Annotated in this window: 50 protein-coding genes (2 of these 50 running past the window's edge); 27 read left to right on the forward strand and 23 right to left on the reverse strand. The window is 26.6% G+C overall.

Annotated elements, in window-relative coordinates:
- On the reverse strand, window positions 1–25 hold the 5' end (the start) of the coding sequence (locus H0H57_RS00745) for a DedA family protein (protein WP_185864074.1). It extends 635 nt beyond the left edge of the window; only the first 25 of its 660 coding nucleotides appear in the window; its start codon is at window positions 23–25; its stop codon lies off the left edge, out of view.
- A gap of 286 nt (window positions 26–311) precedes the next feature.
- Between H0H57_RS00745 and aroB the strand changes: the two genes are divergently transcribed.
- Window positions 312–1,367, forward strand: coding sequence for a 3-dehydroquinate synthase (gene aroB / locus H0H57_RS00750; RefSeq protein ID WP_185863928.1), 1,056 nt, complete (start codon window positions 312–314; stop codon window positions 1,365–1,367).
- Between the two features lie 46 nt (window positions 1,368–1,413).
- Window positions 1,414–3,873, forward strand: coding sequence for a DNA gyrase subunit A (gyrA, locus tag H0H57_RS00755; protein WP_185863929.1), 2,460 nt, complete (start codon window positions 1,414–1,416; stop codon window positions 3,871–3,873).
- On the opposite strand, the gene H0H57_RS00760 is transcribed toward gyrA, so the two are convergent.
- Window positions 3,854–5,965, reverse strand: a complete 2,112-nt coding sequence (locus H0H57_RS00760; protein ID WP_185863930.1) for a carboxy terminal-processing peptidase — start codon at window positions 5,963–5,965, stop codon at window positions 3,854–3,856. The genes gyrA and H0H57_RS00760 overlap by 20 nt on opposite strands.
- 89 nt (window positions 5,966–6,054) lie before the next feature.
- Between H0H57_RS00760 and surE the strand changes: the two genes are divergently transcribed.
- From surE to guaA, 13 genes are all read left to right on the forward strand, one after another.
- Entirely contained in the window at window positions 6,055–6,864 is an 810-nt protein-coding gene (surE, locus tag H0H57_RS00765; protein ID WP_185863931.1) for a 5'/3'-nucleotidase SurE, read from the forward strand.
- Between the two features lie 26 nt (window positions 6,865–6,890).
- Window positions 6,891–7,856, forward strand: a complete 966-nt coding sequence (gene ruvB / locus H0H57_RS00770; protein WP_185863932.1) for a Holliday junction branch migration DNA helicase RuvB — start codon at window positions 6,891–6,893, stop codon at window positions 7,854–7,856.
- 81 nt (window positions 7,857–7,937) lie between these two features.
- Entirely contained in the window at window positions 7,938–9,221 is a 1,284-nt protein-coding gene (locus H0H57_RS00775; protein ID WP_185863933.1) for an adenylosuccinate synthase, read from the forward strand.
- A gap of 21 nt (window positions 9,222–9,242) precedes the next feature.
- The gene (gene purB, locus H0H57_RS00780) at window positions 9,243–10,682 is read left to right on the forward strand and encodes an adenylosuccinate lyase (RefSeq protein WP_185863934.1); all 1,440 of its coding nucleotides are present in this window, start codon (window positions 9,243–9,245) and stop codon (window positions 10,680–10,682) included.
- A 17-nt stretch (window positions 10,683–10,699) separates the two neighbouring features.
- Window positions 10,700–14,383 carry a phosphoribosylformylglycinamidine synthase gene (locus H0H57_RS00785; RefSeq protein ID WP_185863935.1) on the forward strand — a complete coding sequence of 1,228 codons (3,684 nt, stop codon included), beginning with the start codon at window positions 10,700–10,702 and terminating at the stop codon, window positions 14,381–14,383.
- 18 nt (window positions 14,384–14,401) lie between these two features.
- Window positions 14,402–14,896 carry a 5-(carboxyamino)imidazole ribonucleotide mutase gene (gene purE, locus H0H57_RS00790; RefSeq protein WP_185863936.1) on the forward strand — a complete coding sequence of 165 codons (495 nt, stop codon included), beginning with the start codon at window positions 14,402–14,404 and terminating at the stop codon, window positions 14,894–14,896.
- On the forward strand, window positions 14,893–15,624 hold the full coding sequence (purC, locus tag H0H57_RS00795; protein ID WP_185863937.1) for a phosphoribosylaminoimidazolesuccinocarboxamide synthase: 732 nt from the start codon (window positions 14,893–14,895) through the stop codon (window positions 15,622–15,624). The genes purE and purC overlap by 4 nt, the downstream gene beginning before the upstream one ends.
- A 48-nt stretch (window positions 15,625–15,672) precedes the next feature.
- Window positions 15,673–17,109, forward strand: coding sequence for an amidophosphoribosyltransferase (gene purF, locus H0H57_RS00800; protein ID WP_185863938.1), 1,437 nt, complete (start codon window positions 15,673–15,675; stop codon window positions 17,107–17,109).
- Window positions 17,110–17,121: 12 nt separating this feature from the next.
- Window positions 17,122–18,105, forward strand: coding sequence for a phosphoribosylformylglycinamidine cyclo-ligase (purM, locus tag H0H57_RS00805; protein ID WP_185863939.1), 984 nt, complete (start codon window positions 17,122–17,124; stop codon window positions 18,103–18,105).
- Between the two features lie 10 nt (window positions 18,106–18,115).
- Entirely contained in the window at window positions 18,116–18,682 is a 567-nt protein-coding gene (locus H0H57_RS00810) for a formyltransferase family protein (protein ID WP_185863940.1), read from the forward strand.
- 62 nt (window positions 18,683–18,744) lie between these two features.
- Entirely contained in the window at window positions 18,745–20,271 is a 1,527-nt protein-coding gene (gene purH, locus H0H57_RS00815) for a bifunctional phosphoribosylaminoimidazolecarboxamide formyltransferase/IMP cyclohydrolase (RefSeq protein ID WP_185863941.1), read from the forward strand.
- A 4-nt stretch (window positions 20,272–20,275) separates the two neighbouring features.
- Window positions 20,276–21,511 (forward strand): phosphoribosylamine--glycine ligase, encoded by a 1,236-nt coding sequence (purD, locus tag H0H57_RS00820; protein WP_185863942.1) that lies wholly within the window; start codon window positions 20,276–20,278, stop codon window positions 21,509–21,511.
- Between the two features lie 14 nt (window positions 21,512–21,525).
- The gene (guaA, locus tag H0H57_RS00825; protein WP_185863943.1) at window positions 21,526–23,076 is read left to right on the forward strand and encodes a glutamine-hydrolyzing GMP synthase; all 1,551 of its coding nucleotides are present in this window, start codon (window positions 21,526–21,528) and stop codon (window positions 23,074–23,076) included.
- Between the two features lie 11 nt (window positions 23,077–23,087).
- On the opposite strand, the gene accD is transcribed toward guaA, so the two are convergent.
- On the reverse strand, window positions 23,088–23,927 hold the full coding sequence (gene accD, locus H0H57_RS00830; RefSeq protein WP_185863944.1) for an acetyl-CoA carboxylase, carboxyltransferase subunit beta: 840 nt from the start codon (window positions 23,925–23,927) through the stop codon (window positions 23,088–23,090).
- Between the two features lie 7 nt (window positions 23,928–23,934).
- Window positions 23,935–25,008 (reverse strand): class II fructose-bisphosphate aldolase, encoded by a 1,074-nt coding sequence (gene fbaA / locus H0H57_RS00835; RefSeq protein WP_185863945.1) that lies wholly within the window; start codon window positions 25,006–25,008, stop codon window positions 23,935–23,937.
- A gap of 116 nt (window positions 25,009–25,124) precedes the next feature.
- Here fbaA and H0H57_RS00840 point away from each other — a divergent pair, with 116 nt between their 5' ends.
- Complete coding sequence (locus H0H57_RS00840; RefSeq protein WP_185863946.1) at window positions 25,125–27,722, forward strand: UvrD-helicase domain-containing protein; 2,598 nt, start codon at window positions 25,125–25,127, stop codon at window positions 27,720–27,722.
- Window position 27,723: 1 nt separating this feature from the next.
- Here the strand turns inward: H0H57_RS00840 and lipA are convergent, their stop codons facing one another.
- Complete coding sequence (gene lipA, locus H0H57_RS00845) at window positions 27,724–28,578, reverse strand: lipoyl synthase (RefSeq protein ID WP_185863947.1); 855 nt, start codon at window positions 28,576–28,578, stop codon at window positions 27,724–27,726.
- A 102-nt stretch (window positions 28,579–28,680) separates the two neighbouring features.
- Between lipA and H0H57_RS00850 the strand changes: the two genes are divergently transcribed.
- The 3 genes from H0H57_RS00850 to H0H57_RS00860 are packed head-to-tail and all read left to right on the forward strand — an operon-like array spanning window position 28,681 to window position 31,142.
- Window positions 28,681–29,784 (forward strand): Nif3-like dinuclear metal center hexameric protein, encoded by a 1,104-nt coding sequence (locus tag H0H57_RS00850; protein WP_185863948.1) that lies wholly within the window; start codon window positions 28,681–28,683, stop codon window positions 29,782–29,784.
- A 2-nt stretch (window positions 29,785–29,786) separates the two neighbouring features.
- Window positions 29,787–30,581 carry a zinc ribbon domain-containing protein gene (locus H0H57_RS00855; RefSeq protein ID WP_185863949.1) on the forward strand — a complete coding sequence of 265 codons (795 nt, stop codon included), beginning with the start codon at window positions 29,787–29,789 and terminating at the stop codon, window positions 30,579–30,581.
- Between the two features lie 3 nt (window positions 30,582–30,584).
- On the forward strand, window positions 30,585–31,142 hold the full coding sequence (locus tag H0H57_RS00860; protein ID WP_185863950.1) for a thioredoxin family protein: 558 nt from the start codon (window positions 30,585–30,587) through the stop codon (window positions 31,140–31,142).
- On the opposite strand, the gene H0H57_RS00865 is transcribed toward H0H57_RS00860, so the two are convergent.
- The 4 genes from H0H57_RS00865 to H0H57_RS00880 are packed head-to-tail and all read right to left on the reverse strand — an operon-like array spanning window position 31,126 to window position 34,971.
- Window positions 31,126–32,133, reverse strand: coding sequence for a DHH family phosphoesterase (locus tag H0H57_RS00865; protein WP_185863951.1), 1,008 nt, complete (start codon window positions 32,131–32,133; stop codon window positions 31,126–31,128). The two genes, H0H57_RS00860 and H0H57_RS00865, sit on opposite strands and share 17 nt — an antisense overlap.
- Before the next feature lie 5 nt (window positions 32,134–32,138).
- Entirely contained in the window at window positions 32,139–33,557 is a 1,419-nt protein-coding gene (locus tag H0H57_RS00870; RefSeq protein WP_185863952.1) for a CCA tRNA nucleotidyltransferase, read from the reverse strand.
- Window position 33,558: 1 nt separating this feature from the next.
- Window positions 33,559–34,149, reverse strand: coding sequence for an L-threonylcarbamoyladenylate synthase (locus H0H57_RS00875; protein ID WP_185863953.1), 591 nt, complete (start codon window positions 34,147–34,149; stop codon window positions 33,559–33,561).
- Entirely contained in the window at window positions 34,150–34,971 is an 822-nt protein-coding gene (locus H0H57_RS00880) for a 2,3,4,5-tetrahydropyridine-2,6-dicarboxylate N-succinyltransferase (protein ID WP_185863954.1), read from the reverse strand.
- A gap of 75 nt (window positions 34,972–35,046) precedes the next feature.
- On the opposite strand from H0H57_RS00880, the gene ruvX reads away from it, so the two are divergent.
- Together ruvX and def are read left to right on the forward strand one after the other, a co-directional pair.
- Window positions 35,047–35,472 carry a Holliday junction resolvase RuvX gene (gene ruvX, locus H0H57_RS00885; RefSeq protein WP_185863955.1) on the forward strand — a complete coding sequence of 142 codons (426 nt, stop codon included), beginning with the start codon at window positions 35,047–35,049 and terminating at the stop codon, window positions 35,470–35,472.
- Window positions 35,473–35,482: 10 nt separating this feature from the next.
- A complete protein-coding gene (def, locus tag H0H57_RS00890) occupies window positions 35,483–36,016 on the forward strand; it encodes a peptide deformylase (RefSeq protein WP_185863956.1) in 534 nt (177 codons plus the stop codon).
- Here def and rplT read toward each other — a convergent pair.
- The 11 genes from rplT to H0H57_RS00945 form a co-directional block, all read right to left on the reverse strand.
- A complete protein-coding gene (gene rplT, locus H0H57_RS00895; RefSeq protein WP_185863957.1) occupies window positions 36,008–36,358 on the reverse strand; it encodes a 50S ribosomal protein L20 in 351 nt (116 codons plus the stop codon). The genes def and rplT overlap by 9 nt on opposite strands.
- Before the next feature lie 6 nt (window positions 36,359–36,364).
- On the reverse strand, window positions 36,365–36,553 hold the full coding sequence (gene rpmI / locus H0H57_RS00900) for a 50S ribosomal protein L35 (RefSeq protein WP_185863958.1): 189 nt from the start codon (window positions 36,551–36,553) through the stop codon (window positions 36,365–36,367).
- Window positions 36,554–36,562: 9 nt separating this feature from the next.
- A complete protein-coding gene (gene infC / locus H0H57_RS00905; RefSeq protein ID WP_185863959.1) occupies window positions 36,563–37,096 on the reverse strand; it encodes a translation initiation factor IF-3 in 534 nt (177 codons plus the stop codon).
- A gap of 35 nt (window positions 37,097–37,131) precedes the next feature.
- Window positions 37,132–38,406 (reverse strand): threonine--tRNA ligase, encoded by a 1,275-nt coding sequence (gene thrS / locus H0H57_RS00910; RefSeq protein WP_185863960.1) that lies wholly within the window; start codon window positions 38,404–38,406, stop codon window positions 37,132–37,134.
- Between the two features lie 27 nt (window positions 38,407–38,433).
- Window positions 38,434–39,180: an MIP/aquaporin family protein gene (locus tag H0H57_RS00915; protein ID WP_185863961.1), complete on the reverse strand. Its 747-nt coding sequence runs from the start codon at window positions 39,178–39,180 to the stop codon at window positions 38,434–38,436.
- Between the two features lies 1 nt (window position 39,181).
- On the reverse strand, window positions 39,182–40,690 hold the full coding sequence (gene glpK / locus H0H57_RS00920; RefSeq protein ID WP_185863962.1) for a glycerol kinase GlpK: 1,509 nt from the start codon (window positions 40,688–40,690) through the stop codon (window positions 39,182–39,184).
- An 18-nt stretch (window positions 40,691–40,708) separates the two neighbouring features.
- Window positions 40,709–42,310, reverse strand: coding sequence for a glycerol-3-phosphate dehydrogenase/oxidase (locus tag H0H57_RS00925; protein ID WP_185863963.1), 1,602 nt, complete (start codon window positions 42,308–42,310; stop codon window positions 40,709–40,711).
- Window positions 42,311–42,422: 112 nt separating this feature from the next.
- Window positions 42,423–43,772, reverse strand: a complete 1,350-nt coding sequence (gene ffh / locus H0H57_RS00930) for a signal recognition particle protein (RefSeq protein ID WP_185863964.1) — start codon at window positions 43,770–43,772, stop codon at window positions 42,423–42,425.
- Window positions 43,773–43,792: 20 nt separating this feature from the next.
- On the reverse strand, window positions 43,793–45,538 hold the full coding sequence (gene argS / locus H0H57_RS00935; protein WP_185863965.1) for an arginine--tRNA ligase: 1,746 nt from the start codon (window positions 45,536–45,538) through the stop codon (window positions 43,793–43,795).
- Window positions 45,539–45,562: 24 nt separating this feature from the next.
- Window positions 45,563–46,624 (reverse strand): branched-chain amino acid aminotransferase, encoded by a 1,062-nt coding sequence (locus H0H57_RS00940; RefSeq protein WP_185863966.1) that lies wholly within the window; start codon window positions 46,622–46,624, stop codon window positions 45,563–45,565.
- 64 nt (window positions 46,625–46,688) lie between these two features.
- Window positions 46,689–49,127, reverse strand: coding sequence for an alpha-ketoacid dehydrogenase subunit alpha/beta (locus H0H57_RS00945; RefSeq protein WP_185863967.1), 2,439 nt, complete (start codon window positions 49,125–49,127; stop codon window positions 46,689–46,691).
- 93 nt (window positions 49,128–49,220) lie between these two features.
- Here H0H57_RS00945 and ndk point away from each other — a divergent pair, with 93 nt between their 5' ends.
- The 3 genes from ndk (at window position 49,221) to H0H57_RS00960 (ending at window position 51,074) form a co-directional block, all read left to right on the forward strand.
- The gene (gene ndk, locus H0H57_RS00950) at window positions 49,221–49,655 is read left to right on the forward strand and encodes a nucleoside-diphosphate kinase (RefSeq protein ID WP_185863968.1); all 435 of its coding nucleotides are present in this window, start codon (window positions 49,221–49,223) and stop codon (window positions 49,653–49,655) included.
- Between the two features lie 11 nt (window positions 49,656–49,666).
- A complete protein-coding gene (locus H0H57_RS00955) occupies window positions 49,667–50,272 on the forward strand; it encodes a LemA family protein (RefSeq protein ID WP_185863969.1) in 606 nt (201 codons plus the stop codon).
- A 64-nt stretch (window positions 50,273–50,336) separates the two neighbouring features.
- The gene (locus H0H57_RS00960; RefSeq protein ID WP_185863970.1) at window positions 50,337–51,074 is read left to right on the forward strand and encodes a TPM domain-containing protein; all 738 of its coding nucleotides are present in this window, start codon (window positions 50,337–50,339) and stop codon (window positions 51,072–51,074) included.
- Here H0H57_RS00960 and H0H57_RS00965 read toward each other — a convergent pair whose 3' ends face one another.
- A complete protein-coding gene (locus H0H57_RS00965) occupies window positions 51,075–53,726 on the reverse strand; it encodes a valine--tRNA ligase (protein ID WP_185863971.1) in 2,652 nt (883 codons plus the stop codon).
- Between the two features lie 33 nt (window positions 53,727–53,759).
- Here H0H57_RS00965 and H0H57_RS00970 point away from each other — a divergent pair, with 33 nt between their 5' ends.
- Window positions 53,760–54,257: a dihydrofolate reductase gene (locus H0H57_RS00970; RefSeq protein ID WP_185863972.1), complete on the forward strand. Its 498-nt coding sequence runs from the start codon at window positions 53,760–53,762 to the stop codon at window positions 54,255–54,257.
- A 1-nt stretch (window position 54,258) separates the two neighbouring features.
- Here H0H57_RS00970 and H0H57_RS00975 read toward each other — a convergent pair whose 3' ends face one another.
- Entirely contained in the window at window positions 54,259–54,909 is a 651-nt protein-coding gene (locus H0H57_RS00975) for a bifunctional nuclease family protein (protein WP_185863973.1), read from the reverse strand.
- Window positions 54,910–55,071: 162 nt separating this feature from the next.
- On the opposite strand from H0H57_RS00975, the gene H0H57_RS00980 reads away from it, so the two are divergent.
- Entirely contained in the window at window positions 55,072–55,662 is a 591-nt protein-coding gene (locus H0H57_RS00980; RefSeq protein ID WP_185863974.1) for a hypothetical protein, read from the forward strand.
- A 94-nt stretch (window positions 55,663–55,756) separates the two neighbouring features.
- Window positions 55,757–56,740, forward strand: coding sequence for a pyruvate dehydrogenase complex E1 component subunit beta (locus tag H0H57_RS00985; RefSeq protein WP_185863975.1), 984 nt, complete (start codon window positions 55,757–55,759; stop codon window positions 56,738–56,740).
- Between the two features lie 7 nt (window positions 56,741–56,747).
- Here H0H57_RS00985 and metF read toward each other — a convergent pair whose 3' ends face one another.
- A protein-coding gene (gene metF, locus H0H57_RS00990; protein ID WP_185863976.1) for a methylenetetrahydrofolate reductase [NAD(P)H] crosses the window boundary here: on the reverse strand, window positions 56,748–57,671 show its 3' portion. 39 nt of this gene lie beyond the right edge of the window; only the last 924 of its 963 coding nucleotides appear in the window; its start codon lies off the right edge, out of view; its stop codon occupies window positions 56,748–56,750.

Raw genomic sequence — 57,671 nt, forward strand, 5'->3', positions numbered from 1 at the left:
GAAAAAAATCCCAAAAATCTGACATTTTACAAATATGATAATGAAAGTCAAAGTTAAATATTTCCATTTTTTATAAAAACTAAAAAATAAAAATATTTTTTTCATATGAAAATATGAAAAAAAAACTAATATATTATATTATTTTTTGTATGGAGTACTTATTTAAATTTATCCATTTTTTAGGATGGTTTCCTAATATATTTTTCTTTACAATAGGTTTGGTTTTTATCATTTTTTGGTTGTGTAAAATATTTTATTTCATTGATTAATAAAAAATTGGTTAATTTTGTTTGTTAAACGAGGCTAAATTCATGAAAATGAAAAAATTCATATACTTTAATGAAGAGGCTTATGATAAGCTTAAAAATTACTTACTTCATCAAGTAGATTCCATTCAAAATATATTTATTCTCGTAGATGAAAAAACCTATAAACATTGTCTTCCCATTCTTTTTCATTACATAGATTTCTTAGAAAAATCTAATATTATTGAAATCAAATCAGGAGAAAAAGAAAAAAATATTTATACGTGTATTCAAATATGCAAACATTTAGAAAAATTTAAAGCAACTAGAAAAAGTTTAATCCTAAATTTAGGAGGAGGAGTTATAACAGATATTGGAGGATTTGTAGCTTCTATATTTAAACGAGGCATTCGTTTTGTTAATATTCCTACAACTTTATTAGGAATGGTTGATGCTTCTATAGGATATAAAACAGGAGTGAATTTAGATTCTATAAAAAATGAAATAGGATCTTTTTCGGTTCCAGAATTTTTAATCATAGATACTCATTTTTTAAAAACACTTCCACATTCAGAAATTTTTTCTGGAATGGCAGAAATGTTCAAACATGGTTTGATCGCCGATAAAAGTTTTTGGAAACAAATGAATCAAATACAAAAAAATATCATTCATAAACATGAATGGGAACAGTTAATTCATAAATCTGTATTCATTAAACAAAAAATTGTAGATCAAGATCCTAAAGAAAAAGGATTAAGAAAAATTCTTAATTTTGGACACACTATTGGACATGCTTTAGAGAGCTATTTAATGAATATAAATAAAAAAATATTGCATGGAATTGCTGTAACTATGGGTATGATTTATGAATCATGGATTTCTTTCAAAATCAATGGTTTATCCATATCTGATTACAAAGAAATCAGATCTACACTTTCTGCATTATATCCAATACAAAATCCAATTTCTGATTTTGAAATTCAAAAATTATTTCTGATTATGGAACATGATAAAAAAAATGAACAAAATCAAATTCAATTTTCTTTATTAAAAGAAATAGGAAAATGTTCCTACAATTGTCAAGTTCCATATTCCTTGATCAAGGAAAGTTTTTTGATATAAATATTTTTATTAATTTATAATAACATTAATTAATCTTTTCAAAAAAATGAATGAAAGTGAAGGAGAAAAATTGATTTCTATTAATATTGAAGATGAAATGAAATCATCTTATATAGATTATTCTATGTCTGTGATTGTATCCAGAGCTCTTCCAGATGTTAGAGATGGGTTAAAACCGGTACATAGAAGAGTTCTTTATGGAATGTACCAATTAGGAATTATTTCTAATAGTTCTTATAAAAAATCTGCTCGTATTGTTGGAGAAGTTTTGGGTAAATATCATCCTCATGGAGACATTTCTGTTTATGATACTATGGTTCGTATGACTCAAAAATGGACATTACGTTATCCATTAATAGATGGACAGGGAAATTTTGGATCATTGGATGCAGATCCTCCGGCAGCTATGCGTTATACAGAAGTAAAAATGAAAAAAATTTCTGAAGAAATGTTGTTGGATATAAAAAAAGATACCGTGGATATGCAATTAAATTTCGATGATTCTTTGGATGAACCAACGGTTTTACCTACCAGAATTCCCAATCTTCTAATTAATGGATCTTCTGGAATTGCAGTGGGAATGGCAACTAATATTCCTCCTCACAATTTAACAGAAACTATAAATGCTATTTGTGCCTATATAGATCATAATGATATCTCTATAGAACAGATTATGAAATATATCAAAGGACCTGATTTTCCTACAGGTGGAATTATTTACGGATATGATGGTGTTAAAAATTCTTTTTACACTGGAAAAGGACGTATTGTTTTACGTGCAAAAGTACATTTTGAAGAACTTCATGGAAGACCATGTATAATTGTAGATGAAATTCCTTATCAAGTCAATAAAGCGGATATGATCGCTAGAACTGTGGAATTGATAAAAGAAGGTAAAATGGAAGGAATTTATCAGATCCGTGACGAGTCGGATAGAAATGGATTACGTATTGTTTACATTTTGAAACACAATGTAAATTCTAATATATTATTGAATCAATTGTTTCAATATACTTCTTTACAAACTTATTTTAATGTCAATAATATAGCATTAGTGAATGGAAAACCTGTTCAATTAAATATAAAAAGTTTTATTCAACACTTTGTTGATCATAGACATAATGTTATTATTCGTCGTACAAAATACGAACTCAAAAAGTGTCAAAATCGTATTCATATTTTATTAGGTTTTTTGAAAATATTAGATCATTTAGATATCATGATTCAATTCATTCAAAAGTCTAAAAATCGTTCTGATGCTTGTAATAGACTGATTCAAAAATTTCACATATCAAAAAATCAATCTCAATCTATTTTAGATATGAAATTACAAAGTCTTACTTCTTTAGAAGTCAAAAAACTTAGAAAAGAATATGACGAACTTGTTCAAAAAATAGAGTTTTTTATAAATGTTTTAAAAGAGCATTCCATAAGAACCAAAATTATTAAAGAAGAACTTTTAGAGATTCAAAAAAAGTACAAAGATAAACGTCGTACACAAATCGATTATTCTGGATATAAGGTAAATATAGAAGATTTAATTGAAAACGAACAGGTCGTACTTACTATTTCCCATGCAGGGTACATCAAGAGAACATCCTTGTCAGAATACAAACGTCAAGGAAGGGGAGGAGTAGGAAATAGAGGGGCTATTGCTAGAGAATCCGATTTTTTTAAACATTTGCTTGTAGCAAGAAATCATCAATATTTACTTTTTTTTACAAAAAAAGGGAAATGTTTTTGGCTCAAAGTATATGAAATTCCAGAAGGATCTAAAATTTCTAAAGGTAGAGCGATACAAAACATTATTCGTCTTCAACCAGAAGATAAAGTCAATGCTTATATATTAACAGGAGATCTTTCTATCAAAAAGTATGTCAAAGATTATTATGTCATGATGATTACGAAAAAAGGTATTATTAAAAAAACACCTTTAGAAAATTATTCTCGTCCTAGAAAAGATGGAATCAATGCTATTGTGATTCGTAAAGGAGATTCTTTGATGGAAGCGATTCTAACGAAGGGGGATAGTCATGTTTTGATTGCTGTAAAAAGTGGAAGGATTATTCGTTTTTCAGAAAATAAAATTCGTTCAACTGGAAGAGCTTCTTCGGGAGTGATAGGAATAAATATAAAAAATAAAGATATAGTCATTGGAATGATATGTGTGGAAGGAAAAGAAAAAGGACATTTATTGGTTGTTTCTGAAAAAGGGTTTGGAAAAAGATCTAATATTAAAGATTATCGGATTACTAATCGTGGTGGAAAAGGAATTAAAACAATAAATATTACTCAAAAAACAGGAAGTTTAATTTCCATAAAATATGTCACGGATCGAGATGATTTGATGATTATTAAAAAATCAGGAATTATGATACGTATACCTATATCAGATATAAGAGTTATGGGAAGAACGACTCAAGGAGTTCGATTAATTCATTTAAAAGAAAACGATGCTATAGCTGATGTAGCAAAAGTTTACAAACCTATTGCGGTGTTTCATTAAAATCTCGTAATATATTAATACATTCCGATATATTATAAAAATCTTTATTCAGATTTTTTTTCCATTTTTCTGATTCTTTTGAAAGAATTCTGTAATAAAGAGAAAAGGTTTTTGTTTCAAACGTATTCAAATTGTTTCTTAATTTTTTTAATTTCTCATTTCTTTTTTTTATTTTAAAATTTTCATAAAACAATTCTTCCCAATTTAAAGAAAATTTGTTTTCATTAAAACATTTGTTTTCTAATGATTGCATTGTGTTATAAATAGTGATAAAATCCTTATTTTTTTTTAAACGTTTGATGCTTTTATATTTAATATTTTCTATATATAAATTTTGATAAAAATAACGAATAGAAGGAATAGGATCTGTATAATCCCATTTCATAGGATTATTTTGATTTTTTTCCATAAATTTTAAACAATTATTTTTTGGATTCTTCCTTGGAAGAACTATATCGGAATTCACTCCCTTTAATTGAGTAGAACTTCCATTCACACGATAAAATTTATGGATGGTCAATTTTAAGGCACCTAACCCTTCATTAAAATGTAAAAAACGATTTAATGGATAAATAGTTTGTATACTCCCCTTTCCATATGTTTGATCGCTTCCAACAATAATTCCTCTTTTATAATCTTTGATAGCAGCAGTGAGGATTTCAGAAGCAGAGGCAGAAAACTCATTTACAAGAATGACAAGGGGTCCTGTCCATAAAATTTGATTTTCATGACTTTTGAGTATTTTTTTCTTTTTGTTAGGTTTTCCTATTTGTAAAATAGGAACTTTTCCTAAAAAAAAGCCAGCAATTTCTATCACAGCGTCTAAAGATCCTCCTCCGTTATTTCTGATATCTATCAAAATTCCTTTTATATTTTCTTTTTTTAGTTTTTGAATGATTTTTTTCATATCTTGAGCTGCATTTCTTCCATTTTTATTTGCAGGATTAAAATAAAATTCTGGTAAACAAATCAATCCATACTTATCTCCATTTTTATCCAAAATTAAAACACTTTTAGCAAAAATTTCTTTTTGTTCAATTATATCTCTAGTGAGAGTTACTTCTTCTATAGATCCATTTTTTTTTTGAATAGTTAATTTTACTTTACTTCCTTTTTTTCCCCTTATTAAACGAATTGAATTTTCTAATAACATTCCTACAATATTTTTTGATTCTGAGTTTACGTTTTTTGCTACTCGTATAATTTTATCTCCTATTTCTATTTTTTTGTTTTTCCACGCAGGTCCACCATCAATGAGTTTAACAACAGTGGGAAACCCTTTATCATCTTGTAATTCCACTCCAATTCCTTCTGTTTGTCCAGATATATTTACATCAAAAATTTCTTTTTCCTTAGGAGAAAAATAATTCGTATGAGGATCATATTGAGAAGTGATTACATTAACATATATGGAAAACCAATCGGATTCTTTTTTTATTTTTATTTTCCTAAAATATTCCTGAATATATTTTTCTACTTTTTTGATATACCTTTTTTTTTCGTTGAAAAAGGCGTTTTTCCAAATTTTTTTTTGTTTTGTAACAGTGATTTTTTTTTGTTTTGTAGAAGTGATTATTTTTTGTTTTGTAGAAGTGATTATTTCTAATAAAGTCATATATTTTAAGTATTTTCTCCATTTTTCAATCCATTCTTTTTCATTTTTTGGATAAGAAAATTTTTGTTCTCCAACTATGTATATTTCTTTTTGATTGAAATCAAAAGATTTTTTTAATATTTGAAAACATAAAAATTCTGCTTTTTTTACTCTTTGAAAAAAACGTTTCATAATAATATTGAAGAAAATAGGATCTCCATGAATCCAAAAATCGTCTATTTTGTCTCTATATAAAGAAAGATCTTCTAAATCTTTTTGTATAAAAAAACATTTTTGATTATCTAATTTGTCAAAAAGATTATCATATACTTTTTGTGAAAAATCATTATCTATAGAAATAGGAGAAGGGTGTAAAAAAGAAAGTGTTTTATATATTGATTTGAGTATTATACTATGTTTTTCTTGTTCTCCTAATGGGGAACAAAAACTTAATGAAAAAATGAAAAAAAGACCAATGATTATATATTTATTTATCATTCAGTTTTTTTATTTTAAGATTTACAATAATGTTTCAATTGAAAAATATTAGTAAAATTATACATAAATAGTTTTTTATATGATATAAAATGAATAAAAAACCAATTATTTTAGTCACAAATGATGATGGAATCATAGCTCCAGGTATTAGAGCACTCGTCCATTCTATGAATCTTTTAGGAGATGTATATGTAGTGGCTCCAAATAAACCCCAATCTGGAATAGGACATGCAATAACAATGAATACGATTTTATATTGTGATTCAGTAAAAATAGATAATGGAATTCAAAAAGAATGGGAATGTTCTGGAACTCCGGTAGATTGTGTTAAATTAGCAATCAGTGATATTCTTCCAAGAAAGCCTGATATTTGTGTGTCAGGAATAAATCATGGAACCAATTCTTCTATAAATATTATGTATTCTGGTACGATTTCTGCCATTATTGAAGCAAGTATAGAGGGAATTCCATCTGTAGGATTTTCTCTTTTGGATTTTGATTGGAATGCTGATTTTGAACCCTCTAAAAAATATGTATGTCAGATTGTAAAAAAAATCCTTTACAATCCTATTCCGGAAAAAATAATCACTTTGAATGTGAATATTCCTAAATTAAAAAAAGAACAAATCAAAGGAATTAAAATATGTAGACAAGCAGACTCCAAATGGAAGGAAAGTTTTGATAAACGTCATAATCCTAAAGGAAAAACTTATTATTGGTTAGTAGGAGAATTTTTGAGTTTAGATGAAAAAGTTGATACAGATGAATGGGCATTAAAGAATGGATATATATCTATTGTTCCTATTCAATTCGATTTAACCAATTATACTATTTTAAATCTTTTAAAATCTTGGAATTTTTTTATGCTATTTTTTTGTTGGATACATAGTTTATTCTGAATTGGAATGTTAAAAATATATATATAGTGTCATATTTTTTAGAAGGATCTTTAAATCCTAAAACAATTCAAGATTTTGTTGGACAACATCATATATTGGAAAATTTGAAAATTTTTATTCAGGCTGCTAAAAAAAGAAAAGAAGCCCTAGATCATATTTTATTTCATGGACCTCCAGGATTGGGAAAAACAACATTGGCTCATATCGTAGCTAATGAATTATGTGTAAACCTCACTGTTACTTCAGGATCTGTTTTAGATAAGCCTGGAGATCTAGCCGGTTTATTGATCCATTTAAAAATAAATGATGTAATTTTTATTGATGAAATTCATCGTCTCTCTCCAATAGTTGAAGAATATTTATATTCGGCTATGGAAAATTATAAAATAGATATTATCATAGATTCTGGATCTAATGCTCGATCAGTACAAATAGATTTATCTCCTTTTACTTTAATAGGATCTACTACAAGATCAGGTTTACTTACAGATCCTATGCGTTCTAGATTTGGTATTAATTTTCGTCTTAATTATTATGAAAAAAAATTATTAAACAATATTGTAAATCGTAGTGCAAAATTACTAAATATTCCAATAACAGAAGAAGCATCTCATGAAATCGCTAATAGAAGTCGTGGAACTCCACGTATAGCCAATGCTTTATTACGTAGAATCCGTGACTTTGCGCAAATTAAAGGAAATGGAATCATTGATATTCATATCTGTAATTTAGGATTACAATCTTTGAATGTTGATCAACATGGATTAGATGAAATGGATAATAGAATTCTGTCATATATCATAGATCATTTTAAAGGAGGTCCTGTGGGAATCAATACTATAGCAACAGCTGTGAGTGAAAATTCGGACACTATAGAAGAAGTTTATGAACCTTTTCTGATTCAGGAAGGATACTTAATTAGAACTCCTAGAGGAAGAAAGGCTACAAAATTAGCTTACCAGCATATAAAACGAAAATTTAAAAAAAAATGAACTAAAATGTTTTTTTATTATTATGTTTATATGTTTATAACAATTAACTTTGTTAAAAGAATCAAGATCAAAATGTAAATTATGCCTTCAAATGTTATTGTTGGTCTCCAATGGGGTGACGAGGGAAAAGGAAAAATTACAGATTTATTTGCTAAAAATTCAGATTATGTAGTCCGTTATCAAGGAGGAAATAATTCAGGTCATTCGATTCATATTAAAAATCGTCATTTTGTCCTTCATTTAATTCCTTCTGGGGTGATTTATCCTGGAGTAAAATGTATTGTTGGTCCTGGAGTAGTAATTGATCCTAAATCTTTGATACAAGAAATAGATAATTTAGAATTAATGGGGATCGATACATCTCAAGTTTTTTTAGCAAAAAGAGCACATATTACAATGCCTTATCATCGTTTGTTAGATCGATATCAAGAAGAAGCTTTAGGAGATCAATCAATTGGAACTACACATAAAGGAATTGGGCCCACTTATGAAGATAAAATCGCCCGAATAGGAATTCGTGCTTTGGATTTTTTGAATTTAAAAGTTTTTTATCAAAAATTAAAATATAACATTAATCTTAAAAATCAAATTTTTACAAAAATTTTCAAAAAAAAACCTCTTTCTTTTCATAAAATTTATGAAGAATATATAGAATATGCCAAAATCCTATCTAATCGGTTTGTAGATTCCGTTTATGAAATTCATGATGCTTTTCGTAACAAAAAAAAAATTTTGTTTGAAGGAGCTCAAGCTATGTTATTAGATATCAATTATGGAACATATCCATATGTAACCACTTCTTCTACTTCTACAGGAGGCGTTTGTACAGGATCTGGAATCCCACCAAACTTTCTAAAAAATTTTATAGGAATAACAAAAGCATATTGTACTCGTGTGGGTTTTGGTCCTTTTCCTTCAGAAATAAAAAATGAAATAGGAGAGGTGATCCGTCAAAAAGGAAATGAATATGGAGCAACAACAAAACGTCCAAGACGATGCGGATGGTTGGATCTGATATCTCTTAAATATTCTTGTATGATTAATGGAGTTAATTATTTAATTATTACAAAATTAGATGTTTTAAGTGAATTGGAAACCATTAAAATATGTGTAAAATACAAATATAATGAAAAAATTATTCAATATTTTCCAGCACATCTAAAACAAAATATAAAAGGAATCTATATAGATTTACCTGGATGGAAACAAGATATTTCTCATATTCATGAATACAAAAATTTACCAAAAAATTGTAAAAAATATATTAATTTTATTGAAAATTATCTAAATTTAGAAATTCTATTGATTTCTGTAGGTTCTGAAAGAAATCAAAACATTATCAAAAATAAGTCTTTATTTTTTTAATTATTTAGAAAATATTTTTGTGTGGAAAAATATAAAAATCCTTTAGTAGAACGATACAGTAGCCAAGAAATGTTATATAATTTTTCTCCAAAAAAAAAGTTTTTGACTTGGAGAAAATTGTGGTTGTATTTAGCAGAAATTCAAAAAGAATTAGGATTAAATATTAGCGAAGAACAAATTCTTGATTTAAAAAATAATTTACATGACATTGACTGGAATAGAGTTTCTTTTTATGAAAAAAAATTTCGACATGATGTCATGGCTCATCTATATGCTTTTGGAGAAAAAGCAACTATAGCTAGACCGATTATTCATTTGGGTGCTACAAGTGCGTTTTTAGGAGACAATACGGATATTATTTTAATTCGTGATGGATTGGAAATTTTATTAAAAAAATTAATTAATGTAATTTTTCGTCTTAGAAATTTTACTCTAGAATATCATAATATTCCTACTTTAGCTTTTACTCATTATCAACCAGCTCAACTAACCACTGTAGGAAAACGTTCTGCTTTATGGTTACAAAGTCTTCTTTTAGATTTAGAAGAACTAGAATTTCGATTGAAAAATATTCGTTTTAGAGGAGTAAAAGGAACTGTAGGTTCAGCAGATAGTTTCAAAGAATTATTTAATGGAGATTTACAAAAATTAAAAGATTTAGAAAAAAAATTATCTAATAAATTCAAATTTCAAAATGTATTTCCTGTAACAGGACAAACTTACGATAGAAAAGTAGATGCTCAGATATTAAATTTGCTATCCAATATCTCTATATCTTCTCATAAATTTAGTAACGATTTGCGTTTATTACAAAATTTAAAAGAAATGGAAGAACCTTTTGAAAAAGAACAAATTGGATCTAGTGCTATGGCTTATAAACGGAATCCAATACGTAGTGAACGTATGGCCGCTTTAGCTAAATATGTTGTTTCTTTATCTAATAGTTCATCCTTAGTTGCAGCAACTCAATGGCTGGAACGTACTTTAGACGATTCTGCAAATAGAAGATTGGTTATAGGACAATCATTTTTATCTGTAGATTCTATTTTAATGATTTGGAATCACATATTAGAAAATATTGTCGTATATCCCAAGATGATTGATAAACATATAAAAGAAGAACTTCCTTTTTTAGTTACTGAATATATTATTATAGAATGTGTAAAAAAAGGAGCAGACAGACAGGATATTCATGAAAGAATACGAATTCATTCTATGGAAGCAAATGATAAAATTAAACTAGAAGGAATAGAAAATGATTTTATTCAACGTATTTTACATGATAAAAAAATACCAATTCATGAAAAAAAAATAAATCAAATTTTAAATCCTAAAAATTTGACAGGATTTTCTTCAGATCAAACTTTAGAATTTATTGATACAAAAGTTAATCCCATATTGAATCGTTTTCATTATTTAATTGATTTTGATCTATCTACTAATATAGAAAAACAAATTTAAATACATGGATAAATATAATGAATTTCAGAATTTATATACAAAAAAGAAGCCCTTTTGATATTGATTCTAGAAAATTACACAATGAATTAAAGAATATGAATATTTCATTGTATAATGATCTCATTATTTATTATATATATGATATATATAATATCAATGAAAAACTTTTTTTAGAAAGTTTATCAAAAGTTTTTGTAGATCCTGTAACAGATATTTTTCATAAAAAAATACATTTAAATACTTCTTCATATCTAATAGAAGATTTCCCAGAAAAATATGATGATCGAGCCCATGCAGCCATGCAATGTATAAAAGTAATCGATCCAAAATCAAACACCGTTTCTGTAAAAACTGGACGATTAATCGAATTCATTGGGATAAAAAAAAAACAGGATTTTTACAAAATTAAAAAATTTTATATCAAGTCATATTTGAATGCAGAAAACAAAAAAAATGATACAACAATTATAGATAATTTCATTAATTTTTCTGTTGAAAAAATAAAAAGTGTCCGTAATAAGTGGAATCTTTCTATGGACGTTAATGATTTATTCTTTATACAAAAACATTTTTTGTATAAAGAAAAACGAAATCCTACACCAGAAGAATTACGTATATTCGATGTTTATTGGTCTGATCACTGTCGTCATACAACATTTTTTACCACATTAAAAGATATATCTTTTGATGGATCATTAAAAGAAACATATCAAAGTATTTTTTTTAAATATTTAAAAGATAGAGATTTAATAGGAAGATCAAAATATCCTATAAATCTTATGGATTTATCCAATCTTCCTTCTAAAATTCTTTATAAAAAGGGAAAATTGACGAATTATGTTTCGTCAAATAATGAACATAATGCGTGTATGATAATGGTTAATGTAGATTTTCAAAAAAATAAAAAAAAAGAAAAATGGTATTTATTATTTAAAAATGAAACTCATAACCATCCTACTGAAATAGATCCTTTTGTAGGAGCTTCTACTTGTGTAGGGGGTGCTATTCGTGACCCTTTATCGGGTAGAGCTTTTGTTTATCAAGGAATCAGGTTAAGTGGAGCAGCTGATCCTACCAATTCTAAAACTATTGATGGAAAATTAACACAACATCAAATTTGTATCGAATCGGCTCGTGGTTATAGTTCTTATGGAAATCAAGTAGGATTAGCCACAACTCATGTACACGAGATTTATCATGAAGGATATAGGGCAAAAAGAATGGAAATAGGCATGGTTGTTGGTGCGGTTCCTGTTGATTTTGTAAAACAAAATCAACCAAAAAAAGGAGATATCATTTTGTTAATTGGTGGTATGACGAAAAAAGAAGGAATTGGAGGAGCTACAGATTCTTCTAAAAAACAAGATTCTGATTTTAGAAATTCTGTCCAACAAAAAGGAGATCCAATAATGGAAAGAAAGATTCAGAGATTTTTTAGAAAAAAAAAAGTTGTTTCTTTGATCAAAAAATGCAATGATTTTGGAGCAGGAGGAGCTGCTGTAGCTATAGGTGAATTAAGTGATAGTTTAGTGCTTTATTTAGACAAAATTCCAGTAAAAAATGGAAAAAATATAGAACCTATAGACATTGCACTTTCAGAATCTCAAGAAAGAATGGCCGTTATATTAGATCCCATAAATGTAGAAAAATTTATTCATTTTTCTCGTGAAGAAAATATTATGTCTGTACCTATTGGTAAAGTTACTGGTAATAAACGTATTATTTTTTATTATAAAAAAAAAGAAATTTTTAATGTAAAAAGTTCTTTTTTGAATACAAGAGGATCTCATAAAGAAAAATCGGTTCTTGTAAATTCTCCTATTTCGATTTCTCCTTTTAATCAATCAAAAAAAATTATTTTCAGTAAAAAAACATTCTTAAATACTCTTTCTCAATTAAATATAGCTTCTCAAAAAAGTTTAGTGGAAATGTTTGATAGTACGGTGGGTTCTACTACCGTTTTAATGCCTTTTGGAGGAAAATATCAAATGACTCCATCTGAAGGAAGTGTTCAAAAAATTCCTGTTTTTAGAGGAAATACAAATACAGTTAGTTTAGTTTCTTGGGGTTTTCATCCTGAAGTTTCTGTTTGGAGTCCTTTTCATGGAGGATCTTATGCAATTGTAGAATGTATTTCTAAAATAGTTTCTATGGGAGGAAATTATAGAAATATTTATTTTAGTTTTCAAGAATACTATCAGAAATTAGGAGATGATCCAAAAAATTGGGGAAAACCTTTTTCTGCTTTATTAGGAGCTTATCACGCTCAAATGTCGTTTGAATTAGCTTCTATAGGAGGAAAAGATTCTATGTCTGGTACATATAAAAATTTTCATGTTCCACCAACATTGATCTCTTTTGGTGTAGCTACAGGTTTATGTTATAATATTATATCTCCTGAATTTAAAAAAGTAGGAAATAAAATTTATTTGTATTATCACCATCCATTAAAAAATGAAATGCCAGATTATGACTCCATCAAAAATGCCTATGACCATATTTATGAAGGAATTTGTTCCGGAAAAATTGTTTCAGTCAAAACAATAAAAGATGGAGGAATTTCCGTTGCTATTGCTAAAATGTCTTTTGGAAATTGTTTAGGAGCAGTCATTGACTATAAAGATCATTTGCTTGAGACAAACATAGGATCCTTAATTATAGAATCTTCCTCTTCTATTTCAAATAATAATTTTATTCCAATAGGAGAAATTGTTTCTCAAAAATATTTAAATTTTAATGGAATATCTATTGATATAGATGAATCTATGAAAAACTGGTTAAAAACTTTTTCTTCTATTTTTTCTTATAACGAATTTAATAAAAATGAAGAAAAAACTGAAAAAATAAAAATAACAAGATCTAATTCTATCATATGGAAATGTAAAAATAAAAAATGGAAAAAAAAAGGAAAACCTCGTGTATTTATTCCTATATTTCCGGGAACAAATAGTGAATTGGAATCTATTCGTGCATTTGAAAAAGAGGGATCCATAGTAAAAACTTTAATCTTTAAAAATAGAAATGATAAAGATATTATGGAATCCATATTTTATTTTAAAAAACATATAGAATCTGCACAAATATTTATGATATGTGGAGGATTTAGTGCAGGAGATGAACCAGATGGAGCTGCTAAATTTATTGTATCTATATTACATAACCCATATATTCGAGAAGCCATTCGATCTTTTCTTGATCTAGATGGATTGATTTTAGGAATTTGCAATGGGTTTCAAGGATTAATCAAATCTGGATTATTACCTTATGGTAAAATTTGTTTGAGAAATCATAATTCTCCTACATTGACTTACAATAAAATAGAAAAACATATATCCCAATGTGTTCATATTAAAGTGATTTCTGATCATTCTCCCTGGTTAAATGGAATGAAAAATAAAATATATACTCTTCCTATTTCTCATAGTGAAGGAAGATTTTATGCAAACAAAGAAACAATAAATACTTTATTGAATAAAAACCAAATAGCCACACAATATGTAGATTTAGAAGGAAAACCTAGTTCAGATAGATTATATAATCCCAATGGATCTATTGGTTCCGTTGAGGGTTTATTAAGTGAAAATGGTAAAATATATGGAAGAATGACTCATCCAGAACGTTATGAGTATGGATTACTAAAAAATATTCCTAATATTCATAAGCATTCAATTTTTAAAAATGCAGTACAATATTTTTTATAATAAAAATTTCAATAAATTATGAAAGTGGCTATATTTTTTGGAAGTATTTCTGATAAATCAATTATGAAAATAACAGCGGAAGTACTCCATAAATTTAACATAAGTTATAAATCTTATGTGATTTCCGCACACAGATTACCAGATATTTTATCAAATACTATAAAAAAAATAGAATCTGAAGGGACAGAGGTAATTATTGCAGGAGCTGGATTATCTGCTCATTTACCTGGATTTATTTCCTCTAAAACGATCCTACCTGTTATAGGGATTCCAATTCATTGCAATAATAATTATGGATCCTTAGGAGGGATAGACGCTCTTCTTTCTATAGTACAAATGCCAAAAGATGTCCCCGTTGCTACAGTAGGAATAAATAATTCTTATAATGCAGCTTTGTTTGCCATTCATATTTTAGCTATAAAATATAAAAATATAAGAAAATTATTGCTAGAATTCAAAATGAAAAAAAAGGAGAAATTTATAACTGAAATCAAGCAACATTTATTATCATGATTGGTATCATTAAAAAAAATCTTTTATCAGAAGGAAAAACAAAAAAAATATATATAACTAATAATCCATTTGAAGTATTAATTCATCATAAAGATAATATAACGGCTTTGAATGGATTAAAAAAAATTTTTTTACAAGACAAAGGAATTTTAAATAATGAAATCACTACATTAATTTTTCAATTTTTAAATTCTTTTGAAATTAAAACTCATTTTATACGAAAAATAAATAACAGAGAGCAATTATGTCATAAAGTAAATCCAATTCCTTTAGAATTTGTTGTTCGTAATATTGTTTCAGGAAGTATGTCTAAACGTTTGGGAATCAAAGAAGGAATTTCTATATCAAATCCTATTTTTGAAATATTTTATAAAAATGATCAATTAAAAGATCCCTTAATTAATGATCATCATGCAGTATTTCTAAAAATTCTTTCTTATGAAGAATTAAATATCATTTATAGTATGACATTAAAAATTAACCATGTTTTAAAACAATATTTTTTAGATAAAAATATTCTATTGGTAGATTTTAAAATAGAATTTGGTAAAAATCATAAAAACGATATAATGCTTTCCGATGAAATCAGTCCAGATACTTGTCGTTTTTGGGATAAAAAAACAATGAAAAAATTAGATAAAGATTCATTTAGAATGGGATTCAAAGAAGAAGTATTTGACATTTATATGGAAATCTTAAAAAGATTGAATATAAATTCATCCATTTAAATAAATAATGGTACAAAGATTTTCTTTTTTCAAAAATTTTTCAAAAAGATGATATATCAATTATATCCTTATATTTTGAATAATAATGATTTTGATAAGTTTCATGATGAATGTGGTATTTTTGGGATTTATTCTCCTTATAAAGTAGATACCTTTTCTTTAATTCAATTTGGGTTATTTGCATTACAACATAGAGGACAAGAAGCTTGTGGTTTTTCGGTTTTACGAGATGGATTTATTATATCACATAAAAGCGAAGGACTTGTTTTAGATTTTTTTAGAAAAATTTCAAATTCTGAATGTTATCATGGAAATGCTGTGATTGGACATACTCGTTATTCTACAGAAGGAGGACAAAGTAAAAAAAATATTCAACCTTTTTTTGGAGAAGATCCTTATGGAAAAAGTATTATATCTATAGTCCATAATGGAAATTTAGTCAATGCTACAAATATTCGTAACAAATTGGAATCCAAAGGAATAAATTTTATATCCGAATACTCAGATTCAGAAGTCATTTTACGTTTAATACAAAAATATTTATCAGAATCTGATAACAGTTTAGAAAAAGCGATTCAAAAAACAACTATTGATATTAAAGGAGCTTATTCTGTGATTGTACTTATGGATAATAAAATGGCTGCATTTAGAGATCCAAACGGAATACGTCCTTTATGTTATGGAATGTTGAATGAATACACTTATATATTTAGTTCTGAAACTTGTGGAATAGATTCTGTTGGAGGGTTTTACGTGAGAGATTTATTACCAGGAGAAATGATCATTGTAGATCAAAAAAAATCAATTCAATTCTCTCTATTTACAGAAAAAAAAAATACAAAAAAAAGAATATGTTCTTTTGAATATATTTATTTTTCTCGTCCTGATTCTTTAATTGAAAATATAAATGTTTATGAAATTCGTGAAAAAAGTGGAGAAAAACTTTATGAACAACATCCAGTAGAAGCAGATGTTGTTATTGGAGTTCCAGATTCTGGAGTTCCAGCTTCTATTGGATATTCTAAAGCTTCTGGAATCCCTTTCAAACCAATTTTAGTAAAAAATAAATATATTGGAAGATCTTTTATTCTCCCTAAACAGGAAATGCGTGAAAAAATGGTAAACTTAAAATTAAATCCTATATTAGATGAAATAAAAGGAAAACGGATTGTGATTATTGATGATTCTATAGTTCGTGGAACTACTAGTCGTAGATTAGTTTACATATTAAGAAAAGCAGGAGCTAAAGAAATTCATTTTAGAAGCGCTTCTCCTCCTATTATAGGACCATGTTATTTAGGAGTAAATACTCCTAGTAAAAAAGATCTCATCTCATACAATTATATTAATAAAAAAAATATAGAAAAAATTTTAAATGTAGATAGTTTAGAATTTTTAAGCATGAATAACTTGATAGATATTCTTGGAAGTATTCATTATTGTTTTGGTTGTTTTACCGGAAATTATCCAGTTCAAAAAAACTAATTTTATATAAACGTGAAAAAAAGCAACAAAACTATATGCAACATTAATAAGATTATAGAAAATACTTATAACAATAGGGTAATGAGTACGCTAGATCATTTTTCTAGTTTTTATAGAATATATGAATGTGGATATCAGGAACCTATTTTAGTATCTGGAGTTGATGGAGTAGGAACGAAATTACGTTTGGCAATTGACTGCAAAAAATATAGTGTGATTGGAGAAGATTGTTTTGCGATGTGTGCAAATGATGTTTTATGTCATGGAGCTCGTCCTTTATTTTTTTTAGATTATTTAGCTTGTGGAAAACTAGATTTTTTTATTGTAGAAAAAATTTTACAAGGAATAGCTATTTCTTGTAAAAAAACCAACACCTGTTTGATTGGAGGGGAGACTGCAGAAATGCCTGGAATTTATAAAAAATATGATTATGATATAGCTGGTTTTTGTGTTGGAATTGTAGAAAAGAATCATATAGTAGATGGTAAAAAATTAATTCAAGAAAAAGATATTTTGATAGGACTTCCTTCATCAGGTGTCCATAGTAATGGTTTTTCTATAATTAGAAATATTTTTTCTACAGAAGATTTTATGAATTTTTTTCAAGAGAAACCGTTTTATGAAACGCTTTTAATTCCAACTAGAATTTATCATTATCCTATTCATGCTTTATTAAAAGAATTTTTTATCCATGGATTGGCTCATATTACTGGAGGAGGAATATCAGATAATCTATATAGAATTCTTCCAGAAAATTTATCAGCTGTAGTGGAAAAAAAAAAAATTCCGATTCAACCTGTTTTCAATTATATTCAAAAAAAAGGAAATCTATCAGAACATAAAATGTGGAATACTTTTAATATGGGAGTAGGAATGATTATTGTTTGTTCTTTTCAAGAACAAGATTTGATTTTAAATCGACTTCATTTGTTAGGAGAAAAACCCTTTATTATGGGTCATATTGTAAAAAAAAATAAAGAAGTATTTTTGAAATAAAAATATTTTCATGAAAAAAATAGCGATTTTTGTTTCTGGAAAGGGAACCAATATGAAACATATTTTCCAAGCAATTAAAAACGGAAAAATTTATCATTCAATGGTCAATTTAGTGATTTCTGATAGATGGTGTAAAGCAATTCAATCTGCATTGAAAGAAAATATTTCAGTATTTTCTTTAATAAAAACTAAAAAAAAATTTCTTTCTAAAGAAATAGATAATATACTTGTAAGATACATTCCGGATATTATAGTTCTTTCAGGTTTTCTTTCTATACTTGATGCAGAGTTTTGTGAAAAATGGTTTAATAAAGTTATCAATATTCATCCTTCTCTGTTACCTAAATATGGTGGAAAAGGAATGTATGGAATAAAAGTACATCAAAAAGTTATAAAAAATAAAGAAAAAATATCAGGAGCTACCGTTCATTATGTCACAAAAGACGTGGATTTAGGAGAGATAATTTTGAAAAAAACATGTATAATTGATTCAGGGGATACTCCAATATCTTTATCAAAAAAAGTTTCTATAATAGAAAAAGAAATATTAATTCAATCTATTAACAAACTTTTGTAATTATTTATTAGGAATAAATCATTCTATTATTATATATATACTTAAAAAGTAACGATGTATTTATGAAAAGAGCTTTGATTAGTGTTTATGAGAAAAATGAAAAATTATTTGACTTTGTCAGTTTTTTAGATAAAAAAGGATATCAAATCGTTTCTACTGGAGGGACCTATCAATATTTTTTAAAAAAAGGAGTATCAAACCTCATAAAAGTATATGATTTGACTTTTTTTCCTGAAATTTTAGATGGAAGAGTCAAAACCATTCATCCTAATATATATGCAGGAATTTTAGCCAATCGTTCCGTTGAACAACATATGAAATCCATTCATTCTCAAAATATTCATCTTATTGATATGGTGTTAGTGAATTTTTATCCATTTTTTCAAAAAATGGATAAAAATTCTATAGATGTTAATTCCATAATAGAATTTATTGATATTGGGGGACCATCTATGCTTCGAGCAGCTGCTAAAAATTTTTTACATGTCACCGCTATTATAGATCATAATGATTATGAATTTGTTCAATCTGAAATTGAACGTTATGGATTTCCTTCATTAAAATTGAGAAAAAAATTAGCAGGAAAAGTATTTAATTTTACTTCTGCTTATGATTCTGCTATTTCTCAATATCTTTTAGATGATCAATTTCCCATGTATTTACATTCTTCTTATAAAAAAATAATGAATCTCCGTTATGGAGAAAATCCTCATCAAAAAGCAGCCTATTATGTTAATACTATTCATAAAGGATCAATGCGAAATTTTTTCCAATTGCATGGTAGAAGCCTGTCATTTAATAATTTAAGAGATATGGATATAGCATGGAAGGTGGTTTCTCAATTTTCTGAACCTGCTTGTTGTACCGTCAAACATTCCACCCCTTGTGGAGTTGCGTTAGGAAAAAATATTATTGAAGCATTTCAAAAAACTTATTATGCAGACACTATTTCTTCTTTTGGAGGAATAATGGCGGTTAATGTTCCAATCACAAAAGAATTAGCAAAAGAAATTAATCATATTTTTTTAGAAGTCGTTCTTTCTCCAAGTTACGAAACAGATGTATTGAACATTTTAAAAATCAAAAAAAATATTAGAATTATTAGTATCAGTGAACCTATTTCAGATCAACTAGAATATGTAAAAATAGACGGAGGTGTTTTAGTACAAGAATCAGATACTTTTTTTCCTTATGAAAGGAATTACAAAATAGTTACTAAAAAAAAATTTAGTTATCAAGAACTTCAATCTTTATTTTTTGCTCAAAAAGTGGTAAAATACGTCAAGTCTAATGCAATTGTCGTGGCTAAAGGGACACAAACTTTAGGTATTTCTGGAGGTCAAACTAATAGGATTTGGGCTGCTCGTCAAGCTATAGAAAGAGCTTTAGAAAAAAGTAAGGAGGGATTAGTTCTCGTATCCGATGCTTTTTTTCCTTTTCGAGATGTTGTAGACGAATCGGCTCGTTCTGGTGGAATCCGTGCAATTTTTCAACCAGGAGGATCCATCCGTGATGAAGAATCTGTGAAAGCTTGTGATGATCATGGAATTGCAATGGCTTTTACTGGAAAAAGACATTTTAAACATTAAAAAAATGAAAATTTTAATTCTTGGAGGCGGAGGACGTGAACATGCTATGGGAAAAAAATTATTGGAAGATGATCATTCCATTCATCTTTATTTTTATCCTGGAAATGGAGGAACAAGTACAATAGGAAAAAATATTGAAAATCAATATACGGTATTGGATTTAGGTTTTTTTGCTAAAAAAAATGCAATAGATATAACTATTGTAGGATCCGAATTTTTTTTATTAGAAGGAATTGTAGACATTTTTCAAAATTTGGGATTAAAAATAGTTGGACCACACTATTTAGCTGCTAAACTTGAGGGAAATAGAATTTTTGCTAAATCCTTTATGAAAAAATATGGAATTCGTACTCCTAAGTATAATATATTTTCTTGCTATGAAAAAGCTATAAATTTTTTGAAAAAGAATACAAATTCTATAGCTATTAAAACTAATGGAATAGCTGCAGGAAAAGGAGTCATTTTATCTCATAATCAAAATGATGCGATAAAAGCTTTAAAAAATATTATGATAAAAAAAAAATTTGGAAAATCTGGAAATCAAATTATCATAGAAGAATTTTTGCAAGGAAAAGAATCTTCTATCATATCTCTTTTCAATGGAAAAAACATTATTCCTTTCTTATCGGCTAAAGATTATAAAAAAATAGTAGAAAATGAAACAGGATTGAATACAGGAGGAATGGGATGCATTGTTCCCAATCCATATATGACAAATTCTATTTGGATCGATTTTAAAAAAAATATTTTAGTACCTACTTTAGAAGGATTAATAATGGAAAAATTAACTTTTTTTGGATTTCTCTATTTTGGATTGATGATTTCTGATAATAAAGTTTATTTATTAGAATACAATACTCGGATCGGAGATCCGGAAGCTCAAACTTTATTCCCATTAATGAAAAGTAATTTTTTAAATATCATTCAATCTTCTTTTCAACATAAAGAAATATCTATAGATTGGAAAAAATTATGTTCTTGTTGTGTCGTTTTATCATCTAGAGGATATCCTGAAAAATATGAAAGTGGAAAAATTATAGAAGGAGTAAATTCTTTAAAAGAACCTTTTTATATTGCTGGAGCAGAAGTAAAACAAAAAAAATGGATAACATCAAGTGGACGAGTTCTCAATATAGTAGGAATAGGAAATACTATTCAGGAAGCCAGAATAAAAGCTTATGAAAAGGTACAAAAAATTAAATTTGAAAATTTATATTTTAGAAAAGATATTGGTTTATAATTCAGTAAACAAACATGAAAAAAGATTTTATACTCATATTAGATTTTGGATCTCAATATAGTCATATCATTGCTAGAAAAATTCGAGACATAGGAGTCTATACTTTATTATATCATTATAAAGATATTTCTATATTTCATGTAATTTCTAAACAAAAACCTAAAGGGATTATTCTGTCAGGAGGTCCTTTTTCTGTTTATGAAAAAGGTTCTCCATTAATATCCAAAAATATTTTTTATCTAAATATTCCCATATTCGGAATTTGTTATGGAATGCAACTTATTTCTTTTCTTTTTGGAGGAAAAATAAAAAAATCAAAATCCAAAGAATATGGAAAATCCTATTTGATCATAAATCATCCTAATAATAATCTATTTTATGGAGTTCCCAATAAATCTGTTGTTTGGATGAGTCATTTTGATGAAGTCAAAAATATTCCAAAAGAGTTTCAAGTCATTGGATCTACATCATCTTGTGAGATTGCCGCTTTTAGTCATCTTAACAAAGATATTTACGCCGTTCAATTTCATCCAGAAGTAAAAAATACAGAATATGGAATATCTATATTGAAAAATTTTGTTTCTCACATTTGTAAATGTAATTTGAATTGGAAATTCAATAATTTTGTGAAAAATACGATAGAGAATATTAAAAAACGTGTAAATAAAAAAAAAGTTATACTAGGTTTTTCTGGAGGAGTCGATTCTTTTGTTACTGCTTACATTATTCATAAAGCGATTGGTAATTCTTTGAATTGTATTTTCGTAGATACAGGATTATTGCTAGAAACTGAAAAAGAAAAAATATTTTTTTTATGCAAAAAAATGCATTTTTCTATAAAAATAATAGATGCTAAAAATCAGTTTTTGTCTAAACTAATTGGAGTTATAGATCCTGAAGTAAAAAGGAAAGTGATAGGAAGGGAATTCCTTTCTATTTTTCAACAAGAATCAAAAAACATTAAAAATGTTGAATTTTTAGCACAAGGCACTATTTATTCCGATGTTATTGAATCTTCTGTTTTTTCGAAATACTCAAGTGAGTCTATCAAATCCCATCATAATGTAGGAGGATTACCAAAAACATTCATGAAATTAAAACTCATTGAACCATTAAAAGAATTATTTAAAGATGAAGTCAGGAAAATAGGAGAAAAATTGGGCCTTCCAAAAGAAATTCTATATCGTCATCCATTTCCTGGTCCTGGATTAGGAATTCGTATTATTGGAGAAATCAATGAAAAAAAAATTTCTATTTTAAAACAAGCAGAAAATATTCTTTTACAAGAATTAAAAAATTTTAATATATACGATTCTGTAAGTCAGGCTTTTATTATTTTATTACCTGTAAAATCTGTAGGAATCAAAGGGGATAAACGAACATATGAATATGCAGCGATATTGCGTGTCACGAACACCGAAGATTTTATGACTGCTACTTTTTCACATTTATCTTACGATTTTTTAGAAAAAGTTTCAAATAGAATTACTAATGAAGTTGATGGAATTAATAGAATCGCATACGATATAACCTCTAAACCTCCATCTACTATTGAATGGGAATGATTTTTTCATTATCATATCATCATAGAAACTAGATTATATATATTTTTTTTTAATTCTGTTCTAGGAGAAATTAAATCTATAAAACCATGATCCATTAAAAATTCTGCGGTTTGAAATCCTTTTGGAAGATCTTTTCCGATTATTTCTCTAATTACTCTAGGTCCAGCAAATCCAATCATAGCTCCTGGTTCAGCTATATTTATATCTCCAAGTAAAGAATAAGAAGCCGTAACACCTCCCGTTGTTGGATCAGTCAAAACAGAAATATAAGGAATTTTAGCATCACGTAATTGAGTGAGTCTAGCTATAGTTTTAGCCATTTGCATTAATGAAAAAGAGGACTCCATTATTCTTGCTCCTCCCGATTTAGAAATTAAAATATATGGATATTTTTTGTCAATACAATATTTGATAGCTCTAGATATTTTTTCTCCTACTACGGATCCCATGGATCCTCCTATAAATGAAAAATCCATACAAGATATCACTACATTTATAGTTTGAATTTTTCCAACCCCTGTTCTAATAGCATCATATAAATTTGTTTTTTTTCGTGTTTCTTGAATTCTATCTGTGTATTTTTTATAATCTTTCCATTTCATAGGATCTTTACTTATCATTTTTACATTCATTTCTAAAAATTCACCATGATCAAAAAGAATTTCAAAATATTCTTTACTATGAATTCTTACATGATATCCATCTTCTGTACTAACATAATCATTTTTTTTTAACTCTTCTGTATCTATAATTTTTCCGCTAGAAGTTCTATACCAAATACCTTTTGGTAAATCCTTCCTATCGTTTATAGATGTTATAATATTCTTTTTTTTTCTTAAAAACCAAGCCATGGTTGTTTTATAAAGTATTAATATTATTCATAAATTCAAAATATTTTTTTAAAATCATTTTAAAATATTTTTCTCCTTCTCTTAACCATATTCTAGGATCATAATATTTTTTATTAGGAATATGTTTTCCTTTTGGATTTCCTATTTGTTTTTTTAAGTATTCTTTATTTTGATTCATATAATCTCGAACTCCACAAGTAAAAGCATATTGCAAATCAGTATCAACATTCATTTTCACAACTCCGTAATTAATAGCTTTTTGTATCTCATTTTTAGTAGACCCTGATCCTCCATGAAAAACTAAAGACACTGGTTTTTTTGTTTTAGTATGAAATTTATTTTGTATATATTCTTGTGTATTTTTCAAAATTTCGGGACGAAGCATAACATTTCCAGGTTTATAAACTCCATGTACGTTTCCAAAAGAAGCCGCTATAATGAAATTATCACTGATTTTCATTAATCTTTCATAGGCATAAGCAACCTCTTTGGGTTGAGTATAAAGTTTATTATTTTCAATATTGGAATTGTCTATTCCATCCTCTTCTCCTCCCGTTACACCAAGTTCTATTTCAAGAGTCATTTTACTTTTATTCATCCTATCAAAATACTGTTCACAAATGTGAATATTTTCTTTTAAAGATTCTTGAGAAAGATCTAACATATGTGAGCTAAACAACGTTTTTCCAAAACGTTTATAATATTTTTCATTGACTTCTATCAATCCATCTATCCATGGAAGAATAGATTTAGAACAATGATCTGTATGAAGAATAACCGTTGTTTGATAATATGAGGCTAATTCATGAATATGCATAGCACAAACAATAGAACCTTGAATTGCGGATTTTTGTTTTTCACTATTTTTTAATCCTTTTCCAGCATTAAAAATAGCCCCTCCATTAGATAATTGAATAATAACAGGAGAATTTACTTCTGCAGCTGTTTCCATAACTGCATTCATAGTATTGGATCCAATAACGTTTACAGCAGGTATAGAAAAAACGTTCTCCTTAGCGTATTCGAATATTTCTTTAACAAGATTACCAGTAGCTACTCCAGAAGGAAATTTTTTAGACATATGTTTCAAATTTATTTTAACAAGGATTCACAAATGTAAAAAAAGTATTTTTTTTAGATATAAAATTTCTTTTTAAAAGATATGAAAAAATTTTTATTAAATTAATAAAATTCAATATGCTAGTTTTACCGTCTACATTAAAAATATACAATGCTTCAGCTGGTTCTGGAAAAACTACTCTTTTAGTTATCAATTATCTTTATATTTTATTAAAAAGTCCTTATCCTGACGAATATAAAAGAATTTTAGCCTTAACTTTTACTAAAAAAGCTTCTGAAGAAATGAAAAATCGCATTTTACAATGCATAAAAGAATTTTCAAACAAAAAAGTTAAAAAAGAATATTGTTATTTGTTTAATTATATCACAAAAAATTTAAGTTTAACAAAACATCAATTGTATCAACGTTCTGAAAAAATATTATTTTCTATATTACACGATTTTCATTCTTTTTCTAGAAATATAAGTACAATAGATAAGTTTACTTATAATATTATAAGATCTTTTTTTTCAGAAAAAGAAATCCATTTAGAAATGGATACAGATCGATTTTTATTTAAAATTGTAGAAAATATATTATATAAATTAAAAAATACTGAAAAATGGTCAAATGTTTTAATTCAATCTTCTTTAGATAAACTAAAAAGAGGAAAAAATTGGAATTTGAGAAAAGAATTATTTAAAATAGCTCATGTAATGGTTGAAGAAAATAATTTTTTTCCTATAAAAAAAATGAAAAATTTTTCTTTAGAAAATTTTTTGCAGTTAAAAAGTACTCTAATTAAAAGAACTAAAGAATTTGAAAAAAAATGTAAAAAAAAAGGAGAAAAATTTTTCCAACTTTTAGAAAATACTGTTATTCAAGAACATTCATTTATTCATTTAGATTTACCAAGATTCTTTCGAAAGTTTAAAAATGGAAATATATTTTTTAATCCTTTTCATGAACGTATTGAAAAAAATATTCAAAAAGGAATATTCTATTCTAAATTTTTTTCTGATATGAATCAGAAAATACTAATAGAAAAAAATCAAAAAAAAATATTCCTATTATATGAAAAGACAAAATCTATATATAAACAAAATATATTCAATTATCTTTTGGATAAACTTTTTTTAAAAAACATAAGCTTATTATCAATAATACATGAAATCGAAAAAGAGATTCATTCTATAAAAAATGAAAAAAAAATTATTTTAAATGCAGAATTAAATAAAATTCTTTATGAAAAAATTGTTGAAGGAACATTTCCAAATATATATGAAAAAATAGGCATACAATATAAACATTATTTCATAGATGAATTTCAAGATATTTCATTTTTACAATGGAAAAATATTAAAATTTTAGTTGAAAATGCATTATCTGAAAACGGATCCGCTATGATAGTAGGAGATCCCAAACAATCTATATATAGATGGAGAGGCGGTGATTCTAAACAATTTATAGAATTAATCTACTCTAAATCAAATTATTATAAAAAAGACATAAAAACTATAGAAAGAAATTTTCGTAGTTATGAAGAAATTGTAAAATTTAATAATTTACTTTATCAATCTATATCTAAAATATTTCATTCTACCATTTACCAAGATATATATACAAATTACAAACAAAAAATAGACAAAAAATATGGTGGATATGTAGAAATAAATTTTCTTAATGATTCTAAAAATTACAAGGAACATATTTATTCAAACATAAAAAAGAAAATAGAAAAATTATTGAAACAAAAATATATATTATCAGATATTGCGATTTTAGTCAGAAACAATGAAGAAGGTCATTTTTTGTCTGAAAAATTAGTGAAAGATGGTATTATTGTAAATACTTCTGTTTCTTTACTAATAAAAAATCATTTGGAAATCCAAATTATCATAAATTTTTTTTACATTATTGCTTATCCTCATTGTTACCAAAAAAGAGTTCTTTTAATTTTTTTATTGTTAAAAAATAAATTCATTCGTACTAAAAGGAATGATCATGATTTCATTATAAAAATACTTTTTCTACCTTTGGATCTATTCTTAAAACAGATTCTGTTTAAAAAAAATTCATTAACATTAAAAAAGTTATATAATCAATCTATATACAACATATCAGAAAAAATTATTGAATCTTTTGGATTATTAAATAAACGAAATTCTACATATATCTATTCTTTTTTAGATTTTGTTTATAGATCTATAAAAAGGGTAGGAAATTCTGTTATAGATTTTTTAGATTATTGGGAATTTCAAAAAGAAAAGGAAAGTATTGTGATTTCGGATCACATTAATGCTATTCGTATTATGACTATTCATAAATCTAAAGGATTGCAATTTCCTGTAGTCCTTATTCCTTTCACTAATTGGAGTCTTTTTTCTAATAAAGAAAAAGAAAAAGTATGGATCAATGTGAATCCTCATTTATATAATGGATTAAACCCTATTTTTTTAGAAAAAATAGAACCATATTTTAAATATATAAAACATGATAATAATATCCGAAATTTTTATGAAGATTATTTATCAAACATTAAATTTGACAACATTAATTTATTATATGTAGCTACTACTCGTTCTATTGAACAACTCATTTTATTTTCAAAACTTGGAAATGATAAATCCGTATCATTTTACATCAAAAATTTTTTGTGTGAAAAAAAAATGTGGAATGAAAAAAAATTTCAGTATTGTTTTGGAAAAGAAAAAAAAATTATTAAAAATTCTTAATTTATTTTATATGCTTTTCTGCATGATAAGAAGATCTAACTAATGGTCCACTTTCTACATATTTAAATCCCATTTTTAATCCGATTTTTTTCAATTTTTGAAATTGTTCTGGAAAAACAAAAAAACGAACAGGATAATGTTTTAAGGAAGGTTGTAAATATTGTCCCATTGTCAGAATATCTACTTTAGATTTTATAATGTCTTTCATGGTTTCTATTATTTCTTCTTCTTTTTCTCCTAATCCTAACATGATTCCTGTTTTTGTACGTATATTTCGATTTCTTTCTTTTATATATTGTAAAACTTCAAGACTACGATTATATTTAGCTTGAATACGAACTTTTTTTGTTAATCTGGAAACTGTTTCTACATTATGTGAAATCACTTCTGGCTTAATATCAATTATTTTATCTATTATTTTTTTTTCTCCTTTAAAATCTGGAATTAAAGCTTCTATTGTAATATTCGGATTAAAATATCGTATTTTTTGTATAGTATGAATCCATATAGAACAACCCATATCCCGTAAATCATCTCGATTAACAGAAGTTAATACAGCATGTTTTATTTTTAGTATTTTTATAGATTTTGCTACTTTTTCTGGTTCTTTCCAATCTATTTTATTAGGACGTCCTGTTTTCACTCCACAAAATCTACAAGATCTTGTACAAATATTTCCTAATATCATGAAAGTAGCCACTCCTTTATCCCAGCATTCTCCTATATTGGGACAACTTCCACTTTGACAAATTGTATTCAGTTTATGCAAAGAAACTAATTTTTGCAATTCATGATAATTTTTACTCATTGGTAATTTTACTTTTATCCACTTTGGTTTTTTTTGAAAAACATTCATATTTTTTTTAAAATTTTTATTATATATAACACTTTATATAAAAATAAAAAAATCAATTTTTTTTGATAAATTTGTCAAAATGTGTGTTTTTTTATTATTTATATGAAAGTGTTTGTTAGAGACATCGCTTATATATTGGAAAATCTAGCTCCTCTAGAATATGCAGAGTCTTATGATAACGTTGGATTAATAGTAGGATCATTTCATAAAGAAGTAAAAAAGGTATTGATCACTTTAGATCTCACTGAAGAGGTTTTTTATGAATCTATAAAAAAGAAATGCGATTTGATAATTTCTTTTCATCCTATCATTTTTAAATCTATTAAGAATATAACTGGAAAAACATTTTCAGAAAGAGTCATAATTCATGCGTTAAAAAATGATATATCTATTTATGTCATTCACACAAATTTAGATGTAGTATGGAAAGGTACTTCTTCTTATATATCCAAATTATTACAAATTAACAGAGAAAAAGTTCTTATTTCAAAAAAAAAAACTATAAAAAAATTAATAACTTATGTTCCAATTAATTATGCTGAAAAAGTAAGAAATGCTTTATTTGAAGCAGGAGCTGGAAATATTTCTAATTACAGTCATTGTAGTTATAATTTTGACGGATATGGAAGTTATATGGGGAATAAAAAAACCAAACCTTTTATTGGAAAAAAAGAAATTTTTCATATAGAAAAGGAAACTTGTATTGGTGTTATTTTTCCTAATTATAAATTAGATATCATAAAAAAGACGCTATTTCAAAATCATCCTTATGAAGAAATAGCTTACGAAATTTACAACCTTGAAAATATTAATCCTTATATAGGAATAGGTTTTATAGGAACCCTTATAAAAAACATGAATGAACATGATTTTCTTTCTTTTCTAAAAGAAAAAATGAATCTTTCTTGTATTCGACATTCTAATTTTATAGAAAAAAAAATTCAAAAAGTTGCTATGATTCCAGGTTCAGGACGTTTCGGAATCGAATCTGCTGTAAAAGAAAAAGCGGATGTTTTTATTTCCTCTGATTTTAAATATCATGATTTTTTGAAATGTGAAAAAAAAATATTAATTGTGGATATAGGACATTATGAATCTGAAAAATTTATTAAAAATTTACTGAAATCTTTTTTATATCAAAATTTTACTTCTATTTCTGTTTTTGAATCAGAAGTTCATACTAATCCAGTTAAATATTTTTATTAATTATGAGATATAATAAAAAACAAGAAGCCGTCACTGTAGTAGATAAATTGAGAGTATTGTATAATCTTCAATTAATAGATTCTCGTATGGATGAAATACGAAAGTTCCGTATAAATATTCCTATGGAGATAAAAAGTTTAGAAGAAGAACTAGACGAAATGAAAAAAAAATTAAAATATTTTGATGAAGATATTTTTTCTATAAAAGAAAATATAAATAAACAAAATAAAAATATTAAATCATCAGATATGTTGATCAGTAAATATGAAAAACAAAAAGATCATATCAAAAATCATAAAGAATTATATTCTATAGATAAAGAAATTGATTATCAAAAATTAGAAATCCAATTATCTAAAAAAAAAATTAAGGAATTGAATATTCAAATTCATAAAAAAAAGGAAATTTTAAAAGAAAAAGAAGAAATGTTAGAAAATAAAAAAAAACATCTTTTTCACAAAAAAAAAGAATTGAATAATATTCTTATAGAAAATGAGAAAGAAGAACAAATTCTATTAGAAAAATTTTCATGTTTTTCTAAAAAGGTAGATAATGATTTATTGAAAACTTATCAAAAAATCAGAAACAGAGTAAAAAATGGGATAGCTATTGCTCCAGTACAAAGAGGTGCTCCTTTGGGTTCTTATCTTGCAATAACACCTCAAAAATATTCTGAACTAATACAACGTAATAAACTCTTAATAGATGAACATAGTGGAAGAATATTAATAGATGCGGAATTGGCTGAGGAAGAAAAGAAAAAATTTTTTGTTTTTTGTTATAAAAAAAAATCATAGATCATGGTACAAACTTATTCTTCTAGTGAAATTAAAATTCAAATTAAAGATTTTGAATTATTAGAAGTTTCTTCAGGAAAAAAGAAGTTTTTGAAATCTTTTTTTTCGAATCAAGCAACTGTAATCATGTTTATTTGTAACCACTGTCCGTATGTTAAACATATTAATGCGGAATTAATTCGTTTAGCTAATGATTTTATTCCAAAAATGATTTCATTTTTAGCTATAAATTCTAATGATGCAAAAAAGTATCCAGAAGATTCTCCAGAAAATATGAAAAAAGTATGTTATAAATTAGGTTATCCTTTTCCTTATTTTTTTGATGAAACACAGGAAGTAGCAAAATATTATTTTGCAAAATGTACTCCTGAATTTTTTATATTTTCCGGAAATGGGATTTTATGTTATCACGGACAATTAGATGATTCTAGACCTGGAAATAATGTTCCTGTTACAGGTAATGATGTAAGAAATGTATTGAAAAATATTTTAAAAGGAAAAAAAATACTATATCCAATAGTAAAATTGAGTTACGGATGTAATATTAAATGGAAAGTATAAGAGGTTTATAATAATAGGGAATAATATTTAAAAAATATTTGATAGATTCAGACAAACTTTTTTCCGATATTCCTCCTGCTGCATTTCTGTGTCCTCCTCCTCTAAAATGTTTTCTTGCAAACATATTTACATCAAAATTTCCTTTCGAACGAAAGGAAATTTTGATAGGGAATTTTTCTTTTTCTTCAAAAAAGAAGACGGAAAAAACAATGTTTTTAATACCTAATCCATAGGTAATAATTCCTTCTGTATCTCCTTGTTTATATGAATCAGAATTGATATCCGAAGCTCTTATGCTGGTATAAGCTGTTCTATATTTATTAATAATTTTCAATTTTTTTAAGGCTTTAGATAATAATTTTAATCTATTTTCATTGTATTTTTCTTGTAAATGATTATAAATGGAATTGATATCAATTCCATTCTCTATTAATTTTCCTGCAATAAAATGAGTTTCTGAAGTAATAGAAGGAAAACGAAAAAAACCTGTATCAGTCATTAATCCTGCATATAAACACGTAGCTATTTCTTTGTCTATTTTATCTAAATTATTCATGTCTGATATAAATCGAAAAACTAAAATACTGGTAGCTGCTACTGTAGGGTCTGAAAACATAAAATCAAAACAAAATGGAAAAGGATGATGATCAATTAGTATTGTTTTTGCTTTCGAACACGAAAAAAGATTTTTAATCTTATTAATTCTTGAAAAATTATTAAAATCTATAAAAAAAATGTAATCAGAATTTACAATCTTTTTTTTTACTAAAGATTGTGTATGTTTTGAATATACAAGAATGTCCTCAGTTCCAGGAAGCCATTGAAAAGATTCAGGATATTCTGTTGGAGAGATTAAATCTACATCATGCTTTAATTTTCTAAAATAAAATAAAAGAGCTAAAGAAGATCCTAAAGCATCTCCATCTGGATTATTGTGAGGAATTAATATAATTTTTTTTTTATTGATTCCATTTATGTTAGAAAACAACATACATATTATTTTTTTTTTAAACCCAATTCTTTTCCTTTTTTTAACATAATAAAATAAGCAGAATGAAAATTATTAGATATTTTTCCTTCCAAAATAGAATCTTTAACAAAATTTTTTATAATTCCTATTTCCTTACATGGATCAATTTTAAAAGCCTTCATTATATCATTTCCTGATATAGGAGATTTCCAATTTTGAATCCTATCTTTTTCTTCTAATCTTCTAATTCTTTCCATTAGAATATCAATATTTTTTTGATATTGATTTTTTTTTTCTATATTATTCGTAGTAATATCAGCGATACATAACTTCATTAAATCTTCTAAATCGTTTCCTATCTCAAATAATAATCTACGTATAGCAGAATCACTAGTATTATTTCCTATTAACGAAATAGGTCTATAACTATGCTGAATGATTTTTTGAACATATTTCATAGAAGAACCTTTTGGTAGCTTTAAACGTTGGAATATATTTGGAACCATCTTAGATCCTACAAATTCGTGAGCATGGAAAGACCATCCTATTTTAGGAAAAAATTTTTTGGTATAAGTCTTTCCTATATCATGAAGTAATGCAACCCATCTTAACCAAATAGAATTATTTTTTTCTTTACTAATATTATCTACTACTTGCAAAGTATGATAAAAATTATCTTTGTGTTTATATCCATTTTTTTCTTCTATTCCTTTCAACGAAACTAATTCCGGTAATATAATTGATAATAATCCAGATTTATATAATAAAAGCAATCCTATAGAAGGCTTTTTAGATAGTAAAATTTTGTGAAATTCTTCTACAATTCTTTCTGTAGAAACAATATTGATTCTATTTTTATTTTTTTGAATTGATTGAAATGAATTTTTTTCAATTTTAAACTGTAATTGAGTAGAAAATCGTATAGCTCGCATCATTCGCAGTGGATCATCCGAATAAGTAATATTGGCATCTGATGGAGTTTTTAATATTTTTTTTTTTAAATCTGATAATCCTCCAAATGGATCTATCAATTTTCCATAATTATTACGGTTTAAACTAATAGCTAAAGTATTAATTGTAAAATCTCTTCTATTTTGATCATCTTGTAAGGATCCCAACTGAATAATTGGTTTTCTACTAGAAAAAAAATAAGATTCTTTTCTTGATCCTACAAATTCTATTTTTTGATTATCATATTCTAACATAGCTGTCCCAAAACGTTTAAATATTCTGATTATCGGAGAAGGAATAAGATATTTAGAAACTTCTTCAGCTAATTTTACTCCTTCTCCGATAGTTAAAATATCTAAATCCTTTGATTCTATTTTTCCTATCAAAACATCTCGAACATAACCTCCTATTACATAACTTTTTTGTTTTATTCTTTGAGAAGAAATACTTATAATGCGAAATATTTGTTGATGAACAACAGATGATAAATTCATATCAGTCTCGTAATATTTTGACCTGATCAGATACTATTTTTATAATAGAAGAACTCCTATACCTATAGGGCCCTTTTTCTTCTCTACGGAAATTTACAACATAATCTGTTTTATTTAAAATAAAAGGATTAATTTCAGAAAAAGATTTGGGAGTAACAAATCCAGACAAATTAGCAGAAGTAGAAATTATGGGTCTATCCAAATTTTGGATTAAACAAATACAAAATGGGTCATGTGTTAAACGAACAGCTAAAGTATTATCTTTTCTAAAAAAATTAGATGCTATTTTTTTAGTATTTTCATATACTATAGTGATAGGTTTTTCTTTTTTAAGAAAATTGTCTAAAATTATTTTTTTAGTAAAATGAGGAATTTCTCCTACTAATTGATGCAAACGATCCATACTTTCTACTAAAACAATCATAGATTTGTAAAGATTTCTATTCTTGATTTCACATATTTTTTTTATAGCTTGTAAGTTAAATGCATCACATCCCAATCCCCATACAGTATCTGTAGGATACAACAAATTTTTTCCTTTTTTTAATATATCTACACTTCTTTCTATTTCTTCTACTACGTAAAAAGACATTTAAATTGATAAATTATGAGTTCTCAATGCATCATTTAAAGATATTTTTTTGTCTGTGCTTTCTTTCCTTTTTCCTATAATCATAGCACATGGAACATGATATATTCCTGAAGGGAATTTTTTTGGATAAGTTCCTGGTATGACAACAGAATATTTTGGAACTATACCCTTAATTTCAATAGGTTTTTCATTAGTTACATCAAAAATTTTAGTAGAGGCTGTAATAACGACATTTGCTCCTAAAACAGAACCTTCTTTTATTAAAACTCCTTCTACTAAAATACATCTAGATCCAATAAAAACATTATCCTCAATAATAACTGGATGAGACTGTAAAGGTTCTAAAACGCCTCCTATTCCTACTCCTCCACTTACATGAACACGTTCTCCTATTTGAGCGCAACTTCCCACTGTTGCCCATGTATCTATCATAGTATTTTTTCCTATATATGCTCCTATATTTATATAAGAAGGCATAAGAATGACTCCAGGTGATATATATGAACCATAACGTGTTATAGCATGAGGGACCACACGAACTCCTTTTTCTTTAAATTTATTTTTAATAGGAATTTTATCATAAAACTCTAATGGACCTAATTTTATTGTATTCATTTTTTGAACAGAAAAATACATAATAATAGATTTTTTAATCCATTCATTAACTATCCATTTTCCATTTAAATAATTTGATACTCTAATTGAACCTGTTTCTAAATATTCAATAACCTGAAAAATTACATTTTTTATATGTTCATCAGTGGACCATACACTATTTTTCTTATTCCAAGCTTTTTCTATTTCTAATTTTAGTCTATTCATTTTTTATTTTATATTGTTGGATAACAAATAAAACAAAAGTAGCAAAAATAAAATAAGATCACAAGTATTTTGATAATGTCAAAAATATTAGGAATAGATTATGGAAAAATTATGACGGGATTGTCTATAACAGATGCAAAAAAAATATTTGCATTTGGACTAGATTCTGTTCCTACCAAAAATCTAATGAATTTTTTAGAATCTTTTTTAGTTTGTGAAAAAATAGAAAAAATCGTTGTAGGATTGCCAAAAAAATTGAATAATCAAAAAGAGGTTTTAATAGAAACAGAAATTCAAAAATTTATCAAAAAATTTCACATAAAATATCCTAAGATCATTATAAAAAGATTAGATGAACGTTTTACATCTAAAATAGCTTTTGCTACTATGATAAAATTGGGTTTGAAAAAAAAAAAAAGGAGAAAAAAAGGAATTTTAAATCAAATTAGTGCCACTATAATTTTACAGTCTTATCTTACAAAAAAAGATAAAAATTCATGAATTAATTCATATGATATTACCTATAGTTTTTTATGGAAATCCTATTTTAAGAAAAAAATGTTTGGACATAGATTTTTCTTCTTGTGACAGAAAAGAAAAAATCAATCAATTGATTCAAGATATGTTTGAAACAATACACAAAGCAAAAGGAATAGGATTGGCGGCACCCCAAGTAGGAAAAGATATTCGACTTTTTATAGTCAAGACACCTTGTTTAAATGGAGAAAATATAAGCAATTATAAGGAAGTTTTTATTAATGCAAAAATATTAAAAATTCATGGAAAAGAATGTAAATTTAATGAAGGATGCCTGAGTATTCCTGGAATTATGGGGTACATTAAAAGAAAAACTCATGTTAAAATTGAATATTATGATCAAAATTGGAAAAAACAAAAAAAAACATTAACAGGCATATGTGCAAGAGTGATTTTACACGAATATGATCACATTGAAGGAAAACTTTTTATAGATTATTTTTCTTATAAAAAAAAGAAAATAATAGAAAAAAAATTGAGTCAATTATCCGAAAATAATTTATTTTGAATAAACATCATCTACCATTTTTTTGAAAACATCAGGATTATTCATAGATATATATGAAAGAATTTTTCTATTGATTTTAATTTTTTTTTCGGATAATTGACTCACAAACTCAGAATAAGATTTTCCATACTGACGTATACTTGCATTGATACGTTGAATCCAAAGAGATCTAAAATTTCTTTTTTTGATTTTTCTTCCTGAAAAAGCATAAACAAAAGACTTTTCTACAGCATTTTTAGCAACTGTATAAACTTTACTTCTGGAACCATAAAAACCTCTGGATGATTTCAGTATTTTTTTACGTTTTCTTCTAGAAGAAACCGCATTTGTAGATCTAGGCATAATTTTCTAAATTTGTGTTTTAATGTTTTTTTGATCGGATTTTTTCAATAAAGTAAATAAAGAAAGATGACGTTTCCTTCTTTTAGATTTTTTAGTTAATAAATGATTCTTGAATGCACGTCTTCTTTTAAGATATCCATTCGCTGTTTTTTTAAATCTTTTTTTTGATCCTGATTTTGTTTTTAATTTAGGCATAATAATACGTTAAAATTTTTTGGGAGCTAATATCATGTACATTCTCTTTCCTTCCATTATCGGCATTTGCTCTACTTTTCCATATTCCTCAATTTCTTCCGCAAATTTTAATAATTTGATTTTACCTTGATCTTTGTATACTATAGAACGTCCTTTAAAAAAAACAAAAACTTTCACTTTATCTCCGCGCATTAAAAATTTCTCTGCACTTTTAATCTTAACTTTTCCATCATGATCTCCAATCTGGGGGCCGAATCTAATTTCTTTAGTATTGACTTTAATTTGTTTCGCTTTAAATTGTTTTTTTCTTTTTTTTTGTTCATATAGAAATTTTTTGTAATCCAGTATTTTACATACGGGTGGATTTAATTTAGGATTAATTTCAACCAAATCTAACTCTCTATTTCTAGAAAATTGAATCGCTTCTTGTATAGAGTAAATCCCATTTTCTATGGAAGAATCCCCGACTAAACGAATTTTTTGTGCATCAATATTTTCATTGACTCGATGTTTCTCTTTTTTTTGCGATAATGGTCGGTACATTCTATTTTTTTTATGACCTCTCGAAAATTTTTTTTTTATAATAGTTTTATAGTTTTAGTTTTTAAATTTGTTTCATTCAAAATAGATTCTATTCCATTGGATAGAGAAAATATTCCTATATGTCCTAACCCATGACGTCGTAATGACATCATTTCATTTTTTTCCTCTTTATTTCCCAAAATTATCATATAAGGAATCTTTTTTTCTTCAGAATCCCTAATTTTTTTATTAATTTTCTCATTTCTGTTATCAAGAAATACACGAATATTGTAACTTGACATTAAATTTAAAATTTTTTTTGCATAAACGACATATTTATCACTTATAGGAAGTATAACGGCTTGATTCGGAACTAACCACAATGGTAGATTTCCTTCTGTATGTTCTATCATAATAGCAATAATCCGTTCTAACGAACCAAAAGGTGCTCTATGTATCATTACTGGACGACACTTTTCATTATTTTTTCCTTTATAATATAAATCGAATCTTTCGGGTAAATTATAATCTACTTGAATCGTTCCAAGTTGCCAATTTCTTCCTAAAGAATCTTGAATAAGAAAATCTAATTTCGGACCATAAAAAGCCGCATCTCCATAATTAATAGATGCTTCTATATTTTCCTTTTTTACCACTTTTAATATAGCTTTTTCAGCTTTTTCCCAATTTGTTTTTGATCCTATATAATCATCTATTTTTTTAGGATCTCTAAGAGAGATTCTAACTGTATATGTCAGAAAACCTAGAGTACGAAAAACATAAAAAACTAAGTTAATGACTTTCTTCAATTCTTCCAACAATTGATCGTCAGTACAAAAAATATGTGCATCATCTTGAGTAAAACATCTAACTCTAGTTAATCCATGAAGTTCTCCACTTTGTTCATAACGATACACTGTTCCAAACTCTGCAAATCGTTTAGGAAGATCACGATAAGACCATTCTTGAGAACGATAAATTTCACAATGGTGAGGACAATTCATAGGTTTTAAAAGAAACTCCTCTTCTTTACGAGGTGTGTAAATGGGATTAAAATTATTTTTTCCATATTTATCCCAATGCCCACTCCTAACATACAATTTTTTATGTCCAATATGTGGTGTTACAACCATTTCATATCCATATTTTTTTTGAACATCAGTTAAAAATTCTTCTAAATTTTTTCTAAAAATTGTTCCTCTAGGTAACCATAAAGGTAATCCAGTTCCTACTCGATCAGAAAAAACAAAGAATTTTAGTTTTTTTCCTATCTTCCTATGATCTCTATTAAAATCTTTTTTTGAAAAAGAAACTAACTTATTTTTTTCCATGAAAATAAGTTACAAGTTTTTTTATTTTTATAATGATAAACATAAATAGAATACTGATGCTATGACACATCCAACTATAGGTCCAAGTATTGGAATCAAAGCATAATTCCAATGATTTTTTTCTTTTCCCGGAATAGGAATGATAGAATATATAATTCTTGGTCCTAAATCACGAGCAGGATTTAGGGCTGCACCTGTAGCTCCTCCTAAGGATAAAACAACTCCTAACACAACTAAAGCAGAAGGAATGGCTCCTAATGATCCCAAACCTATAGGATATTTTTCTTCTTTAAAAAAAAGAGTTCCTTCTGTAGAAAGATATAAAAAAATCAATATGAAAACAAAAGTAGATAATACTTCACTTAAAAAATTTGAAAATAAATTTTTTATAGAAGGAAAAGTCACGAAAACAGATAATTTTTCTTGTTTTTCTTGAGTTTCAAAAAAATGATCTTTGTATAAAAACCATACCAATAGAGATCCTAACATAGCTCCAATGAGTTGAGAAAAAATATAAAAGGGGACCATTTTCCAACTAAATTTTCCAATAATAGCAAAACTTATTGTCACACATGGATTTAAATGGGCTCCACTATAAGGAGCAGAAACTATTATTCCCATAAAAACAGCCAATGCCCACCCTATAGTAATAGTTAACCATTCTCCATTTTTGCTATGACCTTTAGTTTTTGATAAAATAACGTTTGCTATTACACCATTTCCTAGAAATATTAGAATCATTGTTCCTATGATTTCTGCATATATTTTTGTCATTTTATTTATATTTTATTTGACTAGACCAAGAACGAGTTGTTTTGATCGCTCTTTTCCAACCTTGAATTCTTTCCAATCTACTAGACATTTCTTTTGGTTCAAAAATTTGTTCCAATTTCCATTTATCTTGAATCTCTTCAAGACTACTCCAATAATTTACAGCTAATCCCGCTAAATAAGCAGCTCCAGCTGCTGTAAGCTCAGAAATTTTAGATTTAACAACTTTTACATTTAAAATATCAGATTGAAATTGCATTAATAATTTATTTACGGTAGCACCTCCATCTACACGAAGTTCTTTTATAGAAATACCAGAATCCGCTTCCATAGCTTTCAATACGTCCATATTCTGAAAAGCAATACTTTCTAATGCAGCTCGAACAAAATGAGCGGAAGAAGTTCCTCTTGTTATTCCTACAATGGTTCCTCTTGCTTTTTGATCCCAATAAGGAGCCCCTAAACCAGAAAAAGCTGGAACCATATACAAACCTTCCGTATTCTCCACAGAAGAAGCTAATATTTCCGCTTCATTAGAAGACAACAGTAGTCCTAATCCATCTCTAAGCCATTGAACAACAGCTCCTGCAATAAAAACACTTCCTTCCAATGCATATTGAACTTGATTTTGGATTTTCCAAGCTACAGTAGTAATTAAATTGTTTTGAGAAAAAACTGGATTATCCCCTACATTCATTAACATAAAACATCCCGTTCCATAAGTATTTTTTACCATACCAATTTTTGTACACATTTGACCAAAAAGAGCGGCTTGTTGATCTCCCGCAATTCCAGATATAGGAATTTTATGTGATAAAATATGTCCTGTTGTATAACCAAAAATTTCACTAGATGATTTTACTTCTGGAAGCATGGTGACTGGAATATTAAATAAATCCACCAATTCTTTATCCCAATTTAGAGTATGAATATTAAATAACATAGTACGAGAAGCATTCGTTACATCTGTAACATGAATTCTTTTCCCGGTTAAGTTCCATATTAACCATGAATCTATCGTTCCAAATGCTAAAGATCCAGAATAAGCTTTTTTTTTCGCACCAGGAACATTTTCCAATATCCACTTAATTTTTGTAGCAGAAAAATAAGGATCGATAATCAAACCAGTTTTTTTTCGAATCATTTCGGTTAATCCCTCTTTTTTAATTTGATCACAATATTTAAATGTTCGTCTATCTTGCCATACTATAGCATTAAAAATAGGCTCTCCCGTTTTCTTATCCCATATAACAGTTGTTTCTCTTTGATTAGTAATTCCGATCGATACTATATTACCCCCTTCTAAATTTGCCTTTAAAATAGCTTCTAAAGCTACTGAAGCTTGTGTTGACCATATTTCTTCTGCATTGTGTTCCACCCATCCAGGATGAGGATATATTTGTGTAAATTCTCTTTGAGCTACAGAAATAATATTTCCAACTTGATCAAAAATAATAGCTCTGGAACTGGTTGTTCCTTGATCTAATGATAGTACATATTTTTTCATAAACATATAATAACTTTTCTACTATCAAACTGATGGATAATAGTATTGCATAGCTATCTTCTTGAAAGCATCTACTTGTGATTTTTCCCATTCTTCATCTCTAGAAAGTTCTTTAGCCATTAATGATGCTACTTTGGGTGCTATATCTATTGCTTTTTTAGCATTTAAAAATAATAAACGGAACCTTCTTGCTAAAACATCTTCAATGGTTCTCGCCATTTCATTACGAACCATCCAAATGACTTCTGCTTCGGTATAAAAAAAAGAATCTTTGGAAATTAAGAAACTCCCCAATAATGGATTTTGATCAATTAATTTTTTTATATGATATTCATCTTCTCCATATTTATTCCAATGATGATTTTGACTTTTATATGAAGAAACAGATCCATAAATTTTAAGATTTTTTGTAACAGAAGGCTTTTTATTTAATTTTCCTATTTCAATAGCTTTATTAACAGTATCCTCTGCCATTTTTCTATATGTAGTCCATTTTCCTCCTATAATACTAATTAGTCCAGAAGAGCTTATCATAAGTTTATGAGATCTAGAAATATCCTTAGTTTTAGTAATAGAAAAATAAGAATTATTAGAAACAAAAAGAGGACGTAATCCAGAAAATGCACTCAATATATCACTTTTTTTTGTATGAAATACAAAATATTTGTTAAAAGTTTGTAATATAAAATCAATTTCTTTTTCTAAAGGAATCGGTTCAAGAACACTCTTTTTTAAAAAAGTATCTGTAGTTCCTACTAAAACATGATCATGCCATGGAACACAAAATAAAATTCTTCCATCCTGAGTTTTTGGAATAACTATAGCATTTGAACTACTGAAGAAAGATTTATCTAATACAATATGTGTGCCTTGACTTGGTTTGATAAAAATCGGACGTGAAGATTCATCCATTTTTGAAATAGAATCAGAAAAGACTCCAGTAGCGTTGATAACTATTTTTGAAAAAATAGAATATTTTTTTTGAGTTTCAAGATCACAGGCTACAACTCCATAAATTTTATTTCCTACTTTTTTTAGTAAATTTTTGACTTGAAAATAATTTAATAATATTCCACCCTTTTGAACACAAGTTTGAGCTAAATTAATAGCTAAACGTGCGTCATCAAACTGACCATCATAATATAAAATACCTCCTTTTAACTTTTTACTTTTAATTTCTGGAAAATTTCTAACGATTTCATCCTTGGATAAAAATCTGGATTTTCCAAAACTTAAAGAACCAGAAAGCCATTCATACAATTTTAAACCAGTCCAATACAAGATTCCCATTCTCCAATTGAAAACTGGAATGATAAATTTTTGTTTTTTTACTAAATGAGGAGCATTCTTTAATAAGAGGCCTCTTTCTTGCAATGCCTCATAAACTAATCTTATATTTCCTTGAGCTAAATATCGCACTCCTCCATGAACTAGTTTTGTACTTCGACTAGAAGTCGCTTTAGAAAAATCAGATTGTTCTAATAAAAGAGTTTTATATCCTCTGGAAGAAGAATCTAAAGCGATTCCTAATCCCGTCGCCCCTCCTCCAATTATGATAACATCCCAAAGATTTACATTTTCTAAAATGGTCAAAAACCTATCTCTATTTAAAAAACTTTTCATCATTTTTTACTCATATAAAATTTCCAACGAAATATCCTAATTATTGGGGTTTTTTTTTAAAAATTAAATGAACAAAATTAAAAATATTTTCAATAAAAGAAAATTATAATTAGAATTATACATTATTTTCTTTTTTAATCATTTGATAGATAAAATTTTTTATAGTCTCTTTTCCTGAATGATCATGAATTTTTTTCATAATTTGATTCATGTCATAAAATTGTTTCATAAAAAGATCTATATGATTCAATGTGATACCAGATCCTTTAGAAATTCTTTTTTTTCTTTTTACATCAGTAAGAATTTTAGGATTATTTCTTTCATAAGGAGTCATAGAATGAATAATGGTTTCTATTTTTTTAAAAGAATTTTTCTGATTTCCATCAAAAGAAAAATACTTATCGATTCCAGGAATCATTGAAATAATATTTTTTATATTTCCTATTTTTTTAATTTTTTGAATTTGATCTAGTAAATCATTAAAATTAAAACGATTTTTTGAAATTTTTTGATAAATTTTTTGAGTTCTTTTTTCATCAAATTGTTCTTGTACTTTTTCAACTAAAGAAACTATATCACCCATACCTAATATTCTATTAGCTATTCTATCTGGATGAAAAACTTCCAAATCTTCTATTTCTTCTCCATTACTAATAAATTTTATGGGTTTTTTTACTACACTAGATATGGTTATAGCAACCCCACCTCGACTATCTCCATCTAATTTTGTTATAACAATACCATCAAAATTCAATACTTTTGAAAAAGATTGAGCTGTATTTATAGCATCTTGTCCTGTCATGGCATCGACAACAAATAAAACTTCATCTGGTTTAGAATATTGATTTATTTTTTGAATTTCTTTCATCATGATTCGATCGATTGCTAATCGACCCGCTGTATCAATAATAATTACATCTTTCTTTTTTTTCAAAGCATAAAGAATAGATTGATCCAAAATTTCTATAACATTTTTACTTTTTTTTAAGGAAAAAACAGGAATATTTACTTTTTTTGCAATCCATTTCAGTTGATCTATAGCTGCAGGACGATGAATGTCTGCAGAAACCAGCAAAGGAAATTTATTCTTTTTTTTTAAAGAAAAAGCAAGTTTAGAAGAAAAAGAAGTTTTTCCACTTCCTTGCAATCCACAGATTAAAATAATAGAAGGATTCTTAGATAGATTTATTTCTATATTTTTTTCTCCCATAAGAAAAACTAATTCATCATATACTATTTTTGTAATTAATTGCTTTGGATTTAAAGAAGTCAACACTTTTTTTCCAATAGATTTTTCTTGAACTTTTTGAATAAAGTTCCTAACTATTTTATGATTTACATCTGCATCAATTAATGCTCGTCCAATTTTTTTTAGAGAAGATGCTATATTGATTTCTGTAATGGTATTGTGTCCCTTCAAAATATGAAGAGCTTTAGAAAATTTATTTTTTAAATGTTCAAACATAAGTTAAGTATACATTTTTTTTACATACGATCAAGCATTTTAATGCCCAATAAATTCATACCAGATTTTAAAACATTTCCTGTGACATGAATAATATTCATGCAAATATTACTATGAATGATGTTTAAAGGATCTATTAATTTTTTATTTTGATAAAGGTGATTAAAAATTTTAGATACTTCATACATATAATTAGCTATTAAAGAAGGATTTAAATATTTTGCTGATTTTTTTAAAATCAATGGATATTTTTGAAGAATTTTGATCATATTTTTTTCATGTGTATCAAATTTTATATTTGACCAATAATAATTAAGTAATGAACATAACTTAAAAAAGTTTCGTTCCAAAGAACGAATTCTGGAATAAGTATATTGAATATATGTTCCTGTTTTTCCTTTAAAATCTATAGATTTTTCAGGAAAAAAAATAATTTTTTTTTTGGGATCTATTTTCAGAAAATAATATTTCAATGCTCCTAATCCTATTATTTCAGAAGATTGTTTTTGTTCTTCTTTTTTTAGAAATTTTTTTTTTGCAATAGATGACATTTTTAAAATGATACTATCAGCGTCTATAACATTTCCTTCTCTAGATTTCATCCTACCACTTGGTAAATATACCATTTCATAAGATAAATGTGATAATTTATTTACCCATAAATATCCTAAACGTTTTAATACATTAAAAAGAACTTGAAAATGATAATCTTGTTCTTTTCCGACAATGTATATGATTTGATCTATATTGTATTTTTTAAAACGTTCTACGGCTGTTCCAATATCTTGAGTAATATATACGGAAGTTTGATCCGATCGTAATAAAAGTTTTTGATCAAAACCTTCTTTGATTAAATCAATCCAAATGGATCCATCTTTTTTTTGAAAAAAAATACCTTTTTTAAGACCTTTTTTTACAATTTCTTTTCCAATTTCATAAATATCACTCTCATACTCTATTTGATCAAAAGTAATTCCCAATTTTTTATAAGTTTCTTCAAATCCATTATAAACCCATTGATTCATTTTCTTCCAAGTATTTCGAATAACAGGATCTCCTATTTCCCATTTTTTCAATAACTCTCTAGCTTGATTCAGAATTGAATTTCGAATAGATTTATCATTTTTTTCAGATAATTTTTGAGTTTCTTTTCTATAAATCTTATCAAATAAACTATAATATTTTCCTACAAAATGATCTCCTTTTATTTTAACTCTATCAGGAGTTTCTCCTTTTCCAAACTTTTTCCAAGCTATCATAGATTTGCATATATGTATTCCTCTATCATTAATCATTTGAATTCTTATTATTTCATGACCAATCATTTTTAATATTTCAGCTATAGATGCTCCAATAAGACTATTTCTAATATGTCCTAAATGGAGAGGTTTATTGGTGTTAGGAGAGGAATATTCAATCATAATTTTTTTAGAAGGATATTTCAAATCATAAAAATTCGTATTTAACATTTTTTTCAGAAGATGAATATAATAATCATCTTTAAAAATAAAGTTTAAAAAACCTCTAATAATAGAAAACTGAATTAGTCCTTTTAATTGATATTGCACATAATCTCCTATGTCTTTTCCTATTTTTTCTACAGGTTTTTTGAATTTTTTAGATAAAGGAAATAAAATTAAAGTCATATCCCCTGGATATTCTTTTTTAGTATATTGAAAATCCAATTCAGGACAAGATTCTAGTTTATATAAAACAGATATGGACTTTTTTACTATTTCTTCTATAGATTGAAAATGATTATTCATAGATGACATATATAGAATAATTTTCTAAAAATATCTTTTTAATGGAACTCTCCATCCAAAAGGATCTTCGGATCGATTGTGTTGTATATCTAATAATATTTTCTTGAAATAAAGAGATATTCTTTTTTCTTCTGCAAGATTTGGTAAATCAAAATCACTTCCTTTATAGCTAATTGTTTGAAAATAATTTATAACGGCTGCTGTACCACAACCAAAAGCTTCTTTCAATTTTCCGGTTTGTAATCCTTCTATAATTTCAGAAACGCTTACATTTCGTTTTTCTACAAAAAAACCTTTTTTTTCAGCTAAAGAAAGGATACTTTTGCAAGTAATTCCACTTAATATATTTTCATTAAATTTTGGAGTAATAAGTCTATTTTTTAAATAGAAAAAGACATTCATAGTTCCAGATTCTTCTATCATGGTATGAGTAGAAGAATCTGTCCACAATATTTGATCAAATCCTTTTTCATTAGCTAATCGAGTAGGATAAAAAGAAGAAGCATAATTTCCAGCAGCTTTAGTAAATCCAACTCCTCCTGATGCAGAACGGCTATATTTTTCTTCTATTTTAATTTTTAATGGATGTTTATAATAAGTATCTGCAGGAGCAGATATAATCATAAACATATAATTTTTAGAAGGTTTTGCAGACAAAACTCCATTAGTTGCAATTAGAAAAGGACGAATATACAAAGATTGTCCATAATTTTTTGGAATCCAATCTCTATCAATATTTATTAATTGTTTTAATCCATTCATAAAAATATTTTCTGGTATAGTCGGCATTTCCAAACGTACAGCCGATCTATTTATTCTCTTAAAGTTTTCTTCCGGACGAAATAAAAAAACTTCTTCGTTTTTATCTTTGTAAGCTTTCATCCCTTCAAAAACAGCTTGACCATAATGAAAAACAAGAGATATAGGAGAAAACATTATATTTCCAAAAGGTTTAATAATAGAATTTTTCCATTTTCCATCCTTAAATTCAGAACAAAACATATGATCTGAATATTGATTTCCAAAATCAATATTGTTGAAATCCATTTTTTTAATTCTAGAATGTAAGGTTTTTTTTATTTTCATAAAATGAAAAAAATATTTAGTAAATATAATAATAAATAATTTTTTTAATAAAACCCTTTATTTTTTAACTATCATTCATAATTGTTAATACTTTTTCTACAATATTTTCAACTGAAGGTTTTGAAAAATAATCTCCATCAGATCCATAAGGAGGACGATGTTCTTGAGCTGTAATCGTAACAGGTGGACTATCTAAATAATAATATCCATTTTGTTCTTCTAATATTTTCTGTAGAATATAAGCAGAAGCACCTCCTGGAACATCTTCATCTATAATCAATAATCTATTGGTTTTTTGTAAACTTTTAACAATGTCTTTTTGTAAATCAAAGGGAAGTAAAGATTGAATATCAATGATTTCAGAATCTATATTCATCTTAGATAACTCTTCTGCTGCTTCACTGACAATTCTCCATGTAGATCCGTAAGTAATCATAGTAATATCTTCTCCTGTTCTTGTTTTTTCTACTATTCCAATAGGCGTTCTGAATAATCCTAAATTTTTAGGTAATTTTTCTTTGATTCTATATCCATTAAGACATTCTACAACCAAAGCAGGATCATCTCCATATAATAAAGTATTATAAAATCCAGCAGCTTTTACCATATTCCTTGGAACAAGAACTAAAATTCCTCTTAAATAATTAATAATTCCTCCCATTGGAGAACCAGAATGCCATATTCCTTCCAAACGATGTCCTCTAGTTCTAATAATAACAGGAGCTTTTTGTCCTCCTTTTGTTCTGTATTGCAAACAAGCTAGGTCATCACTCATGATTTGTAAAGCATAGAGAATATAGTCTATGTATTGAATTTCAACTATAGGACGAAGTCCTCGCATTGCAAGACCGATTCCTTGACCAAGAATCGTAGATTCACGTATCCCTGTATCAAAAACACGAATTTTTCCATATTTTTTTTGCAAACCTTCTAATCCTTGATTCACATCTCCTATTTTTCCTACATCTTCTCCAAAAATTAAAAGATCAGGATGTAACTCCAATAGTTTATCAAAATTTTCTCTTAGGACAATTCTACCATCTACTTTATAGTCATCATTATATACAGGAAAAACTTCTGTTATTTTTACGGAAGCTTTTTCAGAAATACTATACAAATGTGAAGAATAATTTTCTTGTTCTTCATGATATTTTTTTCTCACCCATTCTATCAAACAATTTTTTGGATCAGATTTATCTTCTGATAAAAGATATAATACTTTTCTTGCAATGCAAAATACTGATTTTTTTGTAGGATAATTTTTAGTTGTATTATATAATTCTTTTATATATTTTTTGATCCATTTTTTTTCTGCATGATTATTTTGAATTTGATCTAAAATGCTTAGAACCTCATTTTTAATTTTAAAAATAGGTTTTTGAAATGCTTCCCAAGCTTTTTCTTTTTCATTTTTAACATATTCTTTAGCTTCTATATCTATTTGATCTAAAAAACCAACATTAGCTATTTTACAATAATTTTTTTGATTAATTTCAAACCTAAAATTCAAAATCCAATCTCTAAATTTTTTGATTCCGTCATTATTCATTTCCCATTCTAAACGTTCTTTTGATTTGTATCTTTCATGTGAAGAAGAAGTGGAATGTCCTTGAGGTTGGGTTAAATTTGTAACATGTATGATTACGGGAACATGTTCATTACGAGCAATTTTATCTGCTTTAAGATATGTTTTTGTGAGATCTATATAATTATATCCATGAACACGAATAATTTCTATACCCTTTTCTTTTTTACTTCTGTGAAACCCATATAAAATATCGCTAATATTTTGTTTTGAAAATTGGTATTTATTGGGAACAGATATTCCATATTCATCATCCCAAATGGAAAGTATAATCGGAATCTGTAATACTGAAGCGGCATTCAATGTTTCCCAAAATAATCCTTCCGAAATACTAGCATTTCCTATCGTTCCAAATGCAACTTCATTTCCATTATGAGAAAACATTTTATGTGTTTTCTTTAAATTTTTTAATTCTTTATAAATTTTAGAAGCCTGAGCTAATCCTAATAATCTAGGCATTTGAGCCGCAGTGGAAGATATGTCTGCACTAGAATTTTTTTGTTGAATAAGATTTTTCCAATTTCCATCTTTATTCAAAAAACGTGTTCCAAAATGAGACGTCATCATTCTACCAGACGAAACAGGCTCTGCTTCTATATCTGAATGAGCGTATAATTGCGAAAAAAAATTTTTTACCGTTAAAACTCCAATAGCCATCATAAACGTTTGATCCCGATAATATCCAGATCTATAATCTCCATTCTTAAAAACTTTTGCCATGGCTAATTGAGGAATTTCTTTTCCATCTCCAAATATTCCAAATTTAGCTCTTCCATTTAAAACTTCTTTACGACCTAAAATGCTAGTTTCACGACTAATTCTTGCTAATTTATAATCATTTATAACCATTTTTTTTAATGAATCAAAATCAAAATAGGGTTCATCATCATCAATCCATGTTTTATTGTTGTAATTCATAAACTATCATTTTTTTATATGAAAATACAGGAATTTCCATTTCTGAATTTCTTTATTTAATTTTAATAAATATTTTTCAATGAAATAGAAACTATGATTGATCATATGTTCGGAAACATCACTCTTTCTATTATAAAGCCAGACGCGGTACAAAAAGGATATATCTTTCCTATTTTATATAAAATAGTACACGCAGGATTTCACATTATAGCGCTAAAAATGACAGAACTTTCCAAAAAATCAGCTACAAAATTTTATGCAGAACATAAAGAAAAATTATTTTTCGAATCTTTAGTAAAATTTATGTCTTCTGGTCCAATTGTATCTGTAATATTAGAAAAAGAAAATGCCGTAAAAGATTTTAGAATTTTAATAGGAAAAACGAATCCAGTATACGCAAAAAAAGGTACTATACGAAATTTATATGCAACCTCTTTAGAAAAAAATGCGATACATGGATCTGATAGTAATCAAAATGCTATAAAAGAATGTTTGTTTTATTTTTCTAATAGAGAAATTTTTTTCTAAATTATGAAAATATGAAAAAAAGCTTTTTGATAGTTTTTTCTATCATTTTTATTTTGATATCTGTAATAATATTGTGGATAGCTAACACATATAATCATCTAATTAAACTGAACGAAAATATTAAAACACAATGGGGTCAAGTAGAAAATGTTTATCAACGTAGAGTAGATTTAATACCAAATTTGGTGAATATAGTAAAAGGATCTTCCAATTTTGAAAAAGAAACATTAAATCAAATTATGGAAGCTAGAGCAAAAGCGACTTCTCTTTCTACTATAAATACAAATGATTTAAATCAAAACCAAATCAATAAATATCAAAAAGTACAAGATAACCTCAATCATTCTGTCAGTCGATTCCTATTAATTGTAGAAAATTATCCTAACCTTAGGTCTACACAAAATTTTTATGAATTACAAAATCAATTAGAAGGAACAGAAAATAGAATCAATGTAGAAAGAAATCGTTTCAATGAGAAAGTAAATAATTTCAATATTTATAGAAATCAATTTCCAAAAATTATAATTGCAAATTTGTTTTCTCAATTTCAAGAAAAAGGATATTTTCAATCTCAAATAGGATCCAAAAAGTCTCCAATTATAGATTTTTCAAAATGAGAATTTCATTCATGTTAGATCACAATATGGAATTGAAAAAGAATCAATTCAAAAAATTATGAACATGAAAAAAATTATTCGATTTATTTTAATTATTTTAATTTGTTTTTTTTCAAATTTATTAAAAGGACAATTTTATATCCCTGAAGCTCCAAAAAAAATATATCCTGTACAGGATTATGCAGGAGTTTTATCCAAAAAACAAATAGAAAAGTTAAATCAAAAACTAATTTCATATTCTAAAATTACATCAACAGAGATTTTAGTTCCCATTATTCAGAATCTTAAGGGAGAAGATCCGAATTTATTAGCTTCTCAATGGGGAGAAAAATGGAAAATTGGAAAGATTCATAAAAACAATGGTATAATTATATTATTATCCATTCATGATAGAAAAATATCTATTCAAAACGGATATGGAATAGAACCTTATATTACCGATTTTTTAACTATGAAAATTATAAACAAAATAAAACCTATATTAAAAAATCATTTTTATTATAAAGCTATAGATTCTGGAACTCAAGAAATATTTCAAATTTTAAAAAAAAAATATAAAAAAAAACAGAATAACAAAATTTTTTCCATATGGAATTTATTCACTCACATTAGTAGTATTTTTTTGATTTTTTTATTATTTTATCTTTTTTTAATAAAAAAAACAACAGACGTTTCATTGTTTAATACATTATTAATCACAAATTTTTTATTTAAAAATAAAAAATATGATCATGATGAAAATTTTGATGGATTTGGAGGGGGAGGAAATTTTGGAGGAGGAGGGGGAAGTGGTAATTGGTAATTAATTATTTTTTTTTAAATGATCTAAATACTCCTTGAGTCTAGTAATTTTATTTAATGTATCATTTTCTTTTTTTTTTTCTTTCAAAAGAATTTGTTTTGGAACAGAAGTCACATATTTATTGTTATATAAGTTTTTTCTAATAATAGACAATAAATTATAAAAATATTGAATTTTATTTTCAATTTTAACAATATCCATGTGAAAAAAATCCTTTTGATCTAAGGATAAAAAAAATTGATCTGTTTCTAATAAAAAAGAAAAAAACGGAATGTTTTCTGGTTTTTTTGAAACAGGAACTATTTTATCTAACTTGGCAAGTTTTAATATAATGGAATCATATTCTTTTTCTATTTTTTCTTTTTTTCTGATAGAAAATAAAACAAGACTTTTTTGATGAGAAATATGATTCTGATTTCGAATATATCGTATTTTAGATATAATTTTAGTCGCTTTCTCGAAAGAAACTAAAACATCATAGTCATAAAATTTTTTTTTAGGCCAAGAAGAAATAATTAGAGCTTCTTGAGGTTCTCTTTTTCTAAGAAGATTCCAAATTTCTTCTGAAATGAAAGGCATATATGGATGTAATAATTTCAATATATTTTCAAACAACTTTACAGCATTGAAGTGTACCATTTCTGGAACACATTTACTTCCATAAATAGGTTTAATAATTTCTAAAAAATATGAACAAAAATCATTCCAAATAAATTTATATAAAATCATTAATGATTCATCCAATCTATATTCTATAAAATATTTTTCAAAAATATCCAATACATAATAAAAACGATTTTTTAACCACTTAATAGCAAGTAAAGAAGTATCAGGAATATATTGATTTTTTGTTACTTTCCAACTTTGAATCAAACGAAATGCATTCCATATTTTATGAGAAAAATTCCTTCCTTGGAAACATATTTTTTCTTCAAAATGAAAATCTTTTCCTGCACCATTTTTAAGCATAAGACCCATACGAACAGCATCCGCTCCATATTTATTAATTAAATCTATAGGATTTGGAGAATTATTTAATGATTTTGATATTTTTTTATTTTTATAATCTCTAATAATTCCAGTAAAATAAACCCTTTTGAAGGGTTTATGATTTTGAAGTAAAAAACCAGACATAATCATACGTGCAACCCAAAAAAATAATATATCTGAACCTGTCACAATCTCTTCAGTAGGATAATAATAAAAAATTTCATGATTATCAGGATGATAAATTCCATCAAACACAGATATAGGTAATAACCAAGAAGAAAACCAGGTGTCTAAAACATCCGAATCCTGCCATATTTCATTATGATTTAAATATGGATTTTTACTTTTATATCTTGCTTTTTCTAATGCTTGTTCTAAATTTTCTGCAACTACAAAATCATTAAGTTTTTTACCATAATAATAGACAGGAATACGATGTCCCCACCATAATTGTCTAGATATATTCCAATCACGAATTTGATTCATCCATTTAAAATAGATTTTATGAAATTTTTTTGGATAAAATTGAATATTTCCATTTTTTACAGCTTCTATAGCAGGAATCGACATTTTCTTCATTTTTAAAAACCATTGAAGAGATAGTCGTTGTTCAACGACTGATAAAGTTCGTTCCGAAAAACCTATTTTATGATTGAATTTTTCTATATTTTTTACCATTTTTAATTTATGGAGTTCTTCTATTATTTTTTTTCTTACTTGAAAACGATCCATTCCTTGATAATGAATTCCTTTTTCATTGAGAGTGGCATTTTTATTGAAAATATTGATGATCTCTAATTTATGTTTATCTGCTATATTTTTATCATGTATATCATGAGCCGGAGTAATCTTTAAACATCCAGTTCCGAAATTTGGATCTACATATGAATCTTGTATAATTGGAATATCTCTATTTATAATTGGAATTATAGCATATTTTCCTTTCAAATGATAATACCGACTATCGTCTGGATGAAAACAAATTGCTGTATCACCAAATATAGTTTCAGGACGAGTTGTAGCTATAGTCACATAATTTTCTTCTCCTTTAATTTTATATTTCAAATAATATAGTTCTCCAATATGTTCTTTATAAAGAACTTCCTCATCAGAAAGAGTAGTTTGAGCTTCCGGATCCCAATTAACAACATGATGTCCTCTATATATGTACCCCTTATCATACAAATCAATGAAAACTTTCGTTACAGATTGAGACAATTTAGGACTCATCGTAAATTGAGTACGATTCCAATCACATGAACATCCCAATTTTTTAAGTTGATCAAAAATAATATTTTTATGCTTTTTGACCCATTTCGTTACATGATACAAAAATTTTTTTCTTCCTAAAAAAATCTTAGATAATCCTTTCTTTTTTAACTGATGAACTACTTTAGCCTCTGTAGCAATAGATGCATGATCTGTTCCCGGAATCCAACAAGCATTATATCCTTTCATTCTTGCATATCTAATCAAAACATCCTGTATAGTATTATTAAGCATATGTCCTATATGAAGAACTCCAGTCACATTTGGAGGAGGCATTACTATAGCATAAGGAATTCTATCATCTGGATATGAGGAAAAGTAATTTCCTTTCATCCAATAATGATATCTTTTTTTCTCCACATGTTTGGGATCATATTTAATTGGAATATTCATAAATTTAAAAATATAAAAAAAATTGAAATAATCATGAAAATTATTTTGATTGCTGCTGTTTCAAAAAATGGATTTATAGGAAAAAATAACCAATTAATGTGGCATTTACCTAATGATTTAAAACGTTTTAAATATTTAACTGTGGGAAAAACAGTTTTAATGGGAAGAAAAACTTTCGAATCTATTGGGAAAATCCTTCCAGAAAGAAGGAATATTATCCTTACAAAAAATAAAGAAAACTTTTTATACTTAAAAAAAAATCAAAAAAATATTAGAATCGTTTCTTCTATCAGAGAAATAGAAAAAATATACAAAAAAATATTTGTTATAGGAGGAGAAAGAACATATGCGTACACAATTGAAAAAGCACATACTATAGAATTAACACTAGTTCATAAAAAATTTCATGGAGATGCGAAATTTCCAAAAATAGATCAAAAAAAGTGGAAAAAAATATATGAACTTTTTTGTGAAAAAGATAACAATCATTTATTCGACTACAGTTTTATTAGATTTGAAAGAAAAAAATAATTTATTCTCTTCTATCTAATTCCTTTTTTATTCGTGCCGCTAGCTCATAACATTCATTAACGACCGCATGATTTAATAAGGTATTCAAATCTTTTTCTGTCATATTTTCTAAATCTTGTTTACTTTTTTCTTTAAAAAAAAGAAGATTATTCTTTTCTATTCCTGTATCAGAAGTTTCATTTTCTTTATCAATAGGAAACCCATTTTCAAAATAAATACCAGCCTTATCAAAAATTTCTCTTGTTGTATAAATAGGAGCCTGAAAACGGACTGCCAAAGCAATAGCATCCGATGTTTTAGAATCTATTTTGTGTTCTTTTTTCTCTATTTTTTTTCCTTTTTCTTCTATATCGCCTCCTTCTTCTACTAATAAAATAGAAGAAAAAAATATTCCATTTACTAGTTTATATATAATTACAGCTTTTAATCTAATATGAAATTTTTTTGCAAAAGAAAAAAATAAATCATGCGTAAAAGATCTGGATAGATCTTTTTTTCCTAAAGCAGAAGCAATAGATTGAGCTTGCAAACTTTCTATAATAATCGGAAGTTTTATTTTTCCATATTCTTCTTCAAGCAATAAAACATATATACCAGATTGTATTTGACTTAAGGATATTCCCCGTATAGTTAATCTAATGAGTTGATCCATAGGAATATATTTATTATAATCAATCTAACCACTCTCTCCAAATATCCTAAATCCGGGAGGATGTTTTTTTGATTTATTATTCTACCAATAATATAATAAAATTCTTAGTTACATGTAATAATTTTTTTTATATATTTAATAATAATATTAAAAATTTTTATTATGAATACTTCTTTTAGATTCTTGATTTTTACAATTTTCATAGCATTAGGATTCATTACTTCTTGTAATGATGATATAAACTCTACAGAGGAAGACAACAATAACCAGAAAACCAACATCGCTTCAACGGAAGAATCGACTTCCATTGAAGATGAGGATGAAGATGAAATCCTACCTCCTCCTTATGATGCTGATGAAATTGATAAGATAAATCCAAAAGATTTATCTAAACAAATCAAAGAAATAGGAGAAAAAATAGAAATATTAGAAAAGGAAAGTTCACGACACTATGATGAATACAGTAAGATGTCAGAAATCCAAAAGGCAATTTTGGAAAATGTTAGAATAAAAAGAATAATTATGAAATCTAAAACTGTAGGTTCGGAAGAAGAAAAAATAGCTAAGATAGATTTTGAAAATGAAAAAAAATATGGAAGAGAAAAATTAGAAATACTCAAAGAAAAAAATCACCTTTTGTATAATTTAACAAAATCCATAGCACAAGCGAAAGAAGAAAAAGAAAAATTACAAGAAAAAGAAAAATATTTATTGAAAAGAAAAAAGAAAAAAGAAAAAGCTAAATTAAATTAGATGATTCGATATTGTTTTTTCCACGTAAAAGAAAATCTTTCTTTTACGTGGATTTTTTTTTATATTTTATGAAAAACTGATACATCCTATTCTTATGAAAAAAAAGAGTTTTCGTGAAGTTATAGCAGAAGCTATGAGTGAAGAAATGAGAAGAGATGATACTGTTTATCTTATGGGCGAAGAAGTAGCTCAATATAATGGAGCCTACAAAGCTTCTAAAGGAATGCTAAAGGAATTTGGTCCAAAAAGAGTTATTGATACTCCTATATCAGAATTAGGTTTTTCTGGAATCGGAGTCGGATCTGCCATGAATGGATGTAGACCTATTATTGAGTTCATGACTTTCAATTTTTCTTTAGTTGCCATGGATCAAATTATTAATAATGCAGCAAAAATACGTTATATGAGTGGAGGACAATGGAATATTCCCATTGTTTTCAGAGGGCCCACTGGTTCTGCTGGACAATTAGGAGCCACACATTCTCAATCTTTTGAAAGTTGGTATGCAAGTTGTCCTGGATTAAAACTCGTAATTCCATGTAATCCTTACGATGCAAAAGGTCTTTTAAAATCGGCGATTAGAGATAACAATCCCGTAATTTTTATGGAATCTGAACAAATGTATGGAGATACAATGATGATTCCAGATGAAGAATATATTCTACCTATTGGAAAAGCAGATATAAAAAAAGAAGGAACTGATATTAGTTTAGTCTCCTTTGGAAAAATTATGAAAATAGCTTTAAATGTGGCATTTAAACTAGATAAAGAAAATATTAGTGTAGAGGTCATAGATATTCGCACTATACGTCCATTAGATTATGAATCTATCCTATTTTCTGTAAAAAAAACTAATCGTTTAGTAATTTTAGAAGAATCATGGCCTTTTTCATCTATTGCTTCTGAAGTTTCATTTTTTATACAAAAAAAAGCATTTGACTATCTTGATGCTCCTATTAATAGAATTACTTTATTAGATACACCTGCTCCTTATGCTTCTAATTTAGTAAAAAATTGGTTTCCTGATGAAAATAAAATAATCAATGCTATAAAAAGAACTCTTTATTTAAAAATTTAAAAAAATATCAATAAATAGCTTGAACAATTTTGTAAATATTTTCTGGTCTATCCATGGTATAATAATGAATCACTTCTGTTCCAGAATTTTTTAATTCTTTCGATTGATGAATGGCCCATTCAATTCCAATATGGGATACATTTTTTTTATTTTTTGCTTTTTCTACTTCTTTTACTAATTCATTCGGAATATTTAAATAAAAACGAGATGGAAGACTGTTTAATTGCTTTTTAGAAGAAATAGGTTTTATTCCAGGTATGATAGGAACAGAAATTCCTTCTGATCTACATTTTTCTACAAAAGAAAAAAATTTTTTATTATCAAAAAACATTTGAGTTACAATATAATTCGCTCCTGCTTCTATTTTTTTTTTCAAAAAAAATAAATCACTTTCCATATTTGGAGCTTCTAAATGTTTTTCTGGATATCCTGCTACTCCAATACAAAAATCAAATAATGGAAATTCTTTTTTATCCAAAAAAGTTGTATCAAGATATTTTCCTAGGTTTAAATTTTTAACTTGTTTTACGAGTTCTACGGCATATGTGTGTCCATTTTTTGGCGCAATAAAACTTTTTTCAGATTTTATAGGATCGCCTCTCAAAACCAAAACGTTATCTATACCCAAAAAATTGAGATCTATCAAAGCATTTTCCGTCATTTGTTTACTAAATCCTCCACAAATTAGATGAGGAACGGCATCAACTCCATATTTATTCATAATAGCAGCACAAATACCTACGGTTCCTGGACGTCTTGAAATTTTTTTTCTCTGTAAAAGCCCATTTTTTTTTTCTACATAAAGAAATTCTTCACGATGATAAGTCACATCAATAAAAGGAGGACAAAATTCCATTAATGGATCTAAAGTAGAAAAAATATCTTGAATATCACGTCCTCTCAAAGGAGGGAGTATTTCAAAAGAAAATAA

Origin of the sequence: Blattabacterium cuenoti (assembly GCF_014251755.1) — a bacterium.
Taxonomy (GTDB): Bacteria; Bacteroidota; Bacteroidia; order Flavobacteriales; family Blattabacteriaceae; genus Blattabacterium; species Blattabacterium cuenoti_AN.

Coding starts and splice junctions, on each gene's coding strand:
- aroB (WP_185863928.1), top strand. CDS start 312: ATGAAAATGAAAAAATTCATATACTTTAATGAAGAGGCTTATGATAAG.
- gyrA (WP_185863929.1), top strand. CDS start 1,414: ATGAATGAAAGTGAAGGAGAAAAATTGATTTCTATTAATATTGAAGAT.
- H0H57_RS00760 (WP_185863930.1), bottom strand. CDS start 5,965: ATGATAAATAAATATATAATCATTGGTCTTTTTTTCATTTTTTCATTA.
- surE (WP_185863931.1), top strand. CDS start 6,055: ATGAATAAAAAACCAATTATTTTAGTCACAAATGATGATGGAATCATA.
- H0H57_RS00775 (WP_185863933.1), top strand. CDS start 7,938: ATGCCTTCAAATGTTATTGTTGGTCTCCAATGGGGTGACGAGGGAAAA.
- H0H57_RS00785 (WP_185863935.1), top strand. CDS start 10,700: ATGAATTTCAGAATTTATATACAAAAAAGAAGCCCTTTTGATATTGAT.
- purE (WP_185863936.1), top strand. CDS start 14,402: ATGAAAGTGGCTATATTTTTTGGAAGTATTTCTGATAAATCAATTATG.
- purC (WP_185863937.1), top strand. CDS start 14,893: ATGATTGGTATCATTAAAAAAAATCTTTTATCAGAAGGAAAAACAAAA.
- purF (WP_185863938.1), top strand. CDS start 15,673: ATGATATATCAATTATATCCTTATATTTTGAATAATAATGATTTTGAT.
- H0H57_RS00810 (WP_185863940.1), top strand. CDS start 18,116: ATGAAAAAAATAGCGATTTTTGTTTCTGGAAAGGGAACCAATATGAAA.
- purH (WP_185863941.1), top strand. CDS start 18,745: ATGAAAAGAGCTTTGATTAGTGTTTATGAGAAAAATGAAAAATTATTT.
- purD (WP_185863942.1), top strand. CDS start 20,276: ATGAAAATTTTAATTCTTGGAGGCGGAGGACGTGAACATGCTATGGGA.
- guaA (WP_185863943.1), top strand. CDS start 21,526: ATGAAAAAAGATTTTATACTCATATTAGATTTTGGATCTCAATATAGT.
- accD (WP_185863944.1), bottom strand. CDS start 23,927: ATGGCTTGGTTTTTAAGAAAAAAAAAGAATATTATAACATCTATAAAC.
- fbaA (WP_185863945.1), bottom strand. CDS start 25,008: ATGTCTAAAAAATTTCCTTCTGGAGTAGCTACTGGTAATCTTGTTAAA.
- H0H57_RS00840 (WP_185863946.1), top strand. CDS start 25,125: ATGCTAGTTTTACCGTCTACATTAAAAATATACAATGCTTCAGCTGGT.
- lipA (WP_185863947.1), bottom strand. CDS start 28,578: ATGAATGTTTTTCAAAAAAAACCAAAGTGGATAAAAGTAAAATTACCA.
- H0H57_RS00850 (WP_185863948.1), top strand. CDS start 28,681: ATGAAAGTGTTTGTTAGAGACATCGCTTATATATTGGAAAATCTAGCT.
- H0H57_RS00855 (WP_185863949.1), top strand. CDS start 29,787: ATGAGATATAATAAAAAACAAGAAGCCGTCACTGTAGTAGATAAATTG.
- H0H57_RS00860 (WP_185863950.1), top strand. CDS start 30,585: ATGGTACAAACTTATTCTTCTAGTGAAATTAAAATTCAAATTAAAGAT.
- H0H57_RS00865 (WP_185863951.1), bottom strand. CDS start 32,133: ATGTTGTTTTCTAACATAAATGGAATCAATAAAAAAAAAATTATATTA.
- H0H57_RS00870 (WP_185863952.1), bottom strand. CDS start 33,557: ATGAATTTATCATCTGTTGTTCATCAACAAATATTTCGCATTATAAGT.
- H0H57_RS00875 (WP_185863953.1), bottom strand. CDS start 34,149: ATGTCTTTTTACGTAGTAGAAGAAATAGAAAGAAGTGTAGATATATTA.
- H0H57_RS00880 (WP_185863954.1), bottom strand. CDS start 34,971: ATGAATAGACTAAAATTAGAAATAGAAAAAGCTTGGAATAAGAAAAAT.
- ruvX (WP_185863955.1), top strand. CDS start 35,047: ATGTCAAAAATATTAGGAATAGATTATGGAAAAATTATGACGGGATTG.
- def (WP_185863956.1), top strand. CDS start 35,483: ATGATATTACCTATAGTTTTTTATGGAAATCCTATTTTAAGAAAAAAA.
- rplT (WP_185863957.1), bottom strand. CDS start 36,358: ATGCCTAGATCTACAAATGCGGTTTCTTCTAGAAGAAAACGTAAAAAA.
- rpmI (WP_185863958.1), bottom strand. CDS start 36,553: ATGCCTAAATTAAAAACAAAATCAGGATCAAAAAAAAGATTTAAAAAA.
- infC (WP_185863959.1), bottom strand. CDS start 37,096: ATGTACCGACCATTATCGCAAAAAAAAGAGAAACATCGAGTCAATGAA.
- thrS (WP_185863960.1), bottom strand. CDS start 38,406: ATGGAAAAAAATAAGTTAGTTTCTTTTTCAAAAAAAGATTTTAATAGA.
- H0H57_RS00915 (WP_185863961.1), bottom strand. CDS start 39,180: ATGACAAAAATATATGCAGAAATCATAGGAACAATGATTCTAATATTT.
- glpK (WP_185863962.1), bottom strand. CDS start 40,690: ATGTTTATGAAAAAATATGTACTATCATTAGATCAAGGAACAACCAGT.
- H0H57_RS00925 (WP_185863963.1), bottom strand. CDS start 42,310: ATGATGAAAAGTTTTTTAAATAGAGATAGGTTTTTGACCATTTTAGAA.
- ffh (WP_185863964.1), bottom strand. CDS start 43,772: ATGTTTGAACATTTAAAAAATAAATTTTCTAAAGCTCTTCATATTTTG.
- argS (WP_185863965.1), bottom strand. CDS start 45,538: ATGAATAATCATTTTCAATCTATAGAAGAAATAGTAAAAAAGTCCATA.
- H0H57_RS00940 (WP_185863966.1), bottom strand. CDS start 46,624: ATGAAAATAAAAAAAACCTTACATTCTAGAATTAAAAAAATGGATTTC.
- H0H57_RS00945 (WP_185863967.1), bottom strand. CDS start 49,127: ATGAATTACAACAATAAAACATGGATTGATGATGATGAACCCTATTTT.
- ndk (WP_185863968.1), top strand. CDS start 49,221: ATGATTGATCATATGTTCGGAAACATCACTCTTTCTATTATAAAGCCA.
- H0H57_RS00955 (WP_185863969.1), top strand. CDS start 49,667: ATGAAAAAAAGCTTTTTGATAGTTTTTTCTATCATTTTTATTTTGATA.
- H0H57_RS00960 (WP_185863970.1), top strand. CDS start 50,337: ATGAAAAAAATTATTCGATTTATTTTAATTATTTTAATTTGTTTTTTT.
- H0H57_RS00965 (WP_185863971.1), bottom strand. CDS start 53,726: ATGAATATTCCAATTAAATATGATCCCAAACATGTGGAGAAAAAAAGA.
- H0H57_RS00970 (WP_185863972.1), top strand. CDS start 53,760: ATGAAAATTATTTTGATTGCTGCTGTTTCAAAAAATGGATTTATAGGA.
- H0H57_RS00975 (WP_185863973.1), bottom strand. CDS start 54,909: ATGGATCAACTCATTAGATTAACTATACGGGGAATATCCTTAAGTCAA.
- H0H57_RS00980 (WP_185863974.1), top strand. CDS start 55,072: ATGAATACTTCTTTTAGATTCTTGATTTTTACAATTTTCATAGCATTA.
- H0H57_RS00985 (WP_185863975.1), top strand. CDS start 55,757: ATGAAAAAAAAGAGTTTTCGTGAAGTTATAGCAGAAGCTATGAGTGAA.